Origin of the sequence: Rhizobacter sp. (genome assembly GCF_046595475.1) — a bacterium.
Lineage (GTDB): Bacteria > Pseudomonadota > Gammaproteobacteria > Burkholderiales > Burkholderiaceae_C > Rhizobacter.
The window spans coordinates 1-43,317 of the sequence record NZ_JBKJOQ010000011.1 but is presented as its reverse complement, the minus strand read 5'-3'; the positions used below and the strand labels follow the sequence as shown (position 1 = coordinate 43,317).

At 65.1% G+C, this 43,317-nt stretch carries 44 protein-coding genes; 21 read left to right on the top strand and 23 right to left on the bottom strand.

Features of this window, described 5'->3' with window-relative positions; genetic code table 11:
* Positions 1-1,395 (top strand): chaperonin GroEL (gene groL, locus AC30QB_RS02690; protein ID WP_489544650.1); only part of this gene is annotated, 1,395 nt, incomplete at its 5' end.
* A 93-nt stretch (positions 1,396-1,488) separates the two neighbouring features.
* Here groL and AC30QB_RS02685 read toward each other — a convergent pair.
* Complete coding sequence (locus AC30QB_RS02685) at positions 1,489-2,685, bottom strand: hypothetical protein (RefSeq protein ID WP_489544649.1); 1,197 nt, start codon at positions 2,683-2,685, stop codon at positions 1,489-1,491.
* A 174-nt stretch (positions 2,686-2,859) separates the two neighbouring features.
* Here AC30QB_RS02685 and AC30QB_RS02680 point away from each other — a divergent pair, with 174 nt between their 5' ends.
* Positions 2,860-5,016, top strand: coding sequence for a DUF1631 family protein (locus tag AC30QB_RS02680; RefSeq protein ID WP_489544648.1), 2,157 nt, complete (start codon positions 2,860-2,862; stop codon positions 5,014-5,016).
* A 31-nt stretch (positions 5,017-5,047) separates the two neighbouring features.
* Here the strand turns inward: AC30QB_RS02680 and AC30QB_RS02675 are convergent, their stop codons facing one another.
* Complete coding sequence (locus AC30QB_RS02675; RefSeq protein WP_489544647.1) at positions 5,048-5,950, bottom strand: alpha/beta fold hydrolase; 903 nt, start codon at positions 5,948-5,950, stop codon at positions 5,048-5,050.
* The gene (gene yihA, locus AC30QB_RS02670; RefSeq protein ID WP_489544646.1) at positions 5,947-6,639 is read right to left on the bottom strand and encodes a ribosome biogenesis GTP-binding protein YihA/YsxC; all 693 of its coding nucleotides are present in this window, start codon (positions 6,637-6,639) and stop codon (positions 5,947-5,949) included. The genes AC30QB_RS02675 and yihA overlap by 4 nt, the downstream gene beginning before the upstream one ends.
* A 62-nt stretch (positions 6,640-6,701) precedes the next feature.
* On the opposite strand from yihA, the gene AC30QB_RS02665 reads away from it, so the two are divergent.
* The 4 genes from AC30QB_RS02665 to msrQ all read left to right on the top strand — a co-directional run bounded on the left by AC30QB_RS02665 (position 6,702) and on the right by msrQ (position 9,507).
* A complete protein-coding gene (locus AC30QB_RS02665; protein ID WP_489544645.1) occupies positions 6,702-7,331 on the top strand; it encodes a c-type cytochrome in 630 nt (209 codons plus the stop codon).
* Between the two features lie 106 nt (positions 7,332-7,437).
* Positions 7,438-7,800, top strand: coding sequence for a hypothetical protein (locus tag AC30QB_RS02660; protein WP_489544644.1), 363 nt, complete (start codon positions 7,438-7,440; stop codon positions 7,798-7,800).
* 70 nt (positions 7,801-7,870) lie between these two features.
* Entirely contained in the window at positions 7,871-8,863 is a 993-nt protein-coding gene (gene msrP / locus AC30QB_RS02655) for a protein-methionine-sulfoxide reductase catalytic subunit MsrP (protein WP_489544643.1), read from the top strand.
* A 2-nt stretch (positions 8,864-8,865) separates the two neighbouring features.
* Positions 8,866-9,507, top strand: coding sequence for a protein-methionine-sulfoxide reductase heme-binding subunit MsrQ (msrQ, locus tag AC30QB_RS02650; protein ID WP_489544642.1), 642 nt, complete (start codon positions 8,866-8,868; stop codon positions 9,505-9,507).
* Positions 9,508-9,533: 26 nt separating this feature from the next.
* Here msrQ and AC30QB_RS02645 read toward each other — a convergent pair whose 3' ends face one another.
* The 4 genes from AC30QB_RS02645 to AC30QB_RS02630 are packed head-to-tail and all read right to left on the bottom strand — an operon-like array spanning position 9,534 to position 11,995.
* Positions 9,534-9,803 carry a hypothetical protein gene (locus AC30QB_RS02645; protein ID WP_489544641.1) on the bottom strand — a complete coding sequence of 90 codons (270 nt, stop codon included), beginning with the start codon at positions 9,801-9,803 and terminating at the stop codon, positions 9,534-9,536.
* A gap of 25 nt (positions 9,804-9,828) precedes the next feature.
* Positions 9,829-11,286, bottom strand: a complete 1,458-nt coding sequence (locus AC30QB_RS02640; protein ID WP_489544640.1) for a S8 family serine peptidase — start codon at positions 11,284-11,286, stop codon at positions 9,829-9,831.
* Positions 11,287-11,323: 37 nt separating this feature from the next.
* Positions 11,324-11,536 (bottom strand): hypothetical protein, encoded by a 213-nt coding sequence (locus tag AC30QB_RS02635; RefSeq protein ID WP_489544639.1) that lies wholly within the window; start codon positions 11,534-11,536, stop codon positions 11,324-11,326.
* A gap of 45 nt (positions 11,537-11,581) precedes the next feature.
* Positions 11,582-11,995 carry a carboxymuconolactone decarboxylase family protein gene (locus tag AC30QB_RS02630; protein WP_489544638.1) on the bottom strand — a complete coding sequence of 138 codons (414 nt, stop codon included), beginning with the start codon at positions 11,993-11,995 and terminating at the stop codon, positions 11,582-11,584.
* A 197-nt stretch (positions 11,996-12,192) separates the two neighbouring features.
* Between AC30QB_RS02630 and AC30QB_RS02625 the strand changes: the two genes are divergently transcribed.
* Both AC30QB_RS02625 and AC30QB_RS02620 read left to right on the top strand, forming a co-directional pair.
* Complete coding sequence (locus tag AC30QB_RS02625; RefSeq protein ID WP_489544637.1) at positions 12,193-13,344, top strand: tetratricopeptide repeat protein; 1,152 nt, start codon at positions 12,193-12,195, stop codon at positions 13,342-13,344.
* Positions 13,345-13,580: 236 nt separating this feature from the next.
* The gene (locus tag AC30QB_RS02620; protein WP_489544636.1) at positions 13,581-14,006 is read left to right on the top strand and encodes a hypothetical protein; all 426 of its coding nucleotides are present in this window, start codon (positions 13,581-13,583) and stop codon (positions 14,004-14,006) included.
* Positions 14,007-14,070: 64 nt separating this feature from the next.
* Here the strand turns inward: AC30QB_RS02620 and AC30QB_RS02615 are convergent, their stop codons facing one another.
* On the bottom strand, positions 14,071-15,261 hold the full coding sequence (locus tag AC30QB_RS02615) for a serine hydrolase domain-containing protein (RefSeq protein ID WP_489544635.1): 1,191 nt from the start codon (positions 15,259-15,261) through the stop codon (positions 14,071-14,073).
* Positions 15,258-15,479 carry a hypothetical protein gene (locus AC30QB_RS02610; protein ID WP_489544634.1) on the bottom strand — a complete coding sequence of 74 codons (222 nt, stop codon included), beginning with the start codon at positions 15,477-15,479 and terminating at the stop codon, positions 15,258-15,260. The genes AC30QB_RS02615 and AC30QB_RS02610 overlap by 4 nt, the downstream gene beginning before the upstream one ends.
* A 91-nt stretch (positions 15,480-15,570) precedes the next feature.
* Here AC30QB_RS02610 and AC30QB_RS02605 point away from each other — a divergent pair, with 91 nt between their 5' ends.
* From AC30QB_RS02605 to AC30QB_RS02595, 3 genes are all read left to right on the top strand, one after another.
* Positions 15,571-16,086 carry a hypothetical protein gene (locus AC30QB_RS02605; RefSeq protein WP_489544633.1) on the top strand — a complete coding sequence of 172 codons (516 nt, stop codon included), beginning with the start codon at positions 15,571-15,573 and terminating at the stop codon, positions 16,084-16,086.
* A gap of 12 nt (positions 16,087-16,098) precedes the next feature.
* Positions 16,099-16,314 (top strand): helix-turn-helix domain-containing protein, encoded by a 216-nt coding sequence (locus AC30QB_RS02600; RefSeq protein WP_489544632.1) that lies wholly within the window; start codon positions 16,099-16,101, stop codon positions 16,312-16,314.
* A gap of 273 nt (positions 16,315-16,587) precedes the next feature.
* Positions 16,588-18,678: a beta strand repeat-containing protein gene (locus tag AC30QB_RS02595; RefSeq protein WP_489544631.1), complete on the top strand. Its 2,091-nt coding sequence runs from the start codon at positions 16,588-16,590 to the stop codon at positions 18,676-18,678.
* 11 nt (positions 18,679-18,689) lie between these two features.
* Here AC30QB_RS02595 and AC30QB_RS02590 read toward each other — a convergent pair whose 3' ends face one another.
* Together AC30QB_RS02590 and AC30QB_RS02585 are read right to left on the bottom strand one after the other, a co-directional pair.
* Entirely contained in the window at positions 18,690-19,301 is a 612-nt protein-coding gene (locus AC30QB_RS02590) for a glutathione S-transferase family protein (RefSeq protein WP_489544630.1), read from the bottom strand.
* An 87-nt stretch (positions 19,302-19,388) separates the two neighbouring features.
* Positions 19,389-20,345 carry an alpha/beta fold hydrolase gene (locus AC30QB_RS02585; RefSeq protein ID WP_489544629.1) on the bottom strand — a complete coding sequence of 319 codons (957 nt, stop codon included), beginning with the start codon at positions 20,343-20,345 and terminating at the stop codon, positions 19,389-19,391.
* A gap of 91 nt (positions 20,346-20,436) precedes the next feature.
* Between AC30QB_RS02585 and AC30QB_RS02580 the strand changes: the two genes are divergently transcribed.
* Positions 20,437-21,225: a VOC family protein gene (locus tag AC30QB_RS02580; RefSeq protein WP_489544628.1), complete on the top strand. Its 789-nt coding sequence runs from the start codon at positions 20,437-20,439 to the stop codon at positions 21,223-21,225.
* A 46-nt stretch (positions 21,226-21,271) separates the two neighbouring features.
* Here the strand turns inward: AC30QB_RS02580 and AC30QB_RS02575 are convergent, their stop codons facing one another.
* The 4 genes from AC30QB_RS02575 to AC30QB_RS02560 all read right to left on the bottom strand — a co-directional run bounded on the left by AC30QB_RS02575 (position 21,272) and on the right by AC30QB_RS02560 (position 23,629).
* The gene (locus AC30QB_RS02575) at positions 21,272-22,006 is read right to left on the bottom strand and encodes a hypothetical protein (RefSeq protein WP_489544627.1); all 735 of its coding nucleotides are present in this window, start codon (positions 22,004-22,006) and stop codon (positions 21,272-21,274) included.
* 48 nt (positions 22,007-22,054) lie between these two features.
* Entirely contained in the window at positions 22,055-22,681 is a 627-nt protein-coding gene (locus tag AC30QB_RS02570; protein WP_489544626.1) for a class I SAM-dependent methyltransferase, read from the bottom strand.
* On the bottom strand, positions 22,671-23,201 hold the full coding sequence (locus tag AC30QB_RS02565) for a CinA family protein (RefSeq protein ID WP_489544625.1): 531 nt from the start codon (positions 23,199-23,201) through the stop codon (positions 22,671-22,673). The genes AC30QB_RS02570 and AC30QB_RS02565 overlap by 11 nt, the downstream gene beginning before the upstream one ends.
* A gap of 131 nt (positions 23,202-23,332) precedes the next feature.
* The gene (locus AC30QB_RS02560; RefSeq protein ID WP_489544624.1) at positions 23,333-23,629 is read right to left on the bottom strand and encodes a hypothetical protein; all 297 of its coding nucleotides are present in this window, start codon (positions 23,627-23,629) and stop codon (positions 23,333-23,335) included.
* Between the two features lie 79 nt (positions 23,630-23,708).
* Between AC30QB_RS02560 and AC30QB_RS02555 the strand changes: the two genes are divergently transcribed.
* On the top strand, positions 23,709-24,413 hold the full coding sequence (locus AC30QB_RS02555; RefSeq protein WP_489544623.1) for an NUDIX hydrolase: 705 nt from the start codon (positions 23,709-23,711) through the stop codon (positions 24,411-24,413).
* A gap of 124 nt (positions 24,414-24,537) precedes the next feature.
* Positions 24,538-25,476, top strand: a complete 939-nt coding sequence (locus tag AC30QB_RS02550) for a hypothetical protein (protein WP_489544622.1) — start codon at positions 24,538-24,540, stop codon at positions 25,474-25,476.
* A gap of 26 nt (positions 25,477-25,502) precedes the next feature.
* On the opposite strand, the gene AC30QB_RS02545 is transcribed toward AC30QB_RS02550, so the two are convergent.
* Positions 25,503-26,699 carry a GGDEF domain-containing protein gene (locus AC30QB_RS02545; protein ID WP_489544621.1) on the bottom strand — a complete coding sequence of 399 codons (1,197 nt, stop codon included), beginning with the start codon at positions 26,697-26,699 and terminating at the stop codon, positions 25,503-25,505.
* A gap of 187 nt (positions 26,700-26,886) precedes the next feature.
* Here AC30QB_RS02545 and AC30QB_RS02540 point away from each other — a divergent pair, with 187 nt between their 5' ends.
* The 5 genes from AC30QB_RS02540 to AC30QB_RS02520 all read left to right on the top strand — a co-directional run bounded on the left by AC30QB_RS02540 (position 26,887) and on the right by AC30QB_RS02520 (position 33,153).
* Positions 26,887-28,059, top strand: a complete 1,173-nt coding sequence (locus tag AC30QB_RS02540) for an acetyl-CoA C-acyltransferase (protein WP_489544620.1) — start codon at positions 26,887-26,889, stop codon at positions 28,057-28,059.
* A 71-nt stretch (positions 28,060-28,130) separates the two neighbouring features.
* A complete protein-coding gene (locus tag AC30QB_RS02535; protein ID WP_489544619.1) occupies positions 28,131-30,209 on the top strand; it encodes a 3-hydroxyacyl-CoA dehydrogenase NAD-binding domain-containing protein in 2,079 nt (692 codons plus the stop codon).
* A gap of 50 nt (positions 30,210-30,259) precedes the next feature.
* The gene (locus AC30QB_RS02530) at positions 30,260-31,441 is read left to right on the top strand and encodes an acyl-CoA dehydrogenase family protein (RefSeq protein WP_489544618.1); all 1,182 of its coding nucleotides are present in this window, start codon (positions 30,260-30,262) and stop codon (positions 31,439-31,441) included.
* A 24-nt stretch (positions 31,442-31,465) separates the two neighbouring features.
* The gene (locus AC30QB_RS02525) at positions 31,466-32,587 is read left to right on the top strand and encodes an acyl-CoA dehydrogenase family protein (protein ID WP_489544617.1); all 1,122 of its coding nucleotides are present in this window, start codon (positions 31,466-31,468) and stop codon (positions 32,585-32,587) included.
* A 137-nt stretch (positions 32,588-32,724) separates the two neighbouring features.
* The gene (locus AC30QB_RS02520; protein WP_489544616.1) at positions 32,725-33,153 is read left to right on the top strand and encodes a BLUF domain-containing protein; all 429 of its coding nucleotides are present in this window, start codon (positions 32,725-32,727) and stop codon (positions 33,151-33,153) included.
* Positions 33,154-33,210: 57 nt separating this feature from the next.
* Here AC30QB_RS02520 and AC30QB_RS02515 read toward each other — a convergent pair whose 3' ends face one another.
* The 4 genes from AC30QB_RS02515 to AC30QB_RS02500 all read right to left on the bottom strand — a co-directional run bounded on the left by AC30QB_RS02515 (position 33,211) and on the right by AC30QB_RS02500 (position 36,818).
* The gene (locus AC30QB_RS02515) at positions 33,211-34,104 is read right to left on the bottom strand and encodes a peptidylprolyl isomerase (RefSeq protein WP_489544615.1); all 894 of its coding nucleotides are present in this window, start codon (positions 34,102-34,104) and stop codon (positions 33,211-33,213) included.
* Positions 34,105-34,236: 132 nt separating this feature from the next.
* Positions 34,237-34,401 (bottom strand): hypothetical protein, encoded by a 165-nt coding sequence (locus tag AC30QB_RS02510; protein ID WP_489544614.1) that lies wholly within the window; start codon positions 34,399-34,401, stop codon positions 34,237-34,239.
* Between the two features lie 134 nt (positions 34,402-34,535).
* Positions 34,536-34,718, bottom strand: coding sequence for a hypothetical protein (locus tag AC30QB_RS02505; protein WP_489544613.1), 183 nt, complete (start codon positions 34,716-34,718; stop codon positions 34,536-34,538).
* 93 nt (positions 34,719-34,811) lie between these two features.
* A complete protein-coding gene (locus AC30QB_RS02500) occupies positions 34,812-36,818 on the bottom strand; it encodes a sulfatase-like hydrolase/transferase (RefSeq protein WP_489544612.1) in 2,007 nt (668 codons plus the stop codon).
* A gap of 237 nt (positions 36,819-37,055) precedes the next feature.
* Here AC30QB_RS02500 and AC30QB_RS02495 point away from each other — a divergent pair, with 237 nt between their 5' ends.
* Both AC30QB_RS02495 and AC30QB_RS02490 read left to right on the top strand, forming a co-directional pair.
* Positions 37,056-37,310, top strand: coding sequence for a type II toxin-antitoxin system Phd/YefM family antitoxin (locus tag AC30QB_RS02495; RefSeq protein WP_489544611.1), 255 nt, complete (start codon positions 37,056-37,058; stop codon positions 37,308-37,310).
* Between the two features lie 8 nt (positions 37,311-37,318).
* Positions 37,319-37,723, top strand: a complete 405-nt coding sequence (locus tag AC30QB_RS02490) for a type II toxin-antitoxin system VapC family toxin (RefSeq protein WP_489544610.1) — start codon at positions 37,319-37,321, stop codon at positions 37,721-37,723.
* 67 nt (positions 37,724-37,790) lie between these two features.
* On the opposite strand, the gene AC30QB_RS02485 is transcribed toward AC30QB_RS02490, so the two are convergent.
* From AC30QB_RS02485 to AC30QB_RS02475, 3 genes are all read right to left on the bottom strand, one after another.
* Positions 37,791-38,651: a hypothetical protein gene (locus AC30QB_RS02485; protein ID WP_489544609.1), complete on the bottom strand. Its 861-nt coding sequence runs from the start codon at positions 38,649-38,651 to the stop codon at positions 37,791-37,793.
* A 430-nt stretch (positions 38,652-39,081) separates the two neighbouring features.
* Positions 39,082-40,302: a HipA domain-containing protein gene (locus AC30QB_RS02480; protein WP_489544608.1), complete on the bottom strand. Its 1,221-nt coding sequence runs from the start codon at positions 40,300-40,302 to the stop codon at positions 39,082-39,084.
* 194 nt (positions 40,303-40,496) lie between these two features.
* The coding region (locus AC30QB_RS02475; RefSeq protein WP_489544607.1) for an excinuclease ABC subunit UvrA at positions 40,497-43,317 on the bottom strand (2,821 nt) is incomplete at its 5' end.

Here is a 43,317-nt window from a genome sequence, read left to right as displayed (position 1 = left end):
GGCGACGGCACCACCACCGCCACCGTTCTCGCACAAGCCATCGTGCGCGAAGGCATGAAGTACGTGGCCGCCGGCATGAACCCGATGGACCTGAAGCGCGGCATCGACAAGGCCGTCACGGCCCTGGTCGCCGAGCTGAAGAAGGCCTCCAAGGCCACCACCACCTCCAAGGAAATCGCGCAAGTCGGCTCCATCTCGGCCAACAGCGACGAAACCATCGGCAAGATCATTGCCGATGCCATGGACAAGGTCGGCAAGGAAGGCGTCATCACCGTCGAAGACGGCAAGTCGCTTGATTCCGAACTCGAAGTCGTCGAGGGCATGCAATTCGACCGCGGCTACCTGTCGCCTTACTTCATCAACAACCCGGAAAAGCAATCGGCGATTCTGGACAACCCGTTCGTGCTGCTCTACGACAAGAAGATCAGCAACATCCGCGACCTGCTGCCTACGCTTGAGCAAGTGGCGAAGTCGGGCCGTCCGCTGTTGATCGTTGCCGAAGAAGTTGAAGGCGAAGCACTGGCTACGCTGGTGGTCAACACCATCCGCGGCATCCTGAAGGTTGTGGCCGTCAAGGCGCCTGGCTTCGGCGACCGCCGCAAGGCCATGCTCGAAGACATCGCCATCCTGACCGGCGGCAAGGTCATCGCTGAAGAAGTCGGCCTGACGCTCGAGAAGGTCACGCTGGCCGATCTGGGCCAAGCCAAGCGCGTTGAAGTGGGCAAGGAAAACACCATCATCATCGACGGCGCGGGTGCCGCTGCTGACATCGAATCGCGCGTCAAGCAAGTGCGTGTGCAGATCGAAGAAGCCACCTCTGACTACGACCGCGAAAAGCTGCAAGAGCGCGTGGCCAAGCTGGCCGGCGGTGTTGCCGTCATCAAGGTCGGTGCTGCCACTGAAGTCGAGATGAAGGAAAAGAAGGCCCGCGTTGAAGACGCCCTGCACGCAACCCGCGCTGCCGTCGAAGAAGGCATCGTGGCCGGTGGTGGCGTGGCACTGCTGCGCGCCAAGCAAGCGGCAGGCACGATCAAGGGCGACAACGCCGATCAAGACGCCGGCATCAAGCTGGTGCTGCGCGCCATCGAAGCGCCGCTGCGCGAGATCGTCTACAACGCAGGCGGCGAAGCCAGTGTGGTCGTCAATGCTGTGTTGAACGGCAAGGGCAACTACGGCTTCAATGCAGCCAACGACACCTATGGCGACATGATCGAAATGGGCATCCTGGACCCGACCAAGGTGACCCGCACCGCGCTGCAAAACGCAGCCTCGGTCGCTTCGCTGATGCTGACGACCGAAGCCATGGTTGCTGAGTCCCCCAAGGACGACGCACCCGCAGGCGGCGGTGGCATGGGCGGTATGGGTGGCATGGGCGGCATGGGCATGGACATGTAAGTCCACGGCCTCGGTCGAAAGACCGGCCAACCGCGAAAGGGCTGCTTCGGCAGCCCTTTTTCATGGCTGAGTTTCACGCCCGGTTGGAGCAGCTCAGGCCGCCAGCTGCACCCGCAAGTGAGGCTGGCCGATCAACTTTGAGTGCTCATTAGACAAGGCCTGCGCTGAAGGCATGACCACGCCTCTCAACGCCGGTAGCTTGCTCCGGCTCAAGCCCGCAGGGCAGGCCTGCGCTTGCAGAGCCGGTATGCACATGTCGATTCGCCGCAGGTTGGCCACGTTGTCGTAAGGCGCCGTCTCGAAACTGGGCTCGCCCGCCGTGCCCATCACCTGCACGATCACATCGGGGCGCAAAGCGGCCGCCGGTTCCTGACGGCAGCGGAAGATGTAGTGCCCTTGCTCATCCGTCACCGCCAGCCCCAGCTCTTCTCGCAAGCCGCGGCCGGAGTACGGGCCGTCCAGCAGCTCGGCGGCCGTGCGGTTGTATCTCTGAAATCTCAGCGCCACGCCAGGGGCCGGTGTCGCGTCGCAACCGTGGCGCAGCGCCTCGTCGCGCAGGCGGGCGATCGACTCCAGGTCACGCAAGCTCAGGCGGCTGACCCCGGCCTTCAACGCTGCAGCCTTGAACGGCACCCGCCGCACGGTGGTTCGCAAGGCCTCGACCACATCAGCCTCAGCCCCATCGAACTCAGCGCCCGGCACCATGCGTGACAGGAACACCAGGCCCACCGCCACATTCGGCAAGCCGGTCGGGATGACAAGCGGCGTGACATCGTGGCCCAAAGCAGCGGCCAGTGGCTGCTCGGGATAGAGCTTGCGCAGCAGCTCGGTCAGCTGAGGGTAGCGCGTGCAGACAGAGCCCAGGTCGCGCGGGCGGTCGATGACGATGTAATCGTCTCGGCGTGGGTTGAAGGGCCCCTGCGCCTCATGGCTCGTCACGGCGCCGTACAGCACGTAATCCGACTGGCTGGCGGGCAGAGAGCAGGCCAGCACCAGATCGTCGTAGTCGTCGTCCAACCCGCCGTCGTTCGCCGCAATTTCGAAGCGAAGCAGCCCGGCTTCAAGGTTGGGCAGCCCTATGCGTTGGGCCGAATCGAGCCAAGCCTGGCGGGTCGGGCGGTGCTGAACCGTGAGCGACCACTGCGCCCCGGTCACGAAGACCGTATTGCCCACCATGCCGTCGTAGATGCCGTTGCCGGTGGTGGCGCCGCTCACGACGAAACGCTGCGCGAAAGCCGATTCGTGGGTCTTCACTCGCAGCGTCCAGCTGCCTTGCATGGTGATGGACATGTTGGATCCTCCTGAAGAAGCCTGGGGCGGCAACACACGATGACAAAGCCAGGCCCCCTGCCGTTGCAGTGTTCGACGTGGCACCTCTGGGCGTCCTTGAGCGACCTGAAAGGTTCTGAAAGAGCGTCCGGGCGGGCGGGTTTGACAAGAACCCGTCGGGCCGCAAAATAGCGCATGCCGATCGCTTCGCTCCTGCAGCGCTTTGTCGACGACGAGCTGAACCGCTCGACCGACCTCATCTCTCGCACCTTGGCCAGCACGCTGGAGCAGCTGCGCCAGCCCCGCGACCACCTGCTCACCGCCGGCGAAAAGAAACACTATTTCGACCTGGTGCAGACGCTGCAGCAGCACCAGGCGCTGTACCAGCGCAGCTTCGTCGACGCCCTGCGAAAACTCGTGCTGGCCGACCTGAACCCGCAAGCCACCAACCAGCCCGACGGCGGCCCACTGACGCTGGGCGGCCTGCAGCTGATGGACGAAACGCGGGTCGAGTCCGACATCGAGATCTCGCGCGCCATTCAGCAGATCGACACCGGCGCCGAGTGGGAGCTGCGCGAGCTGCAGACCTTCACGTCCACGCTGCGGGGCCAAGACCATGTGACGGCCGAGTCCAACCCGCTGCGCCCCCAGTCATACGCCAAGGCCCTGTGGCAGGCCGCCATGGCCCTGCCCGCCGCGCCGGTGCAGCATGGCATTCTGGTGCGCGTGTCGGCCACGGTGATGGCTGGCTTCCTTCGTATGTCGTTTGCGGCCGCCTGCACGCGGCTTGAATCGCAGGGCGTCACGCCCGGCATCTACCGCACGATGGTGATCGCGCACGGCACGGGCGGGCGTGAAGAGCCGCCCGAGATGGACGTCACCCGCCCCGGCGCACTCGATGGGCTGATGCGCAGCATGCCTGGCGGCGATAGCCTCGCGCGAGGCGTTGCCCCAGAAGGCAAGCGCCGCGCGCTGCCCACCGCCACACCAGCACTGGAGCAAGCCCTGCTCCGCGTGGAAGAGCTGCTGCGCCGCATGCCCGCTGCAGCAGGCGCTTTCAACGAAGCCCCGCAACTCGCCCAGCACCGCGCCGCGCTGATGGCCACCACAGGCGAGACGGTAGACCGCCAGATCATCGAGCTGCTCTCGCGCCTGTTCGAGACCATCTTGTCCGACCGCGCCCTGCCCTCGGGCTTGCATGCGGTGATCGCACGCCTGCAGGTGTCGGCGCTGCGCATCGCCTTGCTCGACCCGAGCATGCTCGATGCCTATGACCACCCGGTGTGGGTGCTGATGGACCGCATCGTCAATGCCACCACCACCTACCCGCACGAAGGCGACCCTCGCCTGGCAGCACTGCTGCAGTTCTGCCAGAGCTTGGTGAGCGACATGGTGGCCGAGCCGGCGCAAGACAGTGCCCTGTACCGGCGCAGCCTCGCCCGCCTCGAAGCCTTCTTGGCGGAGCAGCTGAGGCAACAGCAGCACGCCTCGCAGCCGACCGTCGAAGCCCTCACCCGCGCCGAAGAGGCCGAGCAACTGCAGCGCAACCTCTCGGCGCGGCTGGTCGAGCAGATGGTGACCATCCAGACCAGCCCGGTGATCCGCCGCTTTGTCACCGCCACCTGGGCCCGCGTGTTAACCGAATCGGTGCTGCGCTTTGGAGACCAGAGCGCGCAGACGGCGGGCTACCTGAAAGCCGTGGACGAGCTGCTCTGGAGCCTGAAGCTGCCCAGCCACCCGCAAAGCCGCCAGCGTCTGGTGAGCGTGCTGCCAAGCCTGCTGCAACGCTTGCGCGACGGCATGGCGCTGACCGAAGTGCCCTCCGACGAGCAGCAAGCCGTGCTCGACGAGCTGATGAAGGTGCACTCTGAAGCCCTGCGGCCGGGGCCCCGTGCAGCGTCTGCCGCCCCAGCGGAAGAAACGCTGTCGCCAGAAGAGATCGTCAGGCGCATGCGCGAAGAAGTGGCCGTCGAGCCTGAACCGCTGGATGGCTCAGGCTTCAGCGATTCGCTGATTGATCTCGCGTCGATGGAAACTGTGCCTGCCGAGCTGATGAACGCCGAAAATCCGCAGACCGGCGACGACCCCAAAGAGTGGGTCAGGCAGATGGCCATCGGCGAGCGCTATCGCGTTTTTCTGCACGGTGCCTGGACGCAGGCGCAGTTGCTCTGGTGCAGCGCGCAAGGGCATTTCTTCCTGTTCGCCGGTGAAACACCGCAAAGCACGCATTCGGTCAGCCTGCGTGCGCTGGAGCGCCTGCGCGAAGCCGAGCTACTCGGCCCCTTGCATGCCCACTCGCTGATTCAGCGGGCCGTCGACGGCATGCTGCGCAACCTCGCGCGTTCCGGCTGAGCGAGCGCGCGAGCCCCAACGCGAGCACGGCTCAGCGGGAGAGCGCTGACTCGATCTCGCTCACGATCAGCTGTGGCCGCTCGTGCACGATCCAGTGCGTTGCACCGGGCACGCGTGTCAGCGTCATGCGGGGCACGAAGGCTTCCAGGCCATCGAGCAAACCGGCGGGCAGCGCCAGATCGGCTTCGGCCCAGATCACGTGTGTCGGCACCTGCACCGTCACAAATTCGGGCGGGAAGCGAATGGCCATCACCGGTGAGTCGGGGGCGGTGGGCGGGCGCAGGGGCGACGCGCGGTAGTAGTTCAGCGCTCCTGTGAGGCCCGCCCGCCACACTGCGCGGTACTGCGCCTTCACGACCTCGGTCAGCCAGCCGCCGCCGGGGTGGCCCGTGTCGGTAGCGCCCATGGCTTCGAGGAACGGCCACATGCGCGCGTAGTCATTCTCGCTGAGCTGGGCTTCGGCCTCCGGGCTACAGAGGAAGTTCATGTAGGCGCTGGCCTCTTGCTGGGCCGGGCTGGTCTGCAGCCCGCGAAGAAAGGTCGCCGGGTGAGGCGAGTTGATGATGACCAGGCGCTTGAGCACCTTTGGGTGCTGGGCCGCAAGGCCCCAGGCCACCGCACCGCCCCAGTCATGCGCCACCAGCGCCTCAAGCGGCCCGCTGCCTTGCTGTGCGATCAAGGCCAGCAGGTCGGCCATCAGGTGCTTGGCACGGTAGGCCTCGACCGCAACCGGCGCCGACGATTGCTCGTAACCGCGCATGTTGGGCGCGATGCAGCGATAGCGCTGGCCCAGTTGCGCCATCACCTCATCCCAGACGAAGGCGGCTTCCGGAAAGCCGTGCAGGAACAACAGCACCGGCGCGTTCTCAGGCCCCGCCGCGTGGCAGTGCAGCCTGATGCCGTGCGGCAGCTCGGCAAAGAAGGTTTCAATCATGCGGCGTGCACCCACTCATGCAAAACGCAGGCAGCGTCACCCACGCCCGACTTCTTCAAGGCAGAAAACAAGGTGATGCTCACATCGGCCTCGTCGGTCGAGACTTCGCCGAGCACGCCTTGGGCGGTGGCCAGCGCCTCGGCAGCTTCGCTGCGGTTGAGCTTGTCTGACTTGGTCAACAGCACCAGCAGCTTCACCGCGCCGTTGCCTACCCGTGGCGACACGAAATCAAGCAGCCGGCGGTCGAGGTCGGTGAAGCCCAGCCGTGAATCGACCATCAGCACCACCCCCGTCAGGCCGCGTCGCACCTCAAGGTAATCGGCCATCACCTTCTGCCAGCGCAGCTTCGCGCCCTTGGCCACCGCGGCATAGCCATAGCCCGGCAGATCGGCAAACAAGGCGTTGGCGGTCAGCTTCGGGCCCAGCTCGAAGAGGTTGATGTGCTGGGTGCGCCCGGGTGTCTTTGACGCAAACGCCAGACGCTTTTGCTGTGTGAGCGTGTTGATGGCGGTGGATTTACCCGCATTCGAGCGGCCCACGAATGCAATCTCGGGCAGCTCGGTCTGGGGCAGCTGGTCGAGCTGGCTGGCCGTGGTGAGGAAGCGTGCGGTGTGCGTCCATGAGAGAGCGATTTTCTCGGGGTCAGCGCCTGTCGTGACCGGAAGATTGGAATTGTTTTGCTCGGTCATTCAGACGCCCAAAGCTGGCATTGTAAAATCGCTGGGTTTTGCACCAAAAAAGACCTGAGCCCATGAAGTCCTTTGCCCCCCTGTTGTCGAGCCTGATGCTAGTTGTTGCAGCGATCGCACCGGCCTTTGCCGCCGAACACGCCGCCGCGGCCAAGCCCGATCTGGCCAAAGGCCAAACGCTTTCCACCAATGTGTGCGGCGCCTGCCACACCGCCGATGGCTCGCGCGGCGCACCCGCCAACCCCATCCTCCAGGGCCAGCACCCAGAGTACCTGGTCAAGCAGCTGGTCGAGTTCAAGTCCGGCAAGCGCGCCAACCCCATCATGCAAGGCATGGCCGCTTCGCTGAGTGATGAAGACATGAAGAACGTGGCCGCGTTCTATGCCTCCAAGCAAGCCAAGCCCGGCTTTGCCAAGAGCAAAGACACCGTCAGCCTGGGCGAGAAGATCTACCGCGGTGGCTTGGCCGACCGCAGCGTGCCGGCCTGTGCGGGCTGCCACGGGCCCACCGGGGCTGGCATTCCGTCGCAATACCCTCGCCTGCGCGGCCAGCACGCCGACTACACCGACGCCCAGCTCACGGCCTTCCGCGATGGCGGGCGCAAAAACAGCACCCAAATGTCGGGCGTGGTCGCCAAGCTGAACGACAAAGAAATCAAGGCCGTGGCCGATTACATCGCCGGCATGCGCTGATTCAGCCCGCTTGGTTGCAAAAAGGCCGGTTCGAGACCGGCCTTTTTTCATGGCGCGGCCCGAAGGCCCGCCCTATAGTGTCGCCAAGCCCACTCTTTGCAGTGCCATGCCCTACATCCACCGCGGCTCCGATGGTTCGATCGAAAGCATGCACCGCTACGACACCGGTGGCATGGAGTTCCTGCCCGAGGGCCACAAAGACCTGATGGCCTTCATCGGCCACACCGCGCCCAGCCCAGGCGAGTTCGGCCGCCTCGATGCCGACTTCGTGCGCGTCATCGAAGACGTGATCGACACGCTGATCGTCAAGAACGTCATCAACATCACCGACCTCCCCGGGGAAGCGCAGGCCAAGCTGTTTGCGCGCAAGAGCTTCCGCGAGCGCGTGGCACGCAACTCGCTCAAGCTTTTCTCAGACACGCAATTCGGCGCCGTGATCGACGACACCAATTTCGGCGAGCTGAGCTGAACCCTTTGTAAGGTTGCCCGCTCCAACGGCGACCCAATGCCAAGGGTGTCAACACGCTCCAGGAGCTTTCATGCATTACCGCAAAGACCGTGGTTTTGATCACGCTGTCGCCTCAGAAATTACGCCGCGCGAGGTCTACGAGCACCGCCGCAACCTGCTCAAGCTGATGGCCCTGGCCGGCAGCGGCGTGGCCTTGGCCGGCTGGGCTGCGCGCGATGCAAGCGCACAGACAGTACGGCCCGGCAAGCTGAGCCCCCTACCCGGTATTCGCAGCGCTATCGCCGGCGGCATCACCCTGGACAAGCCCACCTCGTACGCAGACATCACGAGCTACAACAACTACTACGAGTTCGGCACCGACAAGGCCGACCCGGCCCGCAACGCGGGCCCGCTCAAGACCCGCCCCTGGACCGTGGCGATCGAAGGCGAAGTGAAAAAACCCAAGGTCTACGACATCGACGAGCTGCTCAAGCTGAGCCCAATGGAAGAGCGCATCTACCGCCTGCGCTGCGTCGAAGGCTGGTCGATGGTGATCCCCTGGGTGGGCTACTCGCTGGCCGAGCTCATCAAGCGAGTGGAGCCCACCAGCAACGCCAAGTTCGTCGAGTTCACCACCTTGGCCGACCCGAAGCAGATGCCTTTTCTCGGCTCCAACGTGCTCTCATGGCCCTATGTCGAAGGCCTGCGCATGGACGAAGCCATGAACCCGCTCGCCCTGCTCACCTTCGGCCTGTATGGTGAAGTGCTGCCCAATCAAAGCGGCGCGCCGGTGCGTTTGGCCGTGCCCTGGAAATACGGCTTCAAGAGCGGCAAGTCCATCGTCAAGATCCGCTTCACCGAGAAGCAGCCCAGCACCTCATGGAACCTCGCTGCTGCGCGCGAATACGGCTTCTACTCCAACGTCAACCCGAAGGTCGACCACCCGCGCTGGAGCCAGGCCACCGAGCGGCGCATCGGCCAAGACGGCGTGTTTGCCAAAAAGCGGCCCACGCTGATGTTCAACGGCTACGAGCCCCAGGTGGGCCAGCTGTACGCCGGCATGGACCTGCAAAAGTACTTCTGACCATGTCTGCCGTGCTGTCTCCCCCTGCGCCAAAAGCCGCCATCCACCGCAAGCCGCTGCTGCTGCACCCCGCAGCCAAGCCGCTGCTGTTCGTGCTATGCCTGTTGCCGTTTGCCTGGCTGCTCTACGGTGCGCTTGCTGACACGCTGGGCGCCAACCCGGCCGAAGCGCTCATTCGCTCGACGGGCGACTGGACACTGCGCTTCCTCTGCATCACCCTGGCCGTGACACCGCTGCGGGTGATGGCCGGCCAGCCCGCGTTGGCGCGCTTTCGGCGCATGCTGGGCCTCTTCGCCTTCTTCTATGTGGTGCTGCACTTTTTGTCGTATTCGTGGCTCGACATGGGCTTTGAGCTCGAAGCGATCGTCAAAGACATCCCCAAGCGCCCGTTCGCGTTGGTGGGCTTCCTGGCGTTCGTGCTGATGATGCCGCTGGCTGCCACGTCGTTCAACCGTGCCATCAAGGCATTGGGTACCCGGCGCTGGCAGATATTGCACAAGCTGGTCTATGCCGTGGTGCTGCTGGGCCTGCTGCATTTCTTCTGGATGCGCGCGGCAAAGAACAACTTCGCCGAGGTCGCGGTCTATGCCGCGGTGATTGCGCTGCTGCTCGGCTGGCGTCTAGCGCGGCGGCTCAAGAAGTAGCCGAAGCCAGCGAAGCGGCGCGAATCTCAGCGGCTGCGACGGGCGCGCGCCACACCGCGCACCAGCGGTCGCGGCACGCGGGGCAGGGGCATGCTGGCCTCAGGGCTGACCTGCCATTGCGGCAGCAAGTGAGGCAGTGAGCGCGCCACCGGCGCCGTGGCTTCCACCAGCAGCATGCCGGGCGCGTCGTCAATGACCTTGGCGCCTGCGCGCACCACCACCTCAGCGGTGTCCACGCCCGACTCCCCACCGTGGTGGGGCAGGCTGCCGGCGTAGCGCAAGACGTAACGACTCATGGTGTGTTGATGATAAACCTGCGCCTCATTGCGCGAGGCCTGCACCCTGTGCGAAAGGTGGCAAGCCCATGTCTCGCGCAGCGACCATCGCCAGCTTCACGATGGCGTCGGCACGGTCGCCGTCACGTGGCATGGCCAGCGTCTTGGCATCGGCCGCCAGGCGGCGCGCCAGAGCGCCGGTCACGCCGGGGCAGGCCATCGAGGTGCCATCCATCACGCCGAAGCGGTCGTGGGGAATGGACGAGATCACGCCCACACCCGGCCCGGCCACGTCGATCTCGGGGCCGGTGTTGGAAAAGTCGGCGACGTAGCTCCGCTCCTTGCCCAGGGGCGGCTTGATGGTTTGCACTTGCATCGCGCCCGCGGGCCACAAACCCTCGAAGCCAAGCGCAGAGACCGACAAGGCCAGCGGGTGCCGCGCAGGCCACGCGACCGGCCCGCCATCGTTGCCCGCCGCGATCACGCACACCACGCCCTTGGCGCGAGCGGCCTTGATGGCCTCGCTGGTCGTGGGATCGTCGGGCCCACCGCCCAGGCTCAAGTTGAGCAGGTCGCAGCCATCAGACACCGCGCGGTCGATGGCCTTGGCAATGGCAAAACTCGATGCGCCCTCGGCGTTCTTGCCGAACACGCGGTAAGCCCGCAACGCCACCCCCGGCGCCACGCCGAGAAAGCCGTCGCCACGGCCCGCGATGATGCCGGCCACGTGCGTGCCGTGTATGTCGCTGTCAGACCAATCGGCCGGGTCTTCGCCTGTCACGGCGTTCATGCCGCCGGCCACGCTGAGCGCCGCGTGCGGGCCGATGCCGGTGTCGATCACCCCCACCGTCACGCCAGCCCCGTCGGTGAGCGCGCGCTTGGGGTAGGCCTTGGCGCGCGAGTCGGTGAAGGCCAGGTCTATGGGCGGCAGCTCAATGACGCCGCCCTGCAGTGACCAGTCGCTCAGCAACACCGGCCAGGCGCCGTGCGACGGGTAGACGTACACCCGTTGCAGCACGCGCACCGAGCGCGGCAGCGCCAGGGTGGCTTCGCCGCGCGCATTGGTGCGGCCTTGCGCACCCTTGCCGGCCTTGAAGTCGCTGAAGGCGATCACGTCGACATCACGCAGCGGCTTGCCACTGCCTTGCAGCACCACCTTGATGACCGTCTGCGCCAGCGTGGCGCGCGCAGAGAAGGCCTGCAAGCCGGTGAGGATGGGCGGGCGCGGGGCGCGCGCTGCCGGGTAAAACAACTCAGGCACCACGCGCAAACCAGGCTGCTCGCGCTTGAGCTTCATCATCGCCACGTCGCTCATCGACACCAGCTTGGCGCCGTTTGACTGGATCGAATCGAGCACCGTGAAGCGGGCCAGCGCGGAAGGCGCTCGCCGCGCACCAGGCGCCGCCATGGTGCTGAGAAACGTTTCAGTGGCGGTGGAGTTGTGGGGCTCGTCGGCGGTGAAGCCACGGGTGGGCAACAAGACGAAACGCGAAATCGAACTCATCGTGTGAGGGGTCTCCAGTTCCCGGCTGGGGTCAGATCTATTTCGCCAGCACGCCGCCGGGCTCGTTCTTCTGGCAGATCTCGTCGCGGCCGATGCGAACCCACTCGCCGCCCAAGCCAACGCACACCGAGCGTGCGGTGTTACGCCGTTCCTTCACCCGTTCGGGTGCGGTGGACACGCGAAGCACCGTCGCACCGATCGCCGCCAACACCACGATCACAAATGCACTGCGCGCAAAGCTCAAGCCCATCGCTCGCTCCTTGGGGTGGAGCTGCAAGCTTACGACAGAGAGGGCTCAATCGCTGGCTGAATCGAAGCTCAACCCTTCTGCTGTCAGCCACTCGGTGGCGGCCCGAAACGCGGCACCTGCTGCCGGAAAGCCGGCATACGGTGCCACGTGCAGCAGCACCTCGCGCAGCTCGATCAGGCTGGCACCGTTGTTCAGTGCCCCCCGCAGGTGCCCCTTCAGTTCTTGTGTGTGGCCGAGCGCTGCCAGCATGGCCACGGTGCACAGGCTGCGCTGCTTCAGCTCCAGCCCCTCGCGCAGCCAGGTGGAGCCCCAAGCGTGGTTGCTCACATGGTCTTGCAAGGGGGCGGTAAATGCGCCGGCGCTGCTGAGGGCGCGGTCGACAAAGGTGTCGCCCATCACCTGGCGGCGGCGCGCTTCGCCGGGGCTGGGGGGTGGCATGGGTGGGTTGACGGCAGACATGGAGCCTTCCTCGTTCAGGAGTCGAGAGCACGGCGAGTTGCGCCGAACGATGCGAATTGTGTGCGATTGCCTGTCATCTTCAGGCGGGGAGTGGCAAGGACCGGACAGGGCATCTGCGCGGCAACCCGGGGTGCGCACAGACGCCAACAGGCATAGCATGTGGCACCGGCCCAGGCATTTCCGCGGCCGGTGTCGCCATGAAGCACTGGATCCTCCTCCTCAGTTGCCTGCTGCTGTGCGCCTGCGTGAGCGGGCCGCCCGCGGTGCCCCCCGCACAGGTGCTGCGCGATGACCTCTTTCCCGACGCGCACCTCACGGTCAACGCCAAAGACGTGCTCGCTGCCAGCGACGAGATGAAGCACTACGTCGACCACGAGCTGACCGCTCAGCTGCGCAGGCATGGGCTGCAAAAAGGCCTGCTCGATGCGCTCTACAACAAGCGCCAGCTGAAGCTCGAGTACGACGCCGAGCGCACCCGCAATGCCGCTGAAGCGTTCGAGGCACGCGCTGGCAACTGCCTCTCGCTGGTGCTGATGACCGCCGCGCTGGCCAAGCACCTGGGCTTGCAGGTGAGCTACCAGAGCGTCTACACCGACGAAACCTGGACGCGCAACAAAGACACCTACTTCGCAAGCGGCCACGTCAACATCGTGCTTGGGCAGCGCACGATCGATCAGCTCACGCGGGGCAGCAATGGCCCCAACTGGACCATCGACTTCCTGCCCTCAGAGGACGTGCGCGGCCACTACTCGCGAGAGATCGACGAAGACACCGTCGTCGCGATGTACATGAACAACCGCGCCGCCGAGTCGCTGGCCGGCGCAGACCTGAGTGCCGCCTACGGCTGGGCGCGCGCAGCCGTGCTGCAAGCGCCGCGCTTCCTGAGCGCCTACAACACGCTGGGTGTCGTGTACCTGAGAAGCGGCCACACCGCAGCGGCCGAGCTTGCGCTGGCGCACGTGCTGCAGCAAGAACCCACAAGCACGACGGGTCTGGCCAACATGGCACACGTATTGACGGCGCAAGGGCGCGTCGAAGAGTCCGCCGCCCTGATGCGCACACTGAACCGCATCGACCCCGAGCCGCCATTTCACTTCTTCGACCTGGGCCAGGACGCCATGCATCGAGCAGACTACGTGGCAGCACGCAACTGGTTCCAGAAAGAAGTACGGCGGGCCCCGTATCACCACGAGTTCCATTTCTGGTTGGCCGTGGCTGAAGCACAGCTGGGAGACGTGGTGGAGGCAAAGACGCAGCTGTCATTGGCGCTCGACACCAGCACCACACGCAAACACCAGGCGCTGTACGCGGCCAAGCTCGATCGGCTGAGGGCGCAGGGCGTTCAATGACAGTGCCAACGCCGACGGCCTCAGCGCCAAGCGCTTGATGCACCCCGTGGCGCGCGCCGCTTGCAAACCTGTTGAAGCAGACAACCCTGAAGCCAGCTCGTTCAGTGGCACGCTGCCTCAGTGTCCGCTGTACGCTGTGCACTGTTCCGAATGAACACGCCCCTGCGCTGCAAGCGCGGCACTGCAGCCGCCCCATGGCGTTGACCCACTTCTCTCACCCACGTCAGGACTTGATGATGTCTGCCAGATCTTTGCCCTCGCTGCTCGTCTCGCTGCTCGCTTCCACCTTTTTGCTCGGCTGCCAAATCTCGCCCTACAGCGAGAAGCCGGCGCCTTTCGGCTCGTTGGCGCAGATCAGCGCCATCTCGCCCGACACCACGCAGGTGCTGCGCGTAGGGGCACAAACCAAGCTCCGCGTTGGCATCAGCTATGCCCTGAGCGCAGACTCGGGCACCCTCACGCTTCTCGTGTTGGCGGCCGACAGCGCCGTCGTGGCCCGTGAGGTGAAGATGATCGCCAAGGGCAGCGGCACGGCCACGCTGGAAGCCGACTTCACGGTGCCCAGCACCACGGTGGTTCGCGTGTTCACCACGCTCACCGTGCAAGGCCAAGACTCCACCTCTGCCGTTGATGGCAGATCGTTCGAGGTCGTGGCCCGCTGAGGCCCGCCTTGCCGATAGGCACGTCGCTTCATTGGGCTTGCAGATGGTCATCGCCGCGCGCGCCTCACCCCGACGCACGCGCCGCCGCCGCGTCCCGCGTCAGAGCCACCATCTTCAACAGCCGATGCGCGACTGCCGCCGATGACACCTGGCTGTTGACGGCCACCGCCAGAAAGGCCCGCTCAAAGGGGTCGAAGGCCACCAAAGCGTTTGCGTGCTCGGTGCCGCCGAGGTGGCCCCACCAAGTGCGGGGCCGCCCTGCCCAGTCCGTCCATTCGATCTGCATCACGCCTTGGCCGAAGGCGAGCGATGGCGCGCCGGCCACACCCGACAGCGTGGCCCATTGCTGCCGCATGGTCTGCGCGCTCAACAGCCGGCCCGTCATCAGCGCGCGCCAGAAGCCGAGCATGTCTTCGGCACGCGCAACGATGTTGCCCATGCCAAGCCGGCTCGAAACGCCGGGGTCGGGCCGGGGGTCGCGGCCCAGATGCGGCACGGCCATGTCGTCGAGCACCTCAGCCGGGCGCGCCGCGCGCAGGGTCTGCAGGCCCAGCGGCCCGGCGATGCGCTGTTGCACCAGCCGGTGGTACGCGTCACCACCCTCTCGCTCGGCAATCAGGCCAAGCAGCAGGTAGCCGACGTTGGAGTAGTTGAAGCCTGCCCCAGGGCAGTACGGGCTCGACACCTTGGCCGCTGCCGCGATCAGCAGCTCGGGCGGCTCGTAGGTGGCGCCGAGCGGGGGCAGGCCGGTGTTGGTCGCCAGGCCGCTCGTGTGGGTGAGCAGCTGGGCAATCGTGATGCGCGAAGCCTCAGCAAACTGCGGAAACCAGCGGCTCAGCGTGTCGCCCATGCGCAGCCGGCCTGCTTCGACCAGCTGCAACACCAGCACGGCGGTGGCGGCCTTGGCCACGCTGCCCCAGTAGAAGACTGTTTGTGTGTTGACCGGCGACTCTGGACGGGTGCAGGCGAGCCCGGCCGACGCCTGCCACCTGCCCAGGTCGCAGGCCAGCGCCGCAGACACCGCGGGCATGCCGGTCGAGGCGATGAGTTCTTGCAACAGCTCGTCGAAGCAAGCTGCCCTCGCCGCCTCCATCGCTTGAGTCGCCGTGTCGGCCACGGGCAGCGCGGTGGGGCCATCGGAACGAACGCCCTCGTAGACCGCAGGCCGGGCGCAGTCGCGCGCGTGCGTCTCTGACCCGCCGCCGCAGCCGCTCAGCAGCGCGGCGGCCGCCAGCAAGCCGTCGCGCCGTTTCATGGCGTCGCACCTCGCGCCTTGTCGCGTGCGCGCTCATAGTCGTCGTAAGGCGGCAATGGCGGGCACGCTGTGCGGTGGTCGGCGGTGTCGCGGGCACAGGGCTGCGGGCTGGCCCGCATGCCGTCGTAGAAGGCGCGCTCCCAGTGGGTGTCAGCGCAGCCGCTCAGGGCCAGAAGCGGCGCTGCAAGCAGCGCCAGTGTGGAAAAAAAGCTGGGCATTCGTGTGCTCCGGTTAAACTGCTATTCAATAATTAATTATTGTTTTACAGAAATATACTGCGAATCACGCACCACACGCAAGGAGCATCTGATGAGTTCACGCCCTCCCGTCGACGACCCCTCCAGCCGATGGCTAGCCCACCTGCTCCTGGTGCTGGCGCTGGCCCTTCCCACGCTGGTGGCCGGCTGGTTGCTGGTGTCGACACCGCAGCAGTGGATGCAGCGGCTGGGGCAACCCGCGGCGCTCGAACTCACCGCCGCTGCAAGCGTGGCGATCGCGCTGCTGGCTATGCTGCCGGTGCTGTGCGTGTCGGCAAGCCTGTGGTTTGCACGCGGGTGTTTCGCCGCCTTCTCGCAGGGTCAGCACTTCACGCTCGCCACCATCGGTGGCTTGCGGGCTTGCGCCCGCGCGATGTTTGCAGCCGGCATCAGCGGCTTGTTCGTGGCGCCACTGATCGGCCTCTTGGCCAGCGGCGGCCACCGGCTGTCGGTCGAGGTGAGCTCGGGGCAGCTGCTGATCCTGGTGTTCGGCGCGGTGGTGTGGAAGGTGGCTTCGGCGTTTGCGCGTGGCATGGCGCTCGCCGAAGAAAACGCCCAGTTCATTTGAAGGAAACACCACATGCCCATCGTCGTGAAGCTCGATGTGCTGCTCGCCGAGCGCAAGGTGAAGTCGAAAGACCTGGCCCGGCACATCGGCATCACCGAGGCCAACCTGTCGCTGCTCAAGCAGGGCAAGGTGAGGGGCGTGCGCTTCGACACGGTCGAGAAAATCTGCGAGTACCTGGGCTGCCAGCCCGGCGACCTGCTGGTGTACCGGCCCGACGAGCCGGCCTAACGCAGCACTCGCTTGGTGTCAGATGCCTGGCCTCACACGCAGGCGAAAAACGTGACCCATGGCCACCGCCACAGGCTCGCGGTGCGGGGTGCACGACCCCGGTGCAGACACGGCCAACAAGGCCAGGCCAACGGACTATTCGCAAGGTCACGCCAGCGTCACGCTCAAGACGCGTAATCGCAACAATGCGACGAGAGCAGGCAACGGAGCACAGCGATGTGAACTGCCGGCACCCCTTCGTGCCCGTCCTCGCTACCGATCCATGAAACTGAAATGACTCCCATGCCGACCTGCTCGCTCAACGCAACGCTCCTGCCTCACCACCCACCCAACCGACGCTTACTGCTCGCCCCTGTTGCGGCCGCGCTTGCGGTGGCGCTGGCGCTGCCGAATGCATCGGCCGCCAGCTTCACCATCAACAGCCCCACGACGACGGGGCAGACGCTGGGCACAGGCGCTGGCCAGACCGGCACCGTCACCGCGACAGGCACTCTGACGGTGAGTGGAAGCACCACGGCGGTGACCATCAGCGGCGCCAACGCAAGCCTCACCAACCTGGGCACGATTAGGCAGACCGGCACGGGCCGTGCGATCCGCGACAACACCGGTGTCTCGGGTTTGGTCGTGACCAACGGCAGCCTCACCAACTCGGCCGCCCTGATGCAAACAGCCGACGCCGACGTATTCCAGATGAACGTCTTCAATGGCAGCGTCATCCTTCACAACTACGGCACGATGTCCTCGTTGAATGCCTCAGCCGGCGGGGCGCAGGCCATCGACTTCACCGCCATCACCACCGGCGCCAACACCCTCAACAACTACGCTGGCGGCCTGCTGCGCGCGTCAGAGGCCGATGCCGTGCGCCTGGGCGTCAACGGTGTGGTCAACAACTGGGGCAGCATCTTGTCGGTGACCACTGCCGGCAGCAGCAGCGACGGCGTCGACATGCAAAGCAACTCGGGCGCGCAGATCACCAACTACGGCACGGGCGTGATCCAGGGTGGCCGGCACGGCATCACCGGGGGCGCACTCAACAGCACGACGAGCTTTGCCGCAGGCCTCACCAACATGGCAGGCGGCAGCATCCTCGGCAGCAATGGCTCCGGCCTCAACTTCGACGGCTTCAACAGCAACCAGCTGGTCACCGTCGTCAACAGCGGCATCATCAGTGGCACCGGCATCACGGGTGATGGCGACGGTGTCGACGTGGACGGCCTCGTCAGCATCAACAACAGCGGCGTCATTCGTTCGGTCAACTCCTTCAGCGCCGTGGCGGCTGGCGTGGCCTACAGCGAAGGCATCAGCGTAGGCGGCGGCACGATCATCAACTCGGGCACGATCGAAGGCCTGGTCAGCGCGGGCAACACCAACGCTTTGGGCCGGGGCATCACGCTTGCCGGCAACGACATCCCCAGCGGGCCACTCGCGGGCACGCGAGAAGCGATCTACGGCCCGGCCGCCATCACCAACAACAGCGGTGGCCTGATCCGCGGCCAAAACGATTCGGCCATCGTGGTCGTCGGGCCCGCCAGCGGCTACACCGTCAGCATCACCAACAACGCCGGTGCCACGATACGAGGCGGCAGCGCGACCGCGGCCGCCATACGCACCGGCTTTGACAATGACAGCATCACCAACCGCGGGCTGATCGACGGCTCCAGCAGCGGCCACGCCATCGACATGGGTGGCGGCAACAACACGCTGACGATCGCCGGCGGCCAGGCCAACGTGCTCGGCAGCATCAACGGAGGCACAGGTGGCATCAACACTGTGGTCATCCACCCGGGTGCGGGCAATGCCTTCAGCTATGGCGGCACGCTGTCGAACTTCAACTCGGTCGCAGTGCAGAGCGGCATGGTCACCCTGTCGGGCATCAGCACCTACACCGGCACCACCCTCCTCAACGGCGGCACGCTGGTACTGGACGGCGCCAACCGGCTTTCGTCGTCGAGCGCGCTGCTGTTGAACGGCGGCACCCTGGCCATCGCCAATGCCGCCGCGGCCGAAGGCCAGACCTTCTCAAGCCTTCTATTGGCCGACAACTCGGCCATCGACCTGGGGGGCTCCTCGCTCACCTTCGGCGGGGTGGGCAGCATCGCGAGCGGCAAGTCGCTCAACCTGTTCGACTACATCATGGCGGCGACCACCGGCTACGCCATTCGCTTCCAGGGCGACGTGACCAGCGACAGCAACTTTCTGGCACTGATGTCGGGCCTGACAGTCAACGGCATCGCGGCCGCGTACCACTTCAATGGCACCTACACCGAAGTTTCACCGGTGCCACTGCCGCCCGCCGCGATTCTGTTTCTCTCGGGACTGGGCTTCATCGGCATCGTGGTCAGCCGGCGACGCGCGACAGCCTGAGGCAGCGCCCGCTACGCCGCGGCGCTCTCGCGCGCCGACACGCGCGCATGCCAAGCCCGCAGGTGCCCGGCCTCCTCGGGCATCTCCATGCCGACGAACTTGGCGAAGTCGATGGTCGTGAGCGCAATGATGTCGGCCATGCTGAACTGGCTGCCGGCAATGAACTCTTTCTCTGCCATCTCGCGGTCCAGCCACAGCATGGCCTTGGCCACCCGCTCCCGGCTGGACTCGCCGTAATCGGTGTACTGCTTGCCCAGAGGGGCTGTGTAGGGGTGCGTGTGCACCCACACGGCAGCAATCGGGTTCATGAGCGTGAACTCGATGCGCCGTATCCACATGTCGACTTGCGCACGCGTCAGCGCGCAGCTGCCGAACAGGGCGGGGGTCGGGTGGCTGTCTTCGAGGAAGCGGCAGATGGAAACGCTCTCGCTCAGACAGGTGCCATCGTCTAGCTCCAGTACGGGCAATTGGCCCAGCGAGTTCTTCTCCTTGAACTCTGGAGACTTGTGCGCCCGAGCACGCATGGACACGTTCTCGATCGGGATCGAGACGCCCTTCTCGGCCAGAAAGATGCGCACGCGGCGTGGGTTGGGTGCGGGGTTGTTTTCGCTGTAGAGCTTCATGGGTCTTGGTCTCCGTGATTCTTTTGACGAGAGGAAAGTGTTGACCATTTCCCCCGGCAAACGGTGTCGCCGCCGGGACGCCTCAGCTCATAAGCCGCGCAAGAACCCCACCAGCAACTCGTTGACCTGCGGCGCGCGCTCACGCTGCACCCAGTGTCCGGCGCCGGGCAAGAGGTGGCAGCCGCGCAGGCCAGGCAGCGTCTGCGCAAAGGCGGCAAGCTGGGCCTTGGCCGTCGGCGAGCGCAGCACGCCGTCACGTTCACCCGCCAAGAACAGCGAGGGCTGCTGGATGGGGCGGCCGCGCCAGGGGGTGGTCAGCTCCCAGTTGCGGCGCAGGTTGCGGTACCAGTTGAGCCCACCGCGAAAGCCTGCGCGTTCGAACTCGCCCACGTAATAGTCCAGGTCTTGCTCGCTCAGCCACTCGGGCAGGGTGTCGGGGTTGGGCGCGCGGTGCAGCAGGCCGTGGCCGGGCAGCAGCATGCTGAAGCCCACGCCTTCAGGTGCATCGCCCGAGGCGCTGTAGTAGATGCGGCGCAGCGAGTCGCGCACGTCGCCCTGCAGCTCGGCCTCGGCGACACCCGGGGTCTGAAAGTACTGCAGGTACGAGGTGGAGATGCCCGCCTTTTCTAGCGAGGTGAGCATGTCCACCCGGCCAGGCGGCGCATAGGGCACGCTCATGCCCACCACGGCAGGGAACACGTCGGGCCGCAGCAAGGCCGAGTGCCAGGCCACCGGTGCGCCCCAGTCGTGCCCAACGATCACGGCCTGCTTTTCACCCAGGGCGTGCACCAGCTCGACCATGTCGCCCACCAGATGGAGCATGGTGTATTGAGTGGCGTCTTGCGGTGCCTCGGTGCCGCCGTAGCCGCGCATGTCGGGTGCCGCCACACGAAAGCCCGCGGCCGCCACCGCCTCGATCTGATGTCTCCACGAATACCAAGACTCGGGCCAGCCGTGGCACAAGAGCACCAGCGGCCCGCTGCCCTGCTCGGCCACGCGCATGCGGATGCCGTTGACGTGGTGTTCGGTGAAGGTGGTGGCCATGCGGTGCTCCGGGCTGGGGTGTGCGAACTCTAAGGCAGCTCCCGCGCAAAGGCGTTTTAATGCGTGGCAGCCCCACCTCAGGAAACAGAACATGACCTTCCGCCTGCGCCAGATCTGCCTCGTGGCTCCCCAGCTCGACCCTGCAGTGCAGGCGATGCAGCAGCTCTTCGGGCTGGCGCCTTGCCACCACGACCCGGCGGTCGGCGCCTATGGGCTGGTCAACGCGCTGTTTGTGTTCGGCCACCAGTTTGTTGAGATCGTCGCGCCCGCGTCGGGGCAGGTCGACGACTCCACGGCGGTCGGGCGCTTCTTGCAGCGCTCGGGCGGGCGGGGTGGCTACATGGCGATCTTCGACACGCACGACCCCGAGCGCCGCCGCGCGCATGTCGAGTCCTTGGGGATACGCATCGCACACGTGATGGACCACCCGGGCCACTTCTGGGGCATACAGCTGCACCCACGCGACTGCCGGGCCACCATGCTGGAGTTCGACCGCTCCATCGGCAACGAGCAGATCGACGGCGCCTACTGGCCCGCCGGCCCGCACTGGCAGGCCGGCCAGCAGCTGGAGCGCGTGAGCGGCGTGCCCTGGATCGAGGTCACAAGCCCGGATGCGCCCGGCCTTGCCGCGCACTGGGCGCGCATCATCGACCAGCCGCTGCAGCATCAGGAAGGCCACCCGGTGCTGCGCTTCGAGCTCGGCGCCGTGCGGTTCAAGCAAGCCCCCGCCGGAGCGGCCGAGCATCTGAGTGGCCTGGAGGTTGAGGTCGACGACCCCGCTGCGCTGCTGCAGCGCGGGCACTCACTCGGGCTGACGGTTCGCGGCGGTTCGGTGGATTTGTGCGGCGTGAGCTTCGTGCCCCGGGCTGCGCTGCCCTAGCGCTTGCCAGCCCGGGCACCGGCAGGGCCTGAGGCACGGCGCAGCGTCAGTTGCCTTGGTGCGAGAGGAGCGCCTTGGCCGCTTCAATACGAAGCGCCAGCGCCACGGTGTCATCGTTCATCACTTTCAGCAAAAAGCGCTTGGCACCCGAGGACGCCGTCTCCGCGGCCGGAGCCGGGGCGGTGGGTTGAGCCTTGGCCGGCCTGAGCCGCGCCAAGGCCGTTTCAAACGCGGGCTGCTTGATGCTCGCGAGGCGACTCAACAAATCGGCCTGGCCTTCGTTGCTGGGCTGGGTGTCAAGCCAGGGGGTATCGGCGAAGACGGGGGCGAGGTCTGCGGCCACAAACGCAGACCAATTGCCGGATTGCCCCTGTGGAGCAGGCACCCAGGTGGCGTGGCGCGCTTGCGCCGGCGCCAAGGCATCCTCCCTCGGCATCAGGTCCAAGCGCTGGAGCGCCACCTCCGGCAAAAAGCGCAAGCGCAGAAGCTCAAGAAACGCCGAGGCTTGCGCCACAGAGACCGGCTCAGCGAGCGAGAACCAGAGCTGCAAGCCGTCGGTACCCGAGACGGCGATGGCGGGCGCAGGCAATTCGAGTTCGGTCTGAACCGCGCGCCAAACTTTGGAGAGCAGCTCCCAATTTGCCGGCCGAGCCAGCTCCAACACCATGGCTCGCACCCTGCCCTCGGCATCGATCAGGCGGGAGACCGCAGGGTCGGTGCCCAGCCCGTCTGCCGCGTGCGGAAGGTAGAGGCGACGCAACTCGGACTGCAGTCGGTTCATGGCGGTGAAGAGAGCGGAAGGATGGTGCGAGCGACTCTACTTCAGGCGTCACTCGCAGCCCACCTCGTCGGCCTTGCGCCACACGCTGGCCAGCCACGGCTGCTGCTCCAGTGGCAGCCCGGCGGGGCGGTAGTAGTGCTCCAACTCGTCGAACCCGGCCGCTGTGAGGTAGCGCCGCCACGAGACGAGGTCGTGATAGACCCCATAGCGATCGCCCTGCCAGCCTTCTTGCCCCTGGCCGCGCGGGTTCGAGCTGAACAACACGCCGCGTGGCTTGAGCGTGGAATGCAAGGCAAGCAGCACACCCGGCAGTGCCGCGCTGGGCACATGAAACAACACCGCGTTGGCAAACACGCCGTCAAAGCGGGCGCGGGGCAGATCCAGGGACAACAAGTTTTGCTGCCACACCTCGCAGCCGCTGTGGGCGCGGGCCATGGCCACAAAGCGAGGTGCACCGTCCACGCCGATGGCCGTGTGGCCGAGTTTGGTGAAGGTCTGGAGATCTCGCCCGGGGCCGCAGCCGAGGTCAAGAACGGTCTGCGGCGCCTCGCCCTCCAAGTGGCGCAGCAAGGCAGCGATGTTCTGGCTGACGTCGTGGTCGCGCGTGCCCTGCCAGAAGCTGTCGGCGCTGTCGTTGTAGTGCGCCAGCGTGGCAGTGGTGAGGTCAGCCTTCATGGCTTGTTTCTGCTAGTGGCTCGGCGCCCTGAGCCGCATCGATAGCGCCCTCCAGTAGCTGCAGCGCAGCCATCGCGAAAGCAATCATGTTGCCTGCCCGATCATCTTGGCCGGTGCGCAGCACGCGCTCGCGGTTCACCGGGCCATCGACCGCCAGACACGTGTGGCCGGCCGGGTCGCCATATGGGTTGCCATCGGGCCCGGCAGCGCCCGTTTCGGCCACACCCCAGCTCGCCCGAAACCGTGCCCGCTGGTGCTGCGCCAGCAGTTGCGCATAGGGCGGGCTCGACGAACGCATGCCGCTGGTGTCGTCGGCGGTGAGCGCTGTCAGCAGCCGGAAGGCACGGCGCGTGTACAGCACGGCACCGCCAAAGTAATACGCCGAGGCGCCGGCGCGTGACAGCAAGGCGGCAGAGATCAGCCCGCCCGTGGATGACTCGGCAACAGCGACAGTCTCGCCTCGCGCGACCAGCTTGTCGCCTACACGGCTGCCCAATGCAAAGAGGTCGGTGATGTCCATAAAGGGTCCTGATTGGTGACCAAGCTGAGCTACCCTGCCCCACCAACGTTCGGGCTGAGGTACGTCGCTCATCTGGTAAAGGGTTGCTTGTTTTTCGATTGCACGGCCGTCATTCCCGCTTGCGCACTTGTTCAATCCTGCGAGCCAAAGGCCGTGAGGAATTCTTCAACAAAATGCGGTGATGCAGTCAAGGTCAGCGTGACCGCGTGCCAGCCGCCATCTTCCACCTGCACCTGCAGGTCGTGATCCCAGTCCATGCCCTCGTCTGCCGGGCCATGCGTATGGGGAAAATGCTGCCACGCCCAGCTCAGCACCTGCTGCGCCTCGGCCATCACCGCCGCGTGTTGCTCGGCAGAGGTAGAGGCCAGAGCCTCCAACGTGGTGACGCCTTCTGCGTTGTCGCTGAGATCGAAGGTGAGGTAATGCACAGAGAGGCACAGGGCAAGTCAGCAAGGCCCTCGATCGTATCGGCCGGGGGCCTATATTCACTCAGCTCTGCGGCGAAACATGAACAGCACCCCGACATCCAGCCCGCGCAACCTGCCACGCGACGAGCAGCTCAAAGCGCTGGTTCAGCGCCATCTGCAGGCGTTTGAGCTGCAGAGCGCCGTGGTCAACCCCGGTGCAAGCCCTCTTCACACCGCTGCGGTGGCCATCGCCATCATTGACGAAGGCCATGGCGCAGAGCTGCCGGGCTTTGCGCAGCACGCGGAGTGGAGCACGCAGGCCGCCCTGCTGCTGACCATGCGCTCACTGCAATTGCGCAAGCATGCCGGCCAGTGGGCACTGCCCGGCGGGCGCATCGACACGGGCGAGACCGCCGAGCAGGCGGCGCTGCGCGAGATCAATGAAGAGGTCAACCTGTCTCTCGATGCGAGCGCCATCATGGGCCGGCTCGATGACTACGTGACACGCTCGGGGTTTGTGATCACGCCAGTCGTTTTATGGGCGGGAGCGGCGCGCAGCATCTCACCCAACCCGAATGAAGTGGCCAGCGTTCACCGCATCCCCATTGCCGAGTTCTTGCGCGCAGACGCGCCGATGCTGGAGCACATCGCGCAAAGTGAGCATGCCGTGCTGCGCATGCCCGTCGGCCACGCCTGGATCGCCGCACCCACTGCGGCCCTGCTCTACCAGTTCCGTGAGGTTTGCATCGAGGGCCGACACACGCGCGTGTCGCATTTCGAGCAACCGGTGTTTGCGTGGAAGTAAGGCCAGCCCTGCGGCCTCTAAGATCCGCCCGGATCACTGACGGCACCGCCGCCCGTACCGCTGAACTCAAACCAATCCCTGGCATGCGATGAGCAACCGCCATCGCGCTTCTGGTAAACATCTCATGCAAGACAAGACAACGATGAAATCCCTGCGCAGCCTGCTGATGGCGGCCGCTTGCGCCATGGCCGGGTTGCCGGCCTGGGGCGCGATCGAGCTGCAAGACAGCGTCACCTATTTACAAGGTGCGCAGCCCAGCGACAAAGAGTGTGCATGGGAGGCCAACATGGTGTCCGCCACCCTCGCGAGCGCCAGAGGCGCCATCGTGCGGGGCGACAAACCAGCAATGCCGGCAGACACCCGCCTTTCTTTGGCAGTTGTCAGCCTGGGCCTCATCCACAAGACCAGCAAAAGCGATTACCTGGTGGTCATCAGAGCCAACATCGTTCGCAACGGCAAGCTGCTCGCCAGCCGAGACTTCCAGGGCAACGAGTCTTACAAGAACGAGCGGCCTTCCTGCCCTGCCTTGCTGGAGATAAGCACCTCGTTCGGCCAGAACGTCTCTGACTGGGCCACCAAGACATCGCTCATGCCCTGCGGCGACGACTGCGTGGGCATACACCCCGATGAAGTCATCGTCACCGGCGCCGAAATACCCGCAACCGGCCCCGAATCCCTCAACGACACGGTGCGCGACGAATGCGCCTGGCCTACTGCAATGGTGAAGCGCCTGGTCGCGGCTTTCAACGAAAACGACGAGCCACCCCCGCGCGCCAAGCTGGAGGCTCGCGCCATTGACATCGGCAAGTACCCGGGCCGCCGCCTGTTGCTTCGCGTGAAAGAAGTGCACGCGGTGGGCGGCGGCGGCTTGAGCGGCCCGAAATGGATGAGCCTGACCGGTGAGCTATACGACGGCAAGACCCTGGTCGCCAGCTTCGACTCATACACCTCATCTGGCCGGGGCCTCACCACCTGCAGGTCGGTCGATTCACTGAGCGACAGCACCGCCGAGATGATCGTCAACTGGTTGCGCAGCCCCTCCATGGGTGCACAGCTCAGATAAGAGCCAAGGCGCTAGGCCCCGAAGGCTCACACCGGGATCGGTGCACCCGGCTCACCACCGGCCTCATCGGTGATGGCCTGCACTTGGTTGCGGCCAGCGCGCTTGGCGCGGTAGAGGGCTTGGTCGGCGCGCATCAGCAGGCGCGAGGGCTCCTCTCTCGGGCCCTTCCACTCGGCCACGCCGAAGCTGGCCGACATCCACAGCGGCTCGCCCTCGCGCTGCACCTGCTGCGCAGCGAGGCGCGCGCGCAATGTCTCGGCGGTCTGCGCTGCTTGCGACAAGCCCACCCCCGGCAGCAGCACGATGAACTCCTCACCGCCGAAGCGGCCCACATGGTCGGTCTCACGCACGCAGGACTGCAGCAAGACGGCGGTGTGCTTCAGCGCCTGGTCGCCCGCGGCGTGGCCGTGGCGGTCGTTGATGGCCTTGAAGTGATCAATGTCCAGCATCACCACCGCAAAGGTGAGGCCGGTGCGCATGCTGCGGCTGAGCTGCAGGTCGATGGCCTCTTGCATGGCGCGGCGGTTCAGCAGGCCCGTCAACCCATCGTGCCGCGCGCGCCAGCGCAGCTGCTGGATCAGGCGCGCCACCACCATCGCCATCAGCATGGCGTGCAGCATCGCGATCACGGCCACAACGGCCATCGCCGTGCCCACGTTGAGCGAGCTGTTGGACGCGATCTCGGTGACCAGTGCATCGGGCTTCAGTGCCGTGCGCGCGGCACGCCCGGCCGAATTCAACCCCGCGAGCAACAGCGGCACGGCCAGCAACCAGGGGAAGCGCAGGGCCAGCGTGCCGCGGGCATAGCGATACAAGTCCCATGCAGCCCAGAGGTACAGCGCGGCCATGATCAGGTAGTGCAAAACGGCCTGCTCCTGGCGCCACGCCGGGTCGGCACCTATCCACGACGCGAGTGCCGCCGCCACCAGCATGGCCGCGTGCAAGGTGTAGCGGCGCGGCTGCCCCGTGAAGTGCCAGACCCCGTGCTGCAACAGCATCAACCCGGTGATCGCGAACAGCACGGCGGCCATCGGCAACGAGCTGAGGCTGGTTCCCAGGTACAAAAATGCAGCGGCACTGCAGGCGGAGTAGCCCGCCCAGTGCGCGGCGGCGGTACGGGTCTCGGGTATCCACCATGCGCCCAGGGCCCACATGACCGCAGCCACGGCCTGCACCATCGCCAACATCAAGAACGCGATTTCTGACGGCGTCAGGCTCGACATCCCTCGTCACTCCCCCACCCTGTAATTCGTGGATGGCGGTATAGCACGCGGCAGGCCTTGCTCTTGCCGCCCGCCGCCCGGTGGGCTCGCGGCGCCGCCGGGTGTTCAGTGCGCGACAGCAGTATTTTCGCTTTGCGGCCATGATGGTCTGCGATCTTCATCAACCGTTCTGCAAGAGGCAACACTCATGACATCTTCGAACCGTCAGGCCGTCATCGTTTCCTATGCCCGCACCGGCTTGGCCAAAGCCGGCCGAGGCGGCTTCAACAACACGCCGAGCATGACCATGCTGGGCCACGCCATCAAGCACGCGGTGGCGCGATCCAAGGTTGACCCGGCCGAGGTTGAAGACGTGATCGCCGGTTGCGTGGCCGCCTCGGGCAACGTGGCGCGCTCAGGCGGGCTGCTGGCCGGCCTGCCTGTGACCACGGCAGGCATGACACTCAACCGCGCCTGCTCGTCGGGGCTGAACGCCATCGCGATTGCAGCGCACCACATCGTTGAAGGCGGCGCCAACGTCATGGTCGGCTGTGGCGTTGATTCCATCAGCTACCAAGGTGGCGGGGGTGGTGGCACCGACGCAAGCCTGACCGACACGCACCCCGCGATCTGGATGCCAATGATCGACACCGCCGACATCGTGGCGCAGCGCTACGGTTTGAGCCGCGAGTACCAAGACGAATACTCGCTGCGCTCGCAGCAGCTGATGGCGGCGGCGCAAAAGGCCGGCAAGTTTGCCGACGAAATCATTTCAGTGAAAACCCGCATGAAGCTGGTCGACAAGGTCACCAAGGCCGAGTCGTTCGTTGACGTGACCGTTGACCGCGACGAGTGCAACCGACCCGACACCACGCTGGAAGGCCTGGCCAAGCTGGAGCCGGTGCGCGGCGCGGGCAAGTTCGTCACCGCCGGCAATGCCAGCCAGCTGTCTGATGGTGCGGCGGCCGTGGTGATGATGGAAGCAAAAGAGGCCGAGCGCCGCGGCCTCCAGCCTCTGGGCCTCTTCAAGGGCTGGGCTGTGGCCGGCTGCGAGCCCGACGAGATGGGCATAGGCCCGGTGTACGCCATTCCGCGCCTGCTCGAACGCCACGGCCTGAAGATCGACGACATCGATCTCTGGGAGCTGAACGAAGCCTTTGCCAGCCAGTGCCTGTACTCACGCGACAAGCTGGGCATCAACCCCGACATCTACAACGTCAACGGGGGTTCGATCTCGATCGGCCACCCCTTCGGCATGACCGGCGCACGCCTCACCGGCCACGCCCTGCTCGAAGGCAAACGCCGCGGCGCCAAGCACGTGGTGGTGTCGATGTGCATAGGCGGCGGCATGGGAGGCGCGGGGCTGTTCGAAGTGCTGTAGTCATTGCAGCGGCCACTCACCCCGAGGTATCGAAGGGCCGTGATTTTTAGAAAAAACAGGAGACAAACACCATGACCACATCCAGCAGCGCCGGCACCTTCACCGTCGAAGGCGACATCGGCATCCTCACCATCGACTACCCACCGGTCAATGCCCTGTCGCAAGCCACGCGACAGGGCATCGTCGAAGGCATGCAGGCGGCCAACGCCAACGCGGCCGTCAAGGCAGTGGTGTTCATCTGCGCCGGCCGCACCTTTCTGGCCGGTGCCGACATCACCGAGTTCGGCAAGCCGCCCAAGGCCCCCGGCCTGCGCGAGGTGCAAGACCTGATCGAGAACTGCGCCAAGCCTGTCATCGCGGCCATCCATGGCACCGCCCTGGGCGGCGGGCTGGAAGTGGCCATGTGCTGCCACTACCGCGTGGCCGTGCCCAGCGCCAAGTGCGGCCTGCCCGAAGTGCTGATCGGTGTGCTGCCCGGCGCCGGTGGTACCCAGCGCCTGCCGCGCCTCGTGGGGGTGGAAAAGGGGCTGGACATGATCGTCAACGGCACGCATGTGCCCGCGCCCGAATGCCTGGCGATGGGTCTTGTGGATGAGCTGGTGCCTGAAGGCGAGCTGCGGGCCGGCGCCATTGCGTTTGCCCGCAAGGTCATCGCCGAGAAACGCCCGCTGCGCAAGGTGCGCGACAACGACGACAAGCTGATCGCCGCCCGCGGCAAGCCCGAGATCTTTGCCAATGTGCGCAAGACCAACGCGAAGAAGTTTCGCGGCCTGCCCGCACCCGAGGCCTGCATCCAGTGCGTGCAAGCCGCGGTCAACGGCAGCTTCGACGACGGCCTGGACACCGAGCGCCGCTTGTTCGCCGAGCTGGTCGCGGGCGTGCCCTCGATTGCGCAGCGCTATGCCTTCTTTGCGCAGCGCGAGGCCGCCAAGATCCCTGGCATTCCGCCTGACACACCCATCGTCGAGGTGAAAAAGGTAGGCATCATCGGCGCAGGCACCATGGGCGGGGGCATCGCGATGAACTTCGCCAACGTCGGCATACCGGTCACGCTGGTGGAGACGGCACAAGCCGCGCTCGATCGTGGCCTCGGGGTCGTGCGCCGCAACTACGAAAACTCGGCCAAGCGCGGCCGCTTCACCACCGAAGAGGTGGAGAAACGCATGGCGCTTCTGACCGGCTCGCTCGACATGGAATCATTGGCCGACTGCGACCTGGTGATCGAAGCCGTGTTCGAAAACATGCCGGTCAAGAAAGACATTTTCGGCAAACTCGACCGCATCGTGAAGCAAGGTGCCGTGCTCGCGTCAAACACTTCGGCGCTGAACCTCGACGAGATCGCCACGGCCGCGTCGTCACGGCCCGAAGCCGTGGTCGGCCTGCACTTTTTCTCGCCGGCCAACGTGATGAAGCTGCTGGAAGTGGTGCGAGGCGCGAAGACCTCGAACACCGCGCTGGCCACCGCCATGCAATTGGGCAAGAAGATCGGCAAGGTCGCCGCGTTGTCGGGCGTGTGCCCGGGCTTCATCGGCAACCGCATCCTCGCAGCGCGTGGCGCACAAGCGGCCGCAATGATGATGGAAGGCGCAATGCCCTGGGACATCGACAAAGTGCTCTACGACTTCGGCATGCCGATGGGCCCCTACCAGATGAGCGACCTCGCCGGCCTGGACCTGGGCTGGAGCCGCGAGACCAGCCATGGCCCCACCATCCGCGAGGTGCTCTGCGAGATGGATCGCCGCGGCCAGAAGACCAGCGCAGGCTATTACGACTACGACGAGGCACGCAACGCCAAGCCGAGTGAGGTCACGCGCAAGATCATCCTCGACTTCATGGCGAAGGAAGGCCGTACGGCGCGTGAGGTGAGCGCGCAAGAGATTCTTGAGCGCTGCACCTATGCCATGGTCAATGAGGGCGCCAAGATTCTTGAAGAAGGCATTGCGATACGCGCATCAGACATCGACGTGGTGTGGCTCAACGGCTATGGCTGGCCGGTATACCGCGGGGGCCCGATGTTCTATGCCGACACCGTGGGCCTGGCCACCGTGGTGGCCAAGCTGAAGGACTATGGCGACCGCATGGGCGCCAACTTCACGATCTCGCCACTGCTTGAAAAGCTGGCCGCCGAAGGCAAGAGCTTCGTGCGCTGACAAACCGCTACGTCATACGACTTTCAGTAGAGCCCGAATAGGAGACAAACATGGACCTGAGCTACTCCCCCGAAGAACTCGCTTTCCGCGACGAGGTTCGCGCCTGGCTAGACACCAACCTGCCCGCCGACATCGCCCACAAGATGCAGCAGCACCGTGAGCTGAGCAAGGCCGACATCATGCGTTGGCACAAGATTCTGGCCGCCAAAGGCTGGTCGGTGCCGCACTGGCCCGAAGAATTGGGCGGCACGGGCTGGAACATCACCCAGCGCTACCTTTACCAAGAACAGTTTGGCCTCTCGGGCGCGCCCGGGCTGCCCCCCTTCGGGCCCAGCATGTGCGCCTCGGTGCTCATGCACTTCGGCACGCCAGAGCAGAAAGCGCGCTTCTTGCCACGCATGCGCGACGGGGTCGACTTCTGGGTGCAGGGCTACTCTGAGCCCGGCGCTGGCTCCGACCTGGCGGCGGTAAAAACACGCGCAGAGCGCCGCGGTGACCACTACCTCGTCAACGGCCAGAAAATCTGGACCACGCTGGGCCACTACGGCGACTGGATCTTCTGCCTGGGGCGCACAGATTCCACCTCTGCGCGCCGGCAAGAAGGCATCAGCTTCTTGCTGATCGACATGGCCACACCCGGCATCACGGTGCGCCCGCTGATCCTGATGGACGGCGGCCACGAGGTGAACGAAATCTTCTTCGACGACGTGAAGGTGCCGGTCGAGAACCTCGTCTTCGAAGAAAACAAGGGCTGGACGGTGGCCAAGTACCTGCTGGGTCACGAACGCATGGGCTCGGGCAACGTGGGCGGCAGCAAGCGCTTGCTGGCCGAGCTGAAGCAGATCGCCACGCGCGAGCACAAGAGCGGCAAGCCGATCATTGAAGATCAGCGCTTTCGCGACAAGCTGAGCCGCATCGAGATCGACCTTGATGCGCTGGAGCTCACCTCCATGCGCTTTCTCGACAAGATGCGCCGCAGCGGCCAGCCGCCGGGGGCCGATGTGTCAATCCTGAAGATCCGCGGCACCGAGATCTTGCAGGCGATCACCGAGCTGACCGTGCAGGCCCTGGGGCCCACGGCGCAACCCTTTCGCGCCATCGACGGCGAAGAACTCGACCCCACGCTCACCAGCGTGACACCGCGCTACCTGAACTACCGCAAGGCGAGCATTTACGCCGGCTCCAACGAAGTTCAGCGCAACATCATCGCCAAAGCCACGCTGGGCCTTTGAGCCTGCAGCCCCACGGAGCACGACATGAATTTCGACCTCACAGACGAGCAACAACAACTGGCCGACTCGGTGCGCAAGTACCTAGGCAACGCCTATGGTTTCGAGGCCCGCAAGGCCATTCTTCAATCGGCCACTGGCCTTGGCGCCAATGTGTGGGCCGCCTTCGCCGAGCTTGGCCTGACCGCCATGACATTGCCCGAGGCCGACGGCGGCTTCGGCGGTGGCGCCACCGACTTGATGGCCGTGATGCAGGCCTGTGGTGAAGCGCTGGTGGTCGAGCCGCTGCTCGACAACGTGGGCCTGGCTGGCCGTTTGCTGGCACGCGCTGGCAACGAGGCCCAGCGCGGCGCCTGGCTGCCGGGGCTGGCCGATGGCACGGTGCAGCTCGCCTTCGCGAGCCTGGAGCCGGGGCGCCGCTACGAGCTTGATCCGCACGCCACCACCGTTACCAGCAACACAGACGGCTGGGTCTTGAACGGCGAGAAGAGCATGGTCATCGGCGCGCCTTCAGCCACGCGGCTCATCGTGTCGGCCAGCAACGGCAACGGCGCCAGCCTCTTCCTGGTCGATCCGAAGGCAGCGGGTGTCTCGCTCAAGGCCTACCGCACGGTCGATGGGCTGCGCGCGGCAGACATAAGCTTCAGCCACGTGAAGCTGGGCGCTGACGCGCTGCTCGGCACATTGGGCGAGGCCCTGCCGCTGATAGAAGACGCCACCGACTTCGCCACCGCCTTGCTCTGCGCCGACGCTGTGGGCGCCATGCAGAGCGCCTGCGACGCCACACTTGAGTACCTGAAAACGCGCAAGCAATTCGGTGTGCCCATAGGCTCATTCCAGGCGTTGCAGCACCGCATGGTCGACATGGTGATCGCCACCGAAGAGGCGCGCTCGATGGCCATCCTGGCGGCCGCCAAGATGGACGACGCGACCCTCAGCGCCAGCGAGCGTGCGCGGGCCGTGTCATCTGCCAAGGTGAAGATCGCCGACGCCGCGCAGCGGGTCAGCCAAGAGTCTGTGCAGCTGCACGGCGGCATGGGCATGACCGAAGAGCTGAAGGTGTCGCACACCTTCCGGCGCTTGACCATGGCGACGCAGCGCTTCGGCGATGTGGATCACCATTTGGAAAGGTACGCGGCCTTGGGGTGAGCGCGCTCGGGCTTGCATTGCCAACAAGCACCCAGCCTGCCGAGAAGTGCACATACCGCGGCACTTCACGCTACAGGGTGCGTCGCAACGGCCGATAGCACGCCATATGGTCATCCATTGCAACCCTGGCGGTCCCCATGCCCGTTGTTCAAGTCTTCTACATCAGCCGCTGCGCCCCAGCGGTGACGCCCACTGACGTTAGACGCATCGTAGGCAGCTCACAGCTGCGCAACCGCAGGCGCCAGTTGACGGGCCTGCTCGCCTACAGCGGCCGCCATTTTGCGCAGGTGGTGGAAGGCAGCGCCACCGAGGTCGATGAGCTGCTGCGCAGCATCGCCGCCGACTCGCGGCATACCGAGATGAAGGTGCTGCAGCGACTGGAAGGCGTGCCGCGCCAGTTTGAAAACTGGTCTATGCACCTGCTGGACAGCATGTCGCGCGCGGACCAGATCGAAGGCCTGTTCGAAACCGAGGCAGGGCCCTTTCCCAAGGGCGCTGCGGTTGAACTGCTACTCGCCATTGCGGCCGATGCCGAGTACCAAAGGTCGGACGACATGATGCCCTGATGGCACGCGGCGCTCAGCGCCGCAGGCGGCTCTCAACGTAGAGAGCCCTCGTGCCTCTTACTTCGCAGCAGATGCTGCAGATGCAGCGGCAGAAGCCGCAGGTGCGGCAACAGCTGGCGCGGCGGCGAGCTCTATCTTGGCCGCGGCCTTCAACGCATCAATCTGCTTCTTCACGTTTTGCTGCAGCAGCTGCTGGCTCATCTGCGCCTTGACAGCTTCCAGAGGGGGGGCTTCGGTCGCGCGCTTGTCTTCCAGCAGGATCACGTGGTAGCCAAACTGCGTCTTCACCGGTTCTTCGGTGAACTTGCCCTTCTCCAGCTTGCTCAGCGCAGCGCCAAACTCGGGCACCATTCTTTGCGCGTCAAACCAGCCCAGGTCGCCGCCGCTGGCCTTGGAGCCAGCGTCTTTGGTCTTCTCTTTTGCCAGCTTCTCAAACGCAGCCGGCGTCTTCTTGAGCGTGGCGATGATGGCCTTGGCATCGGCTTCTTTCTCGACCAAGATGTGCCGCGCCTTGTACTCGGTACCAGCCGTCGTTGCCTTCATGCGCTCGTACTCGGCCTTCAGCATGTCGTCGGTGATCGGGTTCTTCTTCACATAGTCTTCGATATAGGCGTTGGCCAGCGCCGACTGCCTGATCGTGGTCATCTGCTCCACAAACTCGGGCGACTTGTCCAGGCCTTGCTTGGCAGCCTCTTGTGCCACCACCGTTTGCAGCACGAGGCTGTCGACCAAGGCCTTGCGCGCCTCGGGCGACACCGGCTGGCCACCGCTGCGCTGCTTGATGACCATGTCGACTGCCCCTTGCGAGATGACGGTGCCGTTGACGGTTGCCTCGGCCGGGGTGCTGGCGCCGGCAGCCGCCGGCTTGTCTTCTTTGCCCCCATTGCAAGCACTGAGTGCCAACAGGGAAACGGCGCTGGCCAGAAGGAGGCCGGATTTGAGGGTTCGCATGGAGAGGTACTCGGTCGGGTTGAAAAACCCTGGAGTATCGCAACTGCCGAGCAGCCCCTGCCCAGCCTCCCCGCGCGGCACCTTCATCTGATCATTCCGCTGAAAGGCCTGCAGCAGCGCGCGGCCCTCTGATCAAGCGTCCGGTGCGGCGGGCACGGTGGTCGCACGGCGGTGCGTCGGGGGCCTCGGTACTTTTTGGGCCACTATCGCCGGCCCTTTGCTGGCGCGGTAATGGTCGTAGGCCTTTTTGGCGAGGCCCGAGGTGATGGCAAAGACGATCAGCTTGCGCAGCAGCATGGGAGGCTCCTGGTTGATTGCGGGAAGCCAAAAAATATCAACGGAGCAGGCTGACCGGAATAGGGAGTTGGCGCGAGCAGGGGTAGGCGCATGCCTACGGGGTTTGAGAGCCCCTGTTGAGCACCGCAGCGCCTCTACTCCAGCAGATCGGCGTCGAACTCCATCAGCACGCTGGCCAGCTCCAGGCTGCGCCACAGCGCCGGTGGCATCTCCAGGATGGCCTCAGGCGTGCGAGCTTGCGACACCCAGGCGCTGATCTCGGCATGCTGGTGGGTGGAGAGCAGCTTCAGCTTCAACATTTCATCGAGTGTTTGCATGGCGCCATTCAACACGCATTCCCCATGCCAGGGTGCCGTATGGGCATGGTTCTTGAAGGCAACCACGCCAACGGCGGCACACTGAATCTTGACTCAGGGGAGCGTGAACGCCGTGAGGTCTGCCCAAAGGTAGGAGAGATAGGCCTCTCGACCCTTGGGCATGCGGCACGCCTCCAACAAGCCGACGCACTGCCTTCTTGCCCATATGTTGGCGGCCAACCAATCGTCGATGGGCGCGCCGGCGGCTTGCGCGAGCAGGCCGGGCAGGAAGACGAGATCCAAGGCACGCGGCGTCTCTGGCCGCACCTCTGGCCGCACCTCTGGCCGCACCTCTGCCGGCGCCCGTTCGGGCCGGTTGCTCGACACCTCGTACCAGGTCTGGTACCGGGCTGGCACCGTGCCGGTCTGCGTCGGCAGCGACCGCATGCGTTCTCTCAGGCTGATCGCGTTGGCGAACGGGGGTTGGTGATCGCCGAACCACGCGAGCACCGCGGGCCTTGGCGTCCCGAGAACTGCCGCGCGGGTGAGTTTCAGTTCGCGCTCGAACTCCCGGCTGCGCCACAGGTAGTCGGCGACGCTGCGGGCTTCGTCTGCGGCAGTGAACGCCCTGGACACTTCGGCGACGAGTTCGGCCGGTACCCGTTCCATCCTCACGCCATGCTCTGCATGGTTGAAGATGGTGAGAGCAAACAGAAATATCGGCTGATCGCGCTTGCGCTCGAGCGCCAGAACGCGTCGCGCGGCTTCATGCACCAGCCCATCGGGAGTGCCCCAGTCCTCAGGCAGGCCCAGTTGCGAAGCGTCGAGAAATTCGTCGAAGCCGTATCCGGCATACGCGTTGCGGCCATTCATCATGTCGCCACGTGTCGGGTACAAAGCGACCGTGCGGTAGCCGGCTGCCTTCAGCGACCGCACGAAGGAACGGTTGACGTGAGGCGCAATGCTGAACGGCGCGAACTCGCCCGCCGGGCCGAACACGTCGTGCGGAACACCAGTCGCGAACGCGAACTCAGACGACCAAGTGCCGCCGCCGAAGACGTGCACTTGCAGCGGCCCGTGCGCGACCGTGCGGGTGCTGGCGCCGAATGCATCCAGTTTGCAAAGCGTGGCGGGGCAGCCTGCAAGGGTCGCTGGGTTGAATTGACTCTCCTGGAGAAAAACGACGATGTCGGCGGGCCCGGTTTTGCCCCCGGCGGAAACAAGCTTCAGGCTGTCTTGCCGGAAGGCCGTGGTGTCGGTGTATTCAACGTCCCAGCGAGGTTCCAGAGACGCCGTTGCAAAGAAGGCAACAGCCGGCCGTTGGAGCAGGCCCTCAACGACAAACCATGCACCTGAGGTGCTCAGCCTGGCCACCTCTTTCGCAAAGAGGCCTCCGCTGTGCGCGACGAGAAGCGCGGCCAGCGCCGCGGCCGTGACCGGCGCCGGCCAGCCCACGCGGCGGCCCGGTGGGTTCCATCGCCAGGCCAGGATGCAGCCCCCGATCGCAAGGCCTACGGCCGCCGCCGCGTACCAGACAAGCGTCGGCTGGGTCGCCAGCACGCCAACGTTGTCTGCGAACTGCCGAAAGAAAAACCGAAGGTCTTGCCACGTCAGCGGCGTGCCAGCGAACTGCTGCTTGAGGCGGATGCCTGCGAGCAGCAGCGCGGCCGCCATGCTGCCTGCCACGGCAGCGAAGCGCGGCCGCATGGTGAGGAGGTACACCACCAGGCACGCCACCAACAAGGCGTGCGAGCCGACTTCGGCATCGACCCAGCGACCGAAGAGCGGCGGGAGGGCCAGGGCGATGGCGTCACCCAGCCGCCGCCGGCCGATGTAGGCCACCAACGCACCCGCCGCGGAAAGCCCGAGCGGGGCGTCCAGGAATGGCCATGCGTGAGGCGCGAGGAAGAAGGCACCGCAGATCAGCAGCAGCAGCGCGCAGAGGGCCAGTTGCGTGGGCAGGCGGCTTGGCGCGATGGCTTCCAGCTTCGCGATCAGCGACCGGCAGGGGCCCCGCCTTCGGGTGTCCGGCGACTGCTGGCCGTTCCTTCGGGCCGCTGCCGGGGGAGCGTTGCGCTTGCGCGCCGCGGCGAGAAACCGGGCGATGATTTTGCGATGCATGGAAGGGAGTCGGTGGTCGCGGATCAACTGCACGGCAGTTTCGCACGCGACCCCCATGCCGTCAGGCGATCAGACCGCACGCAGAAGGAGGCTTGGGGCTCGATTGGCCGTACTCGTCACCAGTGCCTACCGCAGCCCGGGATCTGCCCACAGCGCGGCCAACCATGCGCGGCGCCCTTGCACCTGAAGACGCTCCTCATTAAACTAGTCATTCAACTAGTCATTTGAGGTGCGAACATGAACTACTGGCCAGTACAGGATGCAAAGGCGCGCTTCAGCGAACTGCTCGACGCTTGTGTGAGCGAAGGGCCGCAGGTGGTGACCCGGCGCGGCACGGAGACTGCCGTTCTCGTGCCCATCGCAGAGTGGAACCGCGTGCGTGAGTCTGCGCGGCCGACGCTCAAGGCCTTGCTGTTATCAGATGCCGGCCGCACGGGCCTGGAGCTGCCGCCTCGCGGGCGGGCCCGGCGGCGCGCACCAGCAGGTCTTTGAGGGCAGCCATGTACCTTCTTGACACCAACATCGTCTCGGAGCTTCGCAAGCCGCGCCCGCATGGCGGCGTGCTCGCCTGGCTGCAAAGCGTGCCCGACGCCGACCTTCGCTTGTCTGCGGTGACGCTGGGCGAGATACAAGCAGGCATCGAGTTGACGCGCGAACAAGACGCCACCAAAGCCGCAGAGATCGAGGCCTGGGCCGATCAGGTCGAAGCGACCTACGGCGTGCTGCCCATGGACGCAGCCGTCTTTCGTGTGTGGGCCAAGCTCATGCACAAGCAGACCGACACGGTTTACGAAGACGCCATGATCGCGGCGACGGCTCGGGTGCACCACCTCACGGTGGTGACGCGCAATGTGCGGGACTTCAAGCGGTTCAAGGTGCCGGTGATCAATCCGTTTGTGAGTTGACTGAAGCGACGACACTTCCAGGCAAAAGGCAAGACCCGACCAGACCCGACCCCGACTTGCGAGTGCATTAATTCGGGTTCGTGTAGCGCTCGAACCGCTCAGGAGTTGAATCCAGCCAAGCGAGATAGCCTGAACTGTCCTCACTGCAGTTCAGCTTAGAAACGTATCCAGCACCAGAGTCGACCCGACCTTGTTCGACCCGGATCGCCCGAGAACCACTCGGGTCGTAGAAGGTTCCCCTTATCTCTACGGTTTCTTCATTTAGGAAATGCACCCAGAGCAAATTGGAACCATCTTTGCCCTTCACCATCAGCAAGGAGTTGTCTCGCTTGCGAACAGGGCTATGTTGCGCATCAATTGAGTAGTTATTGCCCTTGTCAAGCCGTGCAACGAGAACCCCCCGCTCGTTGTAGATGTTCGCGTAGACATCAAGGAAGCCCTTCGGCCCCCAGTCTGCCTCCAAGACCATGCGAATGGGAGCAACGCGCCTGAAAGGCTCATATCCGACGCCATTCTCGTTTTCAAAGAAGCCAGACATCGGCGGACGGACGTCAGAATCGGCGACAGGTGGACCTGCGGCCCGAGCAACAAGAGCGAACCCTAAGAGCTTCACTCGCCCCGGTTTAGTTAGAAGCCAAATATTGCTTCCGAAGATGACACGCAAGGTTCGCGCAGGAGAAGGGGAGCGCCTAGAGGCACATTGCTGCGCGCTCTCAGGCGTCGGAAGACCCGCATGATTCAAGTTGCCTGTACGGTCTTGCGTCTCTTGGGCGGGAATCAGGCTCTTAACCCACGGTGGCATCCAAGGAAGAAGTACCAAGTAGGCAAGGAGGATCGATCCAAAAACGAAGACGGTCCATACGCTGCCCTTCAGCCAGGCGATGCCTTTTGCAGCAGAGCGCAGGCGGTCAACGATCTGTCTTGTCATTGCGGCTCCAATAATCTTGCGACTCAAAATCGCTGCTTGAGGTCTCCGGTCATTGCACCCTCACGAAGCACCCACGCGAAGGTAACGTCAGGTCTTGTCTATTGCTTTCAGTCTGCTTGTCAGCAACGACTCTAGTCGCCCTCCAACGCCAAACACCTTGCTGCAACCGCAGTGGCCATCGCCCGGCCTCGCACGGCGCCTCATCCAATGAATTGCAAACGCATTGGAGTCAAAACCCACTGGGGTCAGGCTTGCCTTTGCCTGCACCACGCATCCTTGATTGCCATCGCACTAGGGATCTCGCGCAGTCGGATCGAATGGGAAACCGCAGGCTCAATGTGCGCTTGAGTCTCGGTGCGGCCCAAGGGGTGTTGCCTTTTGCCTGCACCACCACGCATCCTAGATTGCCATCGCAGCTCGCCCAGCCTGATCACATCGACAAGAGAGGCACAGCAAACGCCTTGGCGACATTCAGATTATGCGCAGCCAATCGCCTGATCTCGGGTGACACCGGGGCACTGAGTTTTTCCGTCTGTACAGACCGCCAGAAGCGCTCAGCAGCCAGGGCGGCTCGTTCCCAGACTTCTGGCTGCGGGCCGATGGTGCCGATCTTCGGTTCAATGGGCGTGAGGTCAGGGTCCACCCCGCCGCCGATGGACGCGTAGCGCATGGGCAGGATGTCGTAGGCCGGCGCGATGCCCTGGTACTCACCGTTCTCGTCGATCAGCAGCGAGATGTTTTCGAAGTGCCGGTCGGTGTTGCCGATGAGTTCGCTGAAGGCCGCCATGGTGTCGACGTGCCTGGCGTCTTCAGGCGTCAGGTACTTCGCCTGCTCGCAACGCGCCGCGAACTCCGACCATGAGTCGCGCATTCCGAAGAACTCATCGTCGACCGAGCCGGCCGAGAGCATGCCCACCCGACCGGTCAGCCCTACCCGGTCGAAGCGCACAACTTCCAGAAAAACAAAGTCGCCAGCCACCAGCAACTGCGTCTGCGCCGAGGGCACACCCACCTCTTGCAACGCACGCAGGGCCAGGTGCTCTAGCGGCAGCAGCGCCGCCATCCGGCTGCCACGCTTGGCGAACTTCACAATGACATGGCCCGTGTCTTCGGTCAGGCCCAAGAACTTGGGCTGCTCGCCGCCCGCGCTCGATCCATACGCCGCAGCCTTGAGCGCCGACGCCATGGCCACGTAGTGCGCGAGTTTCTCGGCAAGAGGAATCGGCGCCGCAGCGCGAAGCTCCATCTCCTTGTGCAGCGAGACATCGCCGAACACCAGATTGCCCGGCAGGTTCAAGCCCTGCGTGAAGAGATAGGCGACCCGGTGCTCGTCACCCCAGTCCTTGAGGCTGACGGGGAAGGGCTGCGACTGAGCCGCCGCTTGCGCCAGCTGCCGCCCCAGAAAGCCGGAGGGCGCAGCAAAGGCCATGTAGGGCGGCAAACCTTCGTAGAGCGTAGTGACCTTGCCCACCCGTTCCAGCGTGGCGCCGCCGGCCAGGAACTCGACGTCTGCGAACGGCCGGATATGGCCCTGGCCGAGATAGCGGTGGATGTGTTGCCGCGGATGCAGGCCCATCGGCAGCTGCCGCAGCAGCGCGTACAGCGGCGTTCGTTGCCCTGTGACCCTGAAACTGGTCACGGTTTTCGACATGGCCTGAATAGTTCGTGACAGCGTGGGTTGGCTGATCCCGAGTGCAGCGGTCAACTGCGAAGCCGCCTTCGGCCCAGCTGATAGCGCAAGCTCTATCGCACGGCCCAAGCCATCGCGAGTGAAGGGGGATTGACGGTCCACAAGAATTCCATGTGAATAATTCGATGAATTTTACATGGATAGCTATTGGTTCGTCAGGCCCTGGTCAAAACCGGCCTCAACGCCGCCCCCGTGTGGCTCGCTTTCACCTTCACCAGTGAGTTCGGATCAGTGGCCGCCACAACCTTCCCCCCAGCCGCCCCGCCCTCCGGCCCCATGTCGATCACCCAATCGGCCTCGGCGATCACATCGAGGTCGTGCTCGATCACCACCACGCTGTGCCCGCCGTCCACCAGGCGGTGCAGCACGCGAATGAGCTTCTCGACGTCGGCCATGTGCAGGCCCACCGTGGGTTCATCGAGCACATACAAAGTGTGCGGCGCCTTGTTGCCGCGACGGCCCACGTCGTCGCGCACCTTGGTCAGCTCGGTGACGAGCTTGATACGTTGCGCTTCGCCGCCGCTCAGCGTGGGTGACGGCTGGCCGAGCGTGAGGTAGCCCAGGCCCACGTCTTTCATCAACTGCAACGGGTGCGCAATGTGCGGCATGCTGGCAAAGAACTCCACCGCTTCGTCGATCTCCATTTGCAGCACGTCGCCAATGCTCTTGCCACGCCACGTGACCGCCAGCGTCTCGGCGTTAAAACGCTGGCCGTGGCACACATCGCACAGCAGCTTCACGTCGGGCAGGAAGCTCATCTCGATGGTGCGCATGCCCTGCCCTTCGCAGCCCGCACAACGGCCCTCGCCGGTGTTGAAGCTGAAGCGGTTGGGCGCGTAGCCGCGCGCTCTTGACTCCAGCGTCTCGGCAAAGAGCTTGCGGATCACGTCCCAGAAACCGATGTAGGTGGCGGGGCACGAGCGCGGTGTCTTGCCGATGGGCGTCTGGTCAACTTCGAGCACCCGGTCAATGAAACCCCAGCCTTCGATGCTGTCGCAGCCCTGCCACTTGGGCTTGCCGCCCTTGCTGTTGATGAACAGCAGGTTGGCCAGCAACACGTCGCGTGCAAGCGTGCTCTTGCCGCTGCCGCTGACACCCGTGACTGCCACCAGCCGGCGCAGTGGCACGTCGACCGTCACCTGCTGCAGGTTGTGGAGCGAAGCGCATCTGATCGTCAGCGGGCCCTTTTTTTCGCGGTCTTTGGTGAACACCTCGTCAGAGATCACACGCCGCGCTTGCAGCGGGTGCTTGAGCGGGTGCGCGAGGAAACGGCCGGTCACCGACTCGGCCTGCGCCGACACCTCGGCCACCGTGCCTTGCGCCACCAGGCGGCCGCCACGTTTGCCGGCGCTGGGGCCGATGTCGATGATGTGGTCGGCACGGCGAATGGTGTCTTCGTCGTGCTCCACCACCACCAGCGTGTTGCCCTTGTCGCTCAAGCCTTGCAGCGCGTTGAGCAGTACCTTGTTGTCGCGCGGGTGCAGGCCGATGGTGGGCTCGTCGAGCACGTAGCACACACCTTGCAGGTTGCTGCCGAGTTGTGCGGCCAGTCGGATGCGTTGCGCCTCGCCACCGCTGAGCGTGGGCGCGGCGCGGTCGAGCGTGAGGTAACCCAGGCCCACTTCTTCCAGGAACTCCAGGCGGTTGCGGATCTCAACGATCACGTCGCGCGCGATCTCGGCATCGCGGCCCTTGAGCTTCAAGGCTTCGATCCAGATGCGGCAATCGGCCACCGACCACTGTGCGATGGCCGAGATGGCGTGGTCTTCGAAGGTGACGGCGCGTGAGGCCTTGTTCAGGCGGGTGCCGCTGCAAGCGGGGCACGGCTCGTCGACCACACCTTCGACCTCCCTCTCTTCAGACGGGAAGCTCTGCTCGCGGCCTTTGGTGTCGTCATCGCGAATGGAATCGTCATACGCCTTGCGTTGCTCGCGGGTGAGCGCGAGGCCGGTGCCCACGCACAGGGTGCACCAGCCGTGCTTGCTGTTGTAGCTGAACATGCGCGGGTCAAGCTCGGCGTAGCTGTCACCGCAGGTGGGGCAGGCGCGCTTGGTCGAAAACACCTTCACCGTGCCCAGCTTGCGTGTGGGCGTGCCGGCGATCATGGCGCCCTTCAGGCCGGTGAGTGGCGCCAGCAGGTGCATCACGCCCTTGCCCACGTCGAGCGCCTTGGCCAGCAGGTTGCGCAGGCCAGCTTCGTTGTCGGCGCTGACCACGATGTCGCCCACCGGCAGCTCCAGCGTGTGCTCCTTAAAACGGTCGAGCCGCGGCCACGGGTCGACGGGCAAGAAGTCACCATCAACACGCAGGTGCGTGTGGCCGCGTGCCTTGGCCCACTTGGCGAGGTCGGTGTACACACCCTTGCGGTTGACCACCAACGGCGCGAGCAGGCCCACGTGTTCGCCCTTGTGGTCGCGCAACAATTGAGCCGCAATGCTCTCGGCGCTTTGGGGTTTGACGGGCGAGCCGTCTTTCACGCAATGTTGCAGGCCGAGCTTCACGTAGAGCAGGCGCAGGAAGTGCCACACCTCGGTGGTGGTGGCCACCGTGCTCTTGCGGCCACCGCGGCTCAAGCGCTGCTCGATGGCGACAGTGGGCGGGATGCCATACACCGCATCCACCTCGGGCCGGCCTGCGGGTTGCACGATGCTGCGGGCATAGGCGTTGAGCGATTCGAGGTAACGGCGCTGGCCTTCGTTGAACAAGATGTCGAAGGCGAGCGTGCTCTTGCCCGAGCCGCTCACGCCGGTGATCACACTGAACTTGCCGCGCGGGATGTTCACGTCCATCGACTTCAGGTTGTGCTCGCGGGCGTTGACGATGCGGATCGACTCGTCGGCCAATGCGCGCTCTCGCACCGGCCTGAGCGCGTACTGCAGCGGCACGCCTTCTTCCACCGCATGACCGTCGAAGCCCAGCGCGTGGTCGTAGTCGCGCAGCGCCCTGGCGGTGTGCGAGCTCGGATGGCGCTTCACC

What these genes read in the sequence shown, in the direction of transcription:
- AC30QB_RS02685 (WP_489544649.1), bottom strand. Translation starts at nt 2,685, where the DNA reads ATGTCCATCACCATGCAAGGCAGCTGGACGCTGCGAGTGAAGACCCAC.
- AC30QB_RS02680 (WP_489544648.1), top strand. Translation starts at nt 2,860, where the DNA reads ATGCCGATCGCTTCGCTCCTGCAGCGCTTTGTCGACGACGAGCTGAAC.
- AC30QB_RS02675 (WP_489544647.1), bottom strand. Translation starts at nt 5,950, where the DNA reads ATGATTGAAACCTTCTTTGCCGAGCTGCCGCACGGCATCAGGCTGCAC.
- yihA (WP_489544646.1), bottom strand. Translation starts at nt 6,639, where the DNA reads ATGACCGAGCAAAACAATTCCAATCTTCCGGTCACGACAGGCGCTGAC.
- AC30QB_RS02665 (WP_489544645.1), top strand. Translation starts at nt 6,702, where the DNA reads ATGAAGTCCTTTGCCCCCCTGTTGTCGAGCCTGATGCTAGTTGTTGCA.
- AC30QB_RS02660 (WP_489544644.1), top strand. Translation starts at nt 7,438, where the DNA reads ATGCCCTACATCCACCGCGGCTCCGATGGTTCGATCGAAAGCATGCAC.
- msrP (WP_489544643.1), top strand. Translation starts at nt 7,871, where the DNA reads ATGCATTACCGCAAAGACCGTGGTTTTGATCACGCTGTCGCCTCAGAA.
- msrQ (WP_489544642.1), top strand. Translation starts at nt 8,866, where the DNA reads ATGTCTGCCGTGCTGTCTCCCCCTGCGCCAAAAGCCGCCATCCACCGC.
- AC30QB_RS02645 (WP_489544641.1), bottom strand. Translation starts at nt 9,803, where the DNA reads ATGAGTCGTTACGTCTTGCGCTACGCCGGCAGCCTGCCCCACCACGGT.
- AC30QB_RS02640 (WP_489544640.1), bottom strand. Translation starts at nt 11,286, where the DNA reads ATGAGTTCGATTTCGCGTTTCGTCTTGTTGCCCACCCGTGGCTTCACC.
- AC30QB_RS02635 (WP_489544639.1), bottom strand. Translation starts at nt 11,536, where the DNA reads ATGGGCTTGAGCTTTGCGCGCAGTGCATTTGTGATCGTGGTGTTGGCG.
- AC30QB_RS02630 (WP_489544638.1), bottom strand. Translation starts at nt 11,995, where the DNA reads ATGTCTGCCGTCAACCCACCCATGCCACCCCCCAGCCCCGGCGAAGCG.
- AC30QB_RS02625 (WP_489544637.1), top strand. Translation starts at nt 12,193, where the DNA reads ATGAAGCACTGGATCCTCCTCCTCAGTTGCCTGCTGCTGTGCGCCTGC.
- AC30QB_RS02620 (WP_489544636.1), top strand. Translation starts at nt 13,581, where the DNA reads ATGTCTGCCAGATCTTTGCCCTCGCTGCTCGTCTCGCTGCTCGCTTCC.
- AC30QB_RS02615 (WP_489544635.1), bottom strand. Translation starts at nt 15,261, where the DNA reads ATGAAACGGCGCGACGGCTTGCTGGCGGCCGCCGCGCTGCTGAGCGGC.
- AC30QB_RS02610 (WP_489544634.1), bottom strand. Translation starts at nt 15,479, where the DNA reads ATGCCCAGCTTTTTTTCCACACTGGCGCTGCTTGCAGCGCCGCTTCTG.
- AC30QB_RS02605 (WP_489544633.1), top strand. Translation starts at nt 15,571, where the DNA reads ATGAGTTCACGCCCTCCCGTCGACGACCCCTCCAGCCGATGGCTAGCC.
- AC30QB_RS02600 (WP_489544632.1), top strand. Translation starts at nt 16,099, where the DNA reads ATGCCCATCGTCGTGAAGCTCGATGTGCTGCTCGCCGAGCGCAAGGTG.
- AC30QB_RS02595 (WP_489544631.1), top strand. Translation starts at nt 16,588, where the DNA reads ATGACTCCCATGCCGACCTGCTCGCTCAACGCAACGCTCCTGCCTCAC.
- AC30QB_RS02590 (WP_489544630.1), bottom strand. Translation starts at nt 19,301, where the DNA reads ATGAAGCTCTACAGCGAAAACAACCCCGCACCCAACCCACGCCGCGTG.
- AC30QB_RS02585 (WP_489544629.1), bottom strand. Translation starts at nt 20,345, where the DNA reads ATGGCCACCACCTTCACCGAACACCACGTCAACGGCATCCGCATGCGC.
- AC30QB_RS02580 (WP_489544628.1), top strand. Translation starts at nt 20,437, where the DNA reads ATGACCTTCCGCCTGCGCCAGATCTGCCTCGTGGCTCCCCAGCTCGAC.
- AC30QB_RS02575 (WP_489544627.1), bottom strand. Translation starts at nt 22,006, where the DNA reads ATGAACCGACTGCAGTCCGAGTTGCGTCGCCTCTACCTTCCGCACGCG.
- AC30QB_RS02570 (WP_489544626.1), bottom strand. Translation starts at nt 22,681, where the DNA reads ATGAAGGCTGACCTCACCACTGCCACGCTGGCGCACTACAACGACAGC.
- AC30QB_RS02565 (WP_489544625.1), bottom strand. Translation starts at nt 23,201, where the DNA reads ATGGACATCACCGACCTCTTTGCATTGGGCAGCCGTGTAGGCGACAAG.
- AC30QB_RS02555 (WP_489544623.1), top strand. Translation starts at nt 23,709, where the DNA reads ATGAACAGCACCCCGACATCCAGCCCGCGCAACCTGCCACGCGACGAG.
- AC30QB_RS02550 (WP_489544622.1), top strand. Translation starts at nt 24,538, where the DNA reads ATGCAAGACAAGACAACGATGAAATCCCTGCGCAGCCTGCTGATGGCG.
- AC30QB_RS02545 (WP_489544621.1), bottom strand. Translation starts at nt 26,699, where the DNA reads ATGTCGAGCCTGACGCCGTCAGAAATCGCGTTCTTGATGTTGGCGATG.
- AC30QB_RS02540 (WP_489544620.1), top strand. Translation starts at nt 26,887, where the DNA reads ATGACATCTTCGAACCGTCAGGCCGTCATCGTTTCCTATGCCCGCACC.
- AC30QB_RS02535 (WP_489544619.1), top strand. Translation starts at nt 28,131, where the DNA reads ATGACCACATCCAGCAGCGCCGGCACCTTCACCGTCGAAGGCGACATC.
- AC30QB_RS02530 (WP_489544618.1), top strand. Translation starts at nt 30,260, where the DNA reads ATGGACCTGAGCTACTCCCCCGAAGAACTCGCTTTCCGCGACGAGGTT.
- AC30QB_RS02525 (WP_489544617.1), top strand. Translation starts at nt 31,466, where the DNA reads ATGAATTTCGACCTCACAGACGAGCAACAACAACTGGCCGACTCGGTG.
- AC30QB_RS02520 (WP_489544616.1), top strand. Translation starts at nt 32,725, where the DNA reads ATGCCCGTTGTTCAAGTCTTCTACATCAGCCGCTGCGCCCCAGCGGTG.
- AC30QB_RS02515 (WP_489544615.1), bottom strand. Translation starts at nt 34,104, where the DNA reads ATGCGAACCCTCAAATCCGGCCTCCTTCTGGCCAGCGCCGTTTCCCTG.
- AC30QB_RS02510 (WP_489544614.1), bottom strand. Translation starts at nt 34,401, where the DNA reads ATGCTGCTGCGCAAGCTGATCGTCTTTGCCATCACCTCGGGCCTCGCC.
- AC30QB_RS02505 (WP_489544613.1), bottom strand. Translation starts at nt 34,718, where the DNA reads ATGCAAACACTCGATGAAATGTTGAAGCTGAAGCTGCTCTCCACCCAC.
- AC30QB_RS02500 (WP_489544612.1), bottom strand. Translation starts at nt 36,818, where the DNA reads ATGCATCGCAAAATCATCGCCCGGTTTCTCGCCGCGGCGCGCAAGCGC.
- AC30QB_RS02495 (WP_489544611.1), top strand. Translation starts at nt 37,056, where the DNA reads ATGAACTACTGGCCAGTACAGGATGCAAAGGCGCGCTTCAGCGAACTG.
- AC30QB_RS02490 (WP_489544610.1), top strand. Translation starts at nt 37,319, where the DNA reads ATGTACCTTCTTGACACCAACATCGTCTCGGAGCTTCGCAAGCCGCGC.
- AC30QB_RS02485 (WP_489544609.1), bottom strand. Translation starts at nt 38,651, where the DNA reads ATGACAAGACAGATCGTTGACCGCCTGCGCTCTGCTGCAAAAGGCATC.
- AC30QB_RS02480 (WP_489544608.1), bottom strand. Translation starts at nt 40,302, where the DNA reads ATGTCGAAAACCGTGACCAGTTTCAGGGTCACAGGGCAACGAACGCCG.